The sequence below is a fragment of the [Pantoea] beijingensis genome (assembly GCF_022647505.1).
Lineage (GTDB): Bacteria > Pseudomonadota > Gammaproteobacteria > Enterobacterales > Enterobacteriaceae > Erwinia > Erwinia beijingensis.
The window spans coordinates 3,686,872-3,744,542 of sequence record NZ_CP071409.1; the positions used below are offsets into that span (position 1 = coordinate 3,686,872).

Annotated in this window: 47 protein-coding genes (2 of these 47 only partly in view); 14 read left to right on the top strand and 33 right to left on the bottom strand. The window is 49.3% G+C overall.

All coding sequences use genetic code 11. The annotated features are described in order from the left end of the window. The 5 genes in view from J1C60_RS16720 to J1C60_RS16740 are tightly spaced (at most 9 nt apart) and all read right to left on the bottom strand, a layout consistent with a single transcriptional unit that may run on beyond the window. A protein-coding gene (locus J1C60_RS16720; protein WP_128175662.1) for an ABC transporter ATP-binding protein crosses the window boundary here: on the bottom strand, nt 1-259 show its 5' end (the start). Its footprint begins 836 nt before the window's first position; the window shows 259 of its 1,095 coding nt (coding positions 1-259); it begins with the start codon at nt 257-259; its stop codon lies beyond the left edge, outside the window. 3 nt (nt 260-262) lie between these two features. Beyond that, nucleotides 263-1,210 carry a carbohydrate kinase family protein gene (locus J1C60_RS16725; RefSeq protein WP_128175664.1) on the bottom strand — a complete coding sequence of 316 codons (948 nt, stop codon included), beginning with the start codon at nt 1,208-1,210 and terminating at the stop codon, nt 263-265. Between the two features lie 2 nt (nt 1,211-1,212). Further along, nucleotides 1,213-2,052 carry a carbohydrate ABC transporter permease gene (locus J1C60_RS16730; RefSeq protein WP_128175665.1) on the bottom strand — a complete coding sequence of 280 codons (840 nt, stop codon included), beginning with the start codon at nt 2,050-2,052 and terminating at the stop codon, nt 1,213-1,215. After that, a complete protein-coding gene (locus tag J1C60_RS16735; protein WP_128175667.1) occupies nt 2,042-2,950 on the bottom strand; it encodes a carbohydrate ABC transporter permease in 909 nt (302 codons plus the stop codon). The genes J1C60_RS16730 and J1C60_RS16735 overlap by 11 nt, the downstream gene beginning before the upstream one ends. 9 nt (nt 2,951-2,959) lie before the next feature. Continuing rightward, nucleotides 2,960-4,174 carry an extracellular solute-binding protein gene (locus J1C60_RS16740; protein WP_445684474.1) on the bottom strand — a complete coding sequence of 405 codons (1,215 nt, stop codon included), beginning with the start codon at nt 4,172-4,174 and terminating at the stop codon, nt 2,960-2,962. Nucleotides 4,175-4,505: 331 nt separating this feature from the next. On the opposite strand from J1C60_RS16740, the gene J1C60_RS16745 reads away from it, so the two are divergent. Then, nucleotides 4,506-5,681: an ROK family transcriptional regulator gene (locus tag J1C60_RS16745; RefSeq protein ID WP_128175783.1), complete on the top strand. Its 1,176-nt coding sequence runs from the start codon at nt 4,506-4,508 to the stop codon at nt 5,679-5,681. Nucleotides 5,682-5,762: 81 nt separating this feature from the next. On the opposite strand, the gene J1C60_RS16750 is transcribed toward J1C60_RS16745, so the two are convergent. From J1C60_RS16750 to gltP, 3 genes are all read right to left on the bottom strand, one after another. Next, complete coding sequence (locus J1C60_RS16750) at nt 5,763-7,307, bottom strand: methyl-accepting chemotaxis protein (protein ID WP_128175671.1); 1,545 nt, start codon at nt 7,305-7,307, stop codon at nt 5,763-5,765. Nucleotides 7,308-7,576: 269 nt separating this feature from the next. Further along, nucleotides 7,577-8,485, bottom strand: coding sequence for an N-acetylmuramic acid 6-phosphate etherase (gene murQ, locus J1C60_RS16755; RefSeq protein ID WP_128175673.1), 909 nt, complete (start codon nt 8,483-8,485; stop codon nt 7,577-7,579). Between the two features lie 123 nt (nt 8,486-8,608). Next, nucleotides 8,609-9,907 carry a glutamate/aspartate:proton symporter GltP gene (gltP, locus tag J1C60_RS16760; RefSeq protein WP_128175675.1) on the bottom strand — a complete coding sequence of 433 codons (1,299 nt, stop codon included), beginning with the start codon at nt 9,905-9,907 and terminating at the stop codon, nt 8,609-8,611. Between the two features lie 539 nt (nt 9,908-10,446). Between gltP and acs the strand changes: the two genes are divergently transcribed. The 3 genes from acs to actP all read left to right on the top strand — a co-directional run bounded on the left by acs (nt 10,447) and on the right by actP (nt 14,463). Beyond that, nucleotides 10,447-12,402: an acetate--CoA ligase gene (gene acs, locus J1C60_RS16765; protein WP_128175677.1), complete on the top strand. Its 1,956-nt coding sequence runs from the start codon at nt 10,447-10,449 to the stop codon at nt 12,400-12,402. A 91-nt stretch (nt 12,403-12,493) separates the two neighbouring features. Further along, on the top strand, nt 12,494-12,805 hold the full coding sequence (locus tag J1C60_RS16770) for a DUF485 domain-containing protein (RefSeq protein ID WP_128175678.1): 312 nt from the start codon (nt 12,494-12,496) through the stop codon (nt 12,803-12,805). Beyond that, nucleotides 12,802-14,463 (top strand): cation/acetate symporter ActP, encoded by a 1,662-nt coding sequence (gene actP, locus J1C60_RS16775; protein ID WP_128175680.1) that lies wholly within the window; start codon nt 12,802-12,804, stop codon nt 14,461-14,463. Before J1C60_RS16770 ends, actP begins: the two co-directional genes overlap by 4 nt. A 64-nt stretch (nt 14,464-14,527) precedes the next feature. On the opposite strand, the gene J1C60_RS16780 is transcribed toward actP, so the two are convergent. The 5 genes from J1C60_RS16780 to soxR all read right to left on the bottom strand — a co-directional run bounded on the left by J1C60_RS16780 (nt 14,528) and on the right by soxR (nt 20,879). Further along, nucleotides 14,528-15,811 (bottom strand): hypothetical protein, encoded by a 1,284-nt coding sequence (locus tag J1C60_RS16780; RefSeq protein WP_128175682.1) that lies wholly within the window; start codon nt 15,809-15,811, stop codon nt 14,528-14,530. Nucleotides 15,812-16,157: 346 nt separating this feature from the next. Next, a complete protein-coding gene (locus J1C60_RS16785; protein ID WP_128175684.1) occupies nt 16,158-17,807 on the bottom strand; it encodes a Na+/H+ antiporter in 1,650 nt (549 codons plus the stop codon). A gap of 204 nt (nt 17,808-18,011) precedes the next feature. Continuing rightward, a complete protein-coding gene (locus J1C60_RS16790) occupies nt 18,012-19,361 on the bottom strand; it encodes an NCS2 family permease (protein ID WP_128175686.1) in 1,350 nt (449 codons plus the stop codon). Nucleotides 19,362-19,643: 282 nt separating this feature from the next. Beyond that, nucleotides 19,644-20,315, bottom strand: coding sequence for a glutathione S-transferase family protein (locus J1C60_RS16795; protein ID WP_128175687.1), 672 nt, complete (start codon nt 20,313-20,315; stop codon nt 19,644-19,646). Between the two features lie 90 nt (nt 20,316-20,405). Beyond that, nucleotides 20,406-20,879, bottom strand: a complete 474-nt coding sequence (gene soxR / locus J1C60_RS16800; RefSeq protein ID WP_128175689.1) for a redox-sensitive transcriptional activator SoxR — start codon at nt 20,877-20,879, stop codon at nt 20,406-20,408. A gap of 89 nt (nt 20,880-20,968) precedes the next feature. Between soxR and soxS the strand changes: the two genes are divergently transcribed. Together soxS and J1C60_RS16810 are read left to right on the top strand one after the other, a co-directional pair. Then, the gene (gene soxS / locus J1C60_RS16805; protein WP_128175691.1) at nt 20,969-21,400 is read left to right on the top strand and encodes a superoxide response transcriptional regulator SoxS; all 432 of its coding nucleotides are present in this window, start codon (nt 20,969-20,971) and stop codon (nt 21,398-21,400) included. A 479-nt stretch (nt 21,401-21,879) separates the two neighbouring features. Continuing rightward, entirely contained in the window at nt 21,880-22,161 is a 282-nt protein-coding gene (locus tag J1C60_RS16810) for a YjcB family protein (protein ID WP_128175693.1), read from the top strand. Nucleotides 22,162-22,206: 45 nt separating this feature from the next. Here J1C60_RS16810 and J1C60_RS16815 read toward each other — a convergent pair whose 3' ends face one another. Beyond that, nucleotides 22,207-23,157: an ATP-grasp fold amidoligase family protein gene (locus J1C60_RS16815; protein ID WP_128175695.1), complete on the bottom strand. Its 951-nt coding sequence runs from the start codon at nt 23,155-23,157 to the stop codon at nt 22,207-22,209. Nucleotides 23,158-23,165: 8 nt separating this feature from the next. Then, nucleotides 23,166-24,422 (bottom strand): MATE family efflux transporter, encoded by a 1,257-nt coding sequence (locus J1C60_RS16820; RefSeq protein ID WP_128175697.1) that lies wholly within the window; start codon nt 24,420-24,422, stop codon nt 23,166-23,168. Nucleotides 24,423-25,005: 583 nt separating this feature from the next. Here J1C60_RS16820 and J1C60_RS16825 point away from each other — a divergent pair. Both J1C60_RS16825 and J1C60_RS16830 read left to right on the top strand, forming a co-directional pair. Beyond that, nucleotides 25,006-25,407, top strand: coding sequence for a transposase (locus tag J1C60_RS16825; RefSeq protein ID WP_128175698.1), 402 nt, complete (start codon nt 25,006-25,008; stop codon nt 25,405-25,407). A gap of 1,229 nt (nt 25,408-26,636) precedes the next feature. Then, nucleotides 26,637-27,656: a 2-dehydropantoate 2-reductase gene (locus J1C60_RS16830; RefSeq protein ID WP_128175700.1), complete on the top strand. Its 1,020-nt coding sequence runs from the start codon at nt 26,637-26,639 to the stop codon at nt 27,654-27,656. Nucleotides 27,657-28,798: 1,142 nt separating this feature from the next. On the opposite strand, the gene J1C60_RS18630 is transcribed toward J1C60_RS16830, so the two are convergent. Together J1C60_RS18630 and ssb1 are read right to left on the bottom strand one after the other, a co-directional pair. Beyond that, nucleotides 28,799-31,465: a type III effector HrpK domain-containing protein gene (locus tag J1C60_RS18630; RefSeq protein ID WP_128175701.1), complete on the bottom strand. Its 2,667-nt coding sequence runs from the start codon at nt 31,463-31,465 to the stop codon at nt 28,799-28,801. A gap of 376 nt (nt 31,466-31,841) precedes the next feature. Continuing rightward, nucleotides 31,842-32,381 (bottom strand): single-stranded DNA-binding protein SSB1, encoded by a 540-nt coding sequence (gene ssb1 / locus J1C60_RS16840; protein WP_128175703.1) that lies wholly within the window; start codon nt 32,379-32,381, stop codon nt 31,842-31,844. Between the two features lie 228 nt (nt 32,382-32,609). Here ssb1 and uvrA point away from each other — a divergent pair, with 228 nt between their 5' ends. Then, entirely contained in the window at nt 32,610-35,438 is a 2,829-nt protein-coding gene (uvrA, locus tag J1C60_RS16845; RefSeq protein ID WP_128175706.1) for an excinuclease ABC subunit UvrA, read from the top strand. A 254-nt stretch (nt 35,439-35,692) separates the two neighbouring features. Here the strand turns inward: uvrA and J1C60_RS16850 are convergent, their stop codons facing one another. From J1C60_RS16850 to dnaB, 5 genes are all read right to left on the bottom strand, one after another. Beyond that, entirely contained in the window at nt 35,693-36,028 is a 336-nt protein-coding gene (locus J1C60_RS16850) for an MmcQ/YjbR family DNA-binding protein (protein ID WP_128175708.1), read from the bottom strand. 1 nt (nt 36,029) lies between these two features. After that, complete coding sequence (locus tag J1C60_RS16855) at nt 36,030-36,446, bottom strand: secondary thiamine-phosphate synthase enzyme YjbQ (RefSeq protein WP_128175710.1); 417 nt, start codon at nt 36,444-36,446, stop codon at nt 36,030-36,032. 204 nt (nt 36,447-36,650) lie between these two features. Continuing rightward, entirely contained in the window at nt 36,651-37,844 is a 1,194-nt protein-coding gene (locus J1C60_RS16860; RefSeq protein WP_128175712.1) for an amino acid aminotransferase, read from the bottom strand. Between the two features lie 491 nt (nt 37,845-38,335). Further along, entirely contained in the window at nt 38,336-38,806 is a 471-nt protein-coding gene (locus J1C60_RS16865) for an Lrp/AsnC family transcriptional regulator (protein WP_128175714.1), read from the bottom strand. A gap of 209 nt (nt 38,807-39,015) precedes the next feature. After that, complete coding sequence (gene dnaB, locus J1C60_RS16870) at nt 39,016-40,422, bottom strand: replicative DNA helicase (protein ID WP_128175785.1); 1,407 nt, start codon at nt 40,420-40,422, stop codon at nt 39,016-39,018. Between the two features lie 101 nt (nt 40,423-40,523). On the opposite strand from dnaB, the gene J1C60_RS16875 reads away from it, so the two are divergent. Then, nucleotides 40,524-41,507 (top strand): quinone oxidoreductase, encoded by a 984-nt coding sequence (locus J1C60_RS16875; protein ID WP_128175716.1) that lies wholly within the window; start codon nt 40,524-40,526, stop codon nt 41,505-41,507. Nucleotides 41,508-41,735: 228 nt separating this feature from the next. Here the strand turns inward: J1C60_RS16875 and pspG are convergent, their stop codons facing one another. Then, nucleotides 41,736-41,966: an envelope stress response protein PspG gene (gene pspG / locus J1C60_RS16880; RefSeq protein ID WP_128175718.1), complete on the bottom strand. Its 231-nt coding sequence runs from the start codon at nt 41,964-41,966 to the stop codon at nt 41,736-41,738. Nucleotides 41,967-42,134: 168 nt separating this feature from the next. Next, a complete protein-coding gene (gene dusA, locus J1C60_RS16885; RefSeq protein WP_128175719.1) occupies nt 42,135-43,130 on the bottom strand; it encodes a tRNA dihydrouridine(20/20a) synthase DusA in 996 nt (331 codons plus the stop codon). A gap of 257 nt (nt 43,131-43,387) precedes the next feature. On the opposite strand from dusA, the gene zur reads away from it, so the two are divergent. Continuing rightward, the gene (zur, locus tag J1C60_RS16890) at nt 43,388-43,903 is read left to right on the top strand and encodes a zinc uptake transcriptional repressor Zur (protein ID WP_128175721.1); all 516 of its coding nucleotides are present in this window, start codon (nt 43,388-43,390) and stop codon (nt 43,901-43,903) included. Nucleotides 43,904-44,187: 284 nt separating this feature from the next. On the opposite strand, the gene J1C60_RS16895 is transcribed toward zur, so the two are convergent. From J1C60_RS16895 to J1C60_RS16910, 4 genes are all read right to left on the bottom strand, one after another. Continuing rightward, nucleotides 44,188-44,400, bottom strand: coding sequence for a CsbD family protein (locus J1C60_RS16895; RefSeq protein WP_128175723.1), 213 nt, complete (start codon nt 44,398-44,400; stop codon nt 44,188-44,190). Nucleotides 44,401-44,642: 242 nt separating this feature from the next. Continuing rightward, nucleotides 44,643-45,965, bottom strand: coding sequence for an MATE family efflux transporter DinF (gene dinF / locus J1C60_RS16900; protein ID WP_128175725.1), 1,323 nt, complete (start codon nt 45,963-45,965; stop codon nt 44,643-44,645). Between the two features lie 116 nt (nt 45,966-46,081). Then, nucleotides 46,082-46,690 (bottom strand): transcriptional repressor LexA, encoded by a 609-nt coding sequence (gene lexA, locus J1C60_RS16905; protein WP_128175727.1) that lies wholly within the window; start codon nt 46,688-46,690, stop codon nt 46,082-46,084. Between the two features lie 106 nt (nt 46,691-46,796). Next, nucleotides 46,797-47,165, bottom strand: coding sequence for a diacylglycerol kinase (locus J1C60_RS16910; RefSeq protein WP_128175729.1), 369 nt, complete (start codon nt 47,163-47,165; stop codon nt 46,797-46,799). 128 nt (nt 47,166-47,293) lie between these two features. On the opposite strand from J1C60_RS16910, the gene plsB reads away from it, so the two are divergent. Next, a complete protein-coding gene (plsB, locus tag J1C60_RS16915; protein ID WP_128175787.1) occupies nt 47,294-49,714 on the top strand; it encodes a glycerol-3-phosphate 1-O-acyltransferase PlsB in 2,421 nt (806 codons plus the stop codon). Between the two features lie 322 nt (nt 49,715-50,036). Here the strand turns inward: plsB and ubiA are convergent, their stop codons facing one another. From ubiA to malK, 5 genes are all read right to left on the bottom strand, one after another. Then, nucleotides 50,037-50,921, bottom strand: a complete 885-nt coding sequence (gene ubiA, locus J1C60_RS16920) for a 4-hydroxybenzoate octaprenyltransferase (RefSeq protein WP_128175731.1) — start codon at nt 50,919-50,921, stop codon at nt 50,037-50,039. 1 nt (nt 50,922) lies between these two features. Next, nucleotides 50,923-51,450: a chorismate lyase gene (gene ubiC, locus J1C60_RS16925; RefSeq protein ID WP_128175733.1), complete on the bottom strand. Its 528-nt coding sequence runs from the start codon at nt 51,448-51,450 to the stop codon at nt 50,923-50,925. Between the two features lie 166 nt (nt 51,451-51,616). Then, nucleotides 51,617-52,567: a maltose operon protein MalM gene (malM, locus tag J1C60_RS16930; RefSeq protein WP_128175735.1), complete on the bottom strand. Its 951-nt coding sequence runs from the start codon at nt 52,565-52,567 to the stop codon at nt 51,617-51,619. Nucleotides 52,568-52,667: 100 nt separating this feature from the next. Next, complete coding sequence (locus J1C60_RS16935; protein ID WP_128175788.1) at nt 52,668-53,984, bottom strand: maltoporin; 1,317 nt, start codon at nt 53,982-53,984, stop codon at nt 52,668-52,670. A 46-nt stretch (nt 53,985-54,030) separates the two neighbouring features. Next, nucleotides 54,031-55,140: a maltose/maltodextrin ABC transporter ATP-binding protein MalK gene (gene malK / locus J1C60_RS16940; protein ID WP_128175738.1), complete on the bottom strand. Its 1,110-nt coding sequence runs from the start codon at nt 55,138-55,140 to the stop codon at nt 54,031-54,033. A 337-nt stretch (nt 55,141-55,477) separates the two neighbouring features. On the opposite strand from malK, the gene malE reads away from it, so the two are divergent. Together malE and malF are read left to right on the top strand one after the other, a co-directional pair. Beyond that, nucleotides 55,478-56,674, top strand: a complete 1,197-nt coding sequence (gene malE / locus J1C60_RS16945; RefSeq protein WP_128175740.1) for a maltose/maltodextrin ABC transporter substrate-binding protein MalE — start codon at nt 55,478-55,480, stop codon at nt 56,672-56,674. A 63-nt stretch (nt 56,675-56,737) separates the two neighbouring features. Further along, nucleotides 56,738-57,671: the 5' portion of a maltose ABC transporter permease MalF gene (malF, locus tag J1C60_RS16950; protein ID WP_128175741.1), read on the top strand. 602 nt of this gene lie beyond the right edge of the window; only the first 934 of its 1,536 coding nucleotides appear in the window; the start codon lies at nt 56,738-56,740; its stop codon lies beyond the right edge, outside the window.

The window sequence follows — 57,671 nt, forward strand, 5'->3', positions numbered from 1 at the left end:
AAAGGGCATAGCTCTGAAACACCATAGCGATATCACGATCGGCAGGATCGAGATCGTTGATCGGTTTCTTATCCAGCAGGATCGTCCCGTCGGACAGCGTTTCCAGCCCGGCAAGCAGCCTCAGGAGGGTTGATTTCCCGCATCCGGAAGGACCAACCAATACGGTGAAACTGCCATCAGGAATGGTGAGATCCAACGGATTGAGCACCGTCTGTTTACCGTAGCGTTTGGCTACCTTTACAAGTTCGACACTGGCCATGGCTCAGCGCTCCTTTATTCGTTGTTGCAGCTTGTGCCAGTCGGGATATTCTCGCGGGGAACTGCTGATAGCATGAGCCGCCACTTCCGTCCCCCATTCCAGCGCGGCCGCGTGTGATTCACCACACAGCAAGGCGCTCAGAAAACCCGCGTTAAAGCTATCGCCAGCCCCAATAGTGTCAATCACCGTGACAGGACGCGCAGCGGCCTGTAAATGTGTACCGTAAGCCCAAAGATGCGCGCCATCGCTGCCGCACTTCACCACACAGCCCCCTTTCCCGCTGAGACGCTGCATGAGCGCACGTGCTGAATCCTGAAGCACAGGCCGCGCGCCAAACCCCAGCGTTTCCACTTCATTCAGCAGTAAATAGTCGCAGTAGGGCAACCAGGCTGAAAGCTGCTGTCGCAGCGCATCGCTCCACCCGTCCGGTGGCCAGCCAGTATCCACCGCCACGATAAAACCACGCTGTTGTAATTCCGCCAGTAGCGAGGGGTAAGCCTGCAATAAAGTGGTACAGAGAAAGGTTCCGCACAGCAGAATAATATCGCCCGGCTTCGCCTGCAGCGGCAGTTGCAGCAAGACATCCTCCGCCGTTAACTGCACAATGTGACCCTGATTGCTGATAAACGAACGTTCTTTATCCGGGTGCGTAAAGCAAACGGTTAGCGAAGTTTCACAAGCGTAGCGCGGCCAATCCGAGGCACTCCCTGCAAAGCGTTCGGCCAGCCACCCCGCAAAGTTATCACTTCCCTGATTTGCGACAGCCCGATGCGGCACATGCATCGCCGCCAGTGCCAATGCACAATTACCTGCCGATCCCCCCGCCCTCAGCTCGCTATGTTCCAGCATGGTTTCTGTTCCAGGCTCAGGCCATTGGTGTAACGTGCTCATGATTAAATCGACGTTGAAATTCCCTGCCACGTACAGCGTGGCGCTGATGATTCTGTCCATGATTAACCTTTACTCCCACCACTGGCCAATCCGCTGACCAGCGTCTTTTGCAACCAGATGGCAATAAAAAGGGGCGGTATCGATGCCAAAATACCCACGGCAGCGATCAACCCATCGTCGGTGGCACGTCCGGCAGTGAATCCAGCAATGGTTACCGGCAGCGTTTGTGCCTGAATATTGCTGGTGAAGAGCAGCGCATAGAAAAACTCGTCCCATGCCAACAGCCAGCCAAACAGCGCTGAGGCTCCCAGCACCGGCTTCGCCAGCGGTAAGGTGATACGCAGCAGCACCTGCCAGAAACGCAGCCCGTCCAGCCGCGCCGCTTGCTCAATATCACGCGGTAATGCGTCGAACTGGTTTTTCAGCATCCATGTCAGGAAAGGCAAAATCAGCGAACAATAGACCAGTACCAGCCCCAAATGCGTATTGAGCAGATTAAGCTGCTGCAAGACAAAATAGAGTGGCAGTACGAAGGCAACCGGTGGAACCATATAGATTGCCAGGCTGCCGAACAGCCAGCCTTCTCGTCCCGGATAGCGGGAAAAACTGAACGCAGCAGGGATCGCCAGCAGCAATGAAATCAGCGTCGCCCCCGTCGCCACCAGCAGGCTATTTCCTAGCGCATGCAGGAACAGTGCGCCAGGCTGATTCGCATCCAGCGAAACCAGCCGTGCATAGCGGCTAAAGTCCCACTGACGCGGCAGCCATTCAAGCGGAATGCGGGCCAGATCGCTGGCAGAACTGACGCTCATCAAAAACAACCACAGCATCGGCCCCAGGATACTGATCGCCACCAGCAAAGCGGCGAAATAACGCAACAGGGTGCGAATTTTACGCTTCATTATCGGTACTCCTGCGACGCTGACGCAGCAGCATCGCCATATAAATCGCGATCAGTACCGCGCACATCAGCGTCATCAGTACGGCATAAGCCGCACCGCTCCCCGCGCGTAAATAGCTAAAGGATTCCTGATAGACGAAGAAACTCAGGGTCTTAGTACTGTCCACCGGCCCGCCGCGGGTCATCACGTAAATGATGTCGAAAATTTTAAAGGCATCAATGGTTCGCAGCACCAACGCAACACTGAGCGGCGCAACAATCGCGGGGAAAGTGATGGCACGGAAGCGACGCCAGGCTGAAGCCCCATCTAGCCGGGCGGCCTCAAATAAATCATCCGGAATCGACTGTAACGCTGCCAGCACCAGCAAGGTGACCAGCGGATAGTTTTTCCAGATATCGGCCAGCATTACCGCATTGAGCGCAGAGTCAGGTGAACCCAGCCAGCTTCGATAGCCATCGATAATCCCCATTTGCGTCAGCATGGCATTGATGCTGCCGTAATCAGGGTTGAAGTTGAGCCGCCACATCATGGCATTGACGATAGTCGGTAACGCCCACGGTAAAATCACTAATACCCGCAGGATATTACGACCATAAAACCGTTGATTAAGTAGCAACGCGACCAGTACACCAATCACACCTTCAATCACTACAGAGACGACCGTGAAATAGAGCGTTCGCAGAATTGAGGCCCGGAAATCAGGATCGGTTAGGGCGTATAAATAGTTCTCCAGCCCCACGTAAAGTGGTGAATCGCCGCTGCCGATCAGCGCCGCATCGGTAAAGCTTAGCCAGATAGTTCGCACCAATGGCCATGCCGTGAGTAAAAACATCACCACCAGCATGGGTGCTAACAGCACCCATGCCTGACGATGCTCGCGTTGTTGCAGGCTTAGCATCGTGAGTCCTTAGCGCAGGCGTTCAGCACTTTTTGTTGCCGCCTGCATACCCGCTTCCGGCGTTTCCTGTCCCTGCAGGATCTGCTGAAGTTGCTGCTGCAGGCTATTAGACAGACGAGAGTAATCAGCCGTTTCCGGGCGCGATAGCATAACGTTCAATGATTGCTTCGCCGCATTTATCAATGCTTCCTGGCCTTTCTGCACGACAGGGTCGTCATAAGATGATTTCCAAATTGGCAGACTCAGCTTTGCGTACTTATCCTGCACCGGTTGCGAGGTGATATAGCTGATAAATTGCCAGGATTCATCAGGATGTTGGCTCGCTTTCGCAATGCCTAATCCCATGGAACCATTAACGGCAGACGCTTTACCTGGCGCATCGCCGGGGGCCGGCACGATACCAACATCACCAGCCACTTTGCTCTGCTTCGGATCGTTGGCCATGTTATACATATAGGTCCAGTTCAGCGCGAAGGCTGCATCGCCATTCGAGAAGGCTTTGCGCACGTCCTCTTCCAGATACTCACGCGAATTCGGGTTCGTCAGGCCCTTATCCAGCGTCTCTTTCATGTACGTCACCGCTTTCATCGCACCCGGATTGGTGAAATTGAGCTTTTCGTTTTGATAGAATTCACCGCCAAATCCGGAAACCAGCGTGGTGTAATCACAAATTAGCGCTTCAGCCTGTGACCAGCTCCAGACCAGCGGATATTTCACCACGTCTTTCTGCTTCAGTATCTCTGACTGTTCCATCACCTGCTGCCAGGTTTGCGGCGGGTTGCTGATGCCGGCTTTTTCCAGCATCGCTTTGTTATAATAGAGATATTTGGTATCGAGGATCCACGGCATGCCAAGCGTTTTTCCCTTGTAGATCACGGTATTCATCGCTCCGGGAAAGATTTTAGATTTGTCTTCAGCGTTAATGCGCGCAGAAACATCCTGGAGTAAATCAAAACGGGTAAATTCGGCAGGCCATATCGCATCAAACAGCACAACATCATAACCGTTGCTACCCGCCCCACGCGCAGCAACGATTTTGTCATGCAGAGCTTCATACGGTACAAATTCCAGATTGACCGCGATATCAGGATGTTGCTTCTCGAAATCACTGGCCATTGCGCGAATGTCATTTTCGCTATACGCCGCCTGGGTCATAAAGAGCGCGTTGATCTGCGTCTTCGCGATGGCCTGAGCCGAAACGGTCGCGGCGAGCAGGACCAGCATGCAGCTGGTCAGGCGTGGGTTAAATAGACTTTTCATTCTTTCTCTCCGATAACGCTGCGATGATGTGCGATTTATTAAATCAATTTGATTGATTTAATGGAGGTCGAAATTAGTGTTTAACGGTTTACTGGCTGACGATATGCGCAGGTGATAAAGCAAGTCGCATGCCAGGCTAGATAACCATCACTTTATCGTGTGCCGATTCACTCTGACCGATGGTGAGGAATTGCACAATCTGTGTGTAGGAAAATGCGCACGGGATCAAAGAATTCGTTTGATTGGCCGTAACCGCGATCACATACTGGGCTGCGTCTCTTCAGGGAAATCGCTAATGGGAACCTCGGGAACCAATCTTGAACATGCACGCGCCCATAACCGCCGCGTCATTATTGAAGCCATCCGCCTTAGCGGCGAACTCACGCGTGCTGAACTGGCGCGTTTAACCGCGCTGACGCCACAGACGGTTTCCAATATCGTTGCCGAATTGCAGCAGGCCGGTATGCTTTCTTCCCACTCGCCACGTAAGGGGAGCGGACGCGGCCAGCCCGCGATCCCGATCACCCTGAATCCAGCCAGTGCCTGGTCGATTGGCATTCATCTGGATCACCAAACGTTATTGATCGTTCTGGTGGACCTGACTGGCGAGGTCCATTTTCGTCGCCTTGTGATGGTGCAGAAGCCCCAGCCGGGTGCAACCTTAGAGCTGATTGTCACACTGCTTGAAGAGATCAAACAGCAACTGGGGAACCACTGGCGCAAAGTGTTAGGTATTGGCGTTGTAATGCCGGGCCCTTTCGGCGTGGAGGGCATATCTTCGCAGGGTCCAACGACGCTACACGGCTGGGAGAATGTTGATGTAGAAACCGACCTGGCACGCGCATGCGGATTGCCGGTGACGCTTGAGAATGACGCTACCGTTGCCGCGATTGGCGAACGCTTCCATGGCGTAGCACGCCAGCTAAACTCATTCGTGTATCTCTATATCGGCACAGGGCTGGGTGCAGGGATCTTTACCAACGGCCATATTTATACCGGCCATGCGCATAATGCCGGTGAAATCGGGCATGTGGTGGTTCAACCCGATGGCAAAGCGTGTTACTGCGGTAACCGTGGCTGCCTGGAGCGTTACGTTTCACTACAAGCGGCGTATGAACACTGTGGGTTGGATCCAATGACGGCTCTGCCCGACGATCTTTTGCTTAACGTGGATCCTGCACGTTTTGACGACTGGATCGATAGCGTGCTGCCACCATTACGCCAGGCAATCAATATGATCGAGTGCATATTCGATGCCGAAGCGGTGATTATCGGCGGTATGATGCCTCAACCCCTATTACGGAAAATGGTTAATCGCCTTTTCCCGCTTTATCGCTCCGTCCGCAGCCGTTATCTGGATGATATGCGAGTAAAGGTTGGTATGACCGGCAGCGATACGGCAGCACTGGGAGCCGCCGCGTTGCCGATTTTTGACGAATTTAATCCGCAATATGGTGTATTGCTGAAATAATTCCGATATTTTTTCGCAAATCGTGGCATCTCACTGAATACCAGAGTGAAAGCCGATACAACCACCATCAGCCGGGCCGCTTTAGCGAAATACGCTGATCGCCTCAACCAATCGATTAGCCTGCCGGGCCATGCGGCCTGAAGCTTTCGCCCCTTCCTGAACCCGCACGGCATTTTGATGAGTAATATTATCCAGCTCCTCTACTGCCAGACTAACGTCGCTCAGTGCGGTTAATTGTTCGGCAGTCGCGGCGCTAATTTGCGCGATTAACGCGGTGACATTCTGAACCTGGGAGACAATATCCGCCATGGTTTTTCCCGCGTCGTTAACGTGCTCAGCGCCTGACTGCACGCGCAGTGAACTGGTTTCGACCAGATTTTTGATCTCACTGGCGGCGGTGGCGCTACGCTGCGCCAGGCTGCGAACTTCACCTGCGACCACAGCAAAACCTTTACCCTGTTCGCCTGCACGGGCGGCTTCCACCGCAGCATTGAGTGCCAGAATATTGGTCTGAAAAGCAATACCATCAATCACGCTGGTAATATTGGCTATTCGACGCGAACTCTCGGCGATTTCCGCCATCATCGCTACCATGCCATTCATCGCTTCTCCACCTTTAACCGCCGCGTGGCTGGTCGCGATCGACAAAATATTGACCTCGGCAGCAGTGGCCGTGTTACTTTTCACCGTGGCGGTCATTTCATTCATTGTCGCGGCAGTTTGCTGTACATTAGCCGCCGCCTGTTCCGTACGCCGACTCAAATCATGATTTCCGACGGCGATGGCGTCGCTGGCGCTCAGTACATTGAGTGCCTGCCCGCTGACATCATCGACCAGCCAGCGAAACATCAGGCCCAACTGACCAATGGCACGAAGCGTCATCCCCACTTCATCGACGCGATCCAACGGTTCAACCTTATGACTGGCGCCGGTCGCCACACTTAACGCCTGTTTACAAACGCGTTCAACGGGGCGGGAGACCTGCTGCTCCAGCCAGCAACTGGTTAACACTAATAGCAGTGCCATTCCGGCACTAAACCCTCCCAGCGCAGCAGGCGTAGCATTCAGTAGCCATACGCCCGTGATGCTGACGGGTAACAACGCAATTAAAGGGCTGCGAATGCGCCAGCGCAGCGGCAAGGTTTTGCATACAGATCGCCAACGCAGAAAACCAGAATCAACAATGAGCCCTTTATAAAAACGTTGCCCCTTGCGTTTATTTTCACGAAATTTCCGATAAAGCGTTTCGGTTTGATGGATTTCGTCTCCGGAAGGTTTAGTTCGCACTGACATATATCCCTGCACACATCCTTTGCGCACCACCGGAATCGCGTTTGCTCTCACCCAATAGTGGTCACCATTTTTACGGCGGTTTTTTACCAGTGCCGTCCAGGGTTCCCCCTGTTTTAGCGTGGCCCACATATCTGCAAAGGCCTCTGGTGGCATATCAGGATGACGAACCATATTATGTGGTTGACCATTAATCTCATCGGCCGTGAAGCCACTGACTTCAATAAATGCATCATTCGCATAGGTAATGTGGCTATTGAGATCGGTGGTAGACATCAATGTCGCATCATTATCAAACGCATACTCTTGCTGTGTAACCGGCTGATTGTTACGCATGGATAAAGTCCTTGAAGGTAGAAAGTGCTTATACGAATTTTGATAAATTTTTTTTATATTTTCGGCGGCAAAATTCAGGACTTTAGTGCGAAGGTGAAATATTTGTTAACGGATGGACTCTTTGTTCTGGCAGGTTTTTTCTTCTCTCTCGCTGGTGGTTATTTTATTTAACCACCAGCGCTCTACGATAAATCATTAATAGATATTGTAGCGTTCTTTCTTCAGGAAACCTGACATTACCCGCCTTTCAGCAATACTCACTCTGCTGATCAGGTATGCGCCTGAATTAACGCTTGCCGGATGAAGCCGCCATTATTTGCCAGCAGCGCCCTTGCCTCATCTACGGAAAGCCCGGCCAGCACCATAACGATGGCCGTCTTACAGTGATTACCGCTAGCTTTTAGCGCTTTCTGTGCCTCAACCTCATCACAATCTGTCGCCTGAATAATGATATTGACCTGTCGCTGAATAAGCTTTTTATTGGTCGCCTCAACATCCACCATCAGATTACCGTAAACTTTCCCGCTACGAATCATCGCGCCTGTCGTCAGCATATTGAGCACCAGTTTTTGTGCGGTTCCGGCTTTCATGCGGGATGAGCCGGTAATAACTTCCGGACCCACTACCGGCGTCAATGCAATGTCAGCAATCTGCGCCATTTCACTGTCGGGATTGCAGGTTAGTGCCGCCGTGGTTGCGCCGATCTGCCGCGCATAATTGAGTGCTGCAATCACGTAAGGCGTACGCCCGCTGGCAGCAATACCCACCAGTATATCCTTGTCATTGAAGTTGATCGCTTGCAGGTCGCCCACGCCCATTTCACGACTGTCTTCTGCGTTTTCAACTGCTTGTAAAATCGCAGTCTGTCCGCCTGCGATCAGTGCCATCACTTGCTCACGCGGCGTACCGTAGGTTGGTGGACATTCACTTGCATCAAGGATGCCCAAGCGACCGGATGTTCCCGCGCCAGAATAGATTAACCGTCCTCCCTGCCGAAACGCAGCGGCAATAGCATCAACGGTACGTGCAATCTCCGGCAGAATAGCCTCAACAGCTGGAGCGACTTTTTTATCCTCCTGGTTGATCACCTGCAGCATGGCTTCCGTGGACAGTTCATCAATGTGCTCACTCGCCGGGTTGCGGCCCTCAGTGATCATTTTAGTGAGGTCAATTTTCATTATTACTCCGAACGCGGCGTCTAAATGGAAGAATCTATTCATTCAGCGGGGGGATAGCAAGAAGAGGAGGTTACAGAGAGTTAGCAATAAAAAACCCGTCCAGGGACGGGTTTTTTAGCAAGCTTAGGCCTGTTGCGTTTTAAGACTGAGTTCGTACTCTTTAGCCTGACGCGCATCGAACTGGTCTTCCCACTTGGCGATAACCAGCACCGCCAGTGCATTACCCACAACGTTCAGGGCAGTACGTGCCATATCCATAATACGGTCCACACCGGCAATAAACGCCAGACCTTCCAGCGGGATTCCCACGCTGCCAAGCGTTGCCAGTAATACCACAAAAGAGACACCGGGCACGCCTGCAATACCTTTAGAGGTGACCATCAGCGTCAGTACCAGCACGATCTCCTGGCCGATAGAGAGGTCGATACCGTAAAGCTGAGCGATAAAGATCGCCGCAATACTCTGATATAGCGTGGAACCATCAAGGTTGAACGAATAGCCGGTCGGAACCACAAAACTGGTGATCGACTTCGGCGCACCATAGGCTTCCATCTTCTCCATAATGCGCGGTAACACCGTTTCTGAGCTGGAGGTTGAATAAGCGAGAATCAACTCATCCTTCAGGATCCGCATCAGGGTTGTAATGCGCAATTTACAGAGCCGCGCAACAATGCCGAGTACTACAAAAGCAAAGAACAGGATAGCGACGTAAACCAGAATGACCAGCTTCGCCAGCGGTAACAGTGAAGCGAAGCCAAAGTTGGCGACGGTTACCGCGATTAGCGCGAACACGCCGATTGGTGCGTAACGCATAATCATGTTGGTGACTTTGAACATGGTTTCAGAAGTCGAGCGGAACACTTTTAATAACGGATCGCGATGTTCCGCAGGCAGAGAAGACAGACCCAAACCAAACAGCACCGAGAAGAAGATAATCGGCAGCATGTCGCCTTTGGAAATCGCGGCGAAAATATTGGTTGGGATCAGCGACATCAGGGTAATCACTAAGCTATGCGCACCACTCTGGACCTGTGCCGTTGTTGCTTCATACTTAGAGATATCCACCGTCGCCAGCGTCGACATATCAATGCCCGATCCCGGTTGGAACACATTAGCCAGGGTAATACCCACAACGATGGCAATCGTCGTAATCACTTCAAAATAAACAATTGTTTTGACGCCAATGCGACCTAGCTTTTTCGCGTCACCCACGCCGGCAATACCAACGATTAAGGTAGAAATCACGATCGGCACGACAATCATTTTGATCAGATGGATAAAGATATCACCTGCCGGACTCAGAACATTCGCAACTAACCATTCACGTTCACCCGGTTGGTTATGCAAAATCGCACCAATAACAACACCCAATACCAGCGCAATCAAAATTTGCCAGGCAAGGCTAATTTTTACACCTTTCATAACACTTAATTTCCTTGATAAAAACCCGCATCCACATGACTTATGTGGAAAACTTTCGCTGCCGGGATACGGACAGTAATCCGATAAAATAGAGAGTCATATATGGTTATACCTGCAAAAAAACGCGTAATCAGTATCATTTTAACCCGCATAAATGCAACCCTTAGGTTGCATAAACACAACCTTTAGCGAGTTTGCACACGCTTCACGCACGTTAGCAGCATAAAATGTTAATTAGCATCTTGAATCTCATTTTCTATTATAATAATAAATGATTAACCTCATTGTAATATAAGTAAATGTACTGGATTAACTCCCCCCTTCAGCGCCACCGTTTTTTGTGAGGAAAGGGATCATTGATCTGCCATTACACCCGGATTCTTCACCTCATACGCTGAACGCTACCCATTAATAACCCTGCAAATTCCATCTCGTTGAATAATCCCGTGATCTATCGCGCAAAAAAGAAACAAAGCCTCTCCCCCTTCTTTTATTAACCTTCTCCTGACATATTATTAACATCTTGAAGGAGACCAGCCATGAGCCAAATACATAAACACCCCGTTCCCGCCAATATTGCGGAAAACACGTTGATCAATGCACAACAGTACCAGTCGATGTATCAGCAGTCGGTACAAGATCCCGAAGCTTTCTGGGGCGAACAAGGCAAAATACTTGACTGGATTAAACCCTATACCAAAGTAAAAAATACGTCATTTGCGCCAGGCAATATCGACATCCGCTGGTTTGAGGATGGTACGTTAAACCTTGCAGCTAACTGCCTTGATCGGCATTTACATGAACGAGGCGATCGTCCTGCTATTATCTGGGAAGGGGATGACGCCACCGAAAGCAAAACACTAAGTTTTCGTGAATTACATCGCGAAGTATGCCGCTTTGCCAACTCACTCAAAGAGTTGGGTATTAATAAAGGCGACGTTGTTGCGATTTATATGCCAATGGTGCCTGAAGCCGCGGTGGCAATGCTCGCTTGTGCTCGCATTGGTGCTGTACACTCCGTGATCTTTGGCGGTTTTTCACCCGAAGCCGTTGCTGGCCGTATCATCGACTCCAATGCCAAATTAGTCGTCACTGCCGATGAAGGCATCCGTGCCGGACGTGCGATCCCGTTGAAAAAGAATGTCGATGAGGCACTGAAAAACCCTAATGTGAAATCAGTGGCCAACGTTGTAGTGTTCCGCCGTACCGGCCAGGAGATTGCCTGGAAAAATGGTCGGGATCGTTGGTGGCATGAATTAATGAACAGTGCCTGCTCTCACCATCAACCAGAAGAGGTAAACGCAGAAGATCCCCTGTTTATCCTCTATACCTCAGGTTCTACCGGCAAGCCGAAAGGCGTTCTGCATACAACCGGCGGTTATCTGGTGTATGCCGCAACAACCTTCAAATATGTGTTTGATCACCATCCGGAAGATATCTACTGGTGCACTGCTGATGTGGGCTGGATCACCGGCCACAGTTACCTGTTGTATGGCCCACTGGCCTGTGGTGCCACCACACTTATGTTTGAAGGCGTGCCAAACTGGCCAAAACCAAGCCGCATGGCGGAGGTCGTCGATAAACACAAAGTGACGATTCTTTATACTGCCCCAACGGCGATCCGCGCACTTATGGCAGAAGGTGATAAAGCGATTGAAAATACCCATCGCACTTCATTACGCATTATGGGATCGGTAGGTGAGCCGATTAATCCGGAGGCCTGGGAGTGGTATCACAATAAAATTGGCGATGGTCGTTGCCCGATTGTTGATACCTGGTGGCAGACAGAAACCGGCGGCTTTATGATCACGCCCTTGCCTGGGGCAACCGAATTAAAAGCGGGTTCAGCGACAAAACCCTTCTTTGGCGTGCAGCCTGCGCTGGTGGATAACGAAGGGAATCCCCAGGAAGGGGCCTGTGAAGGTAACCTGGTGATTGTGGATTCATGGCCCGGCCAGGCTCGTACACTGTTCGGCGACCACGATCGCTTTGAGCAAACCTACTTTTCTACCTTCAAAAATATGTACTTCAGTGGCGACGGCGCACGTCGGGACGACGAGGGTGACTACTGGATCACCGGTCGTGTTGATGATGTATTAAACGTTTCTGGCCACCGTCTTGGCACTGCAGAGATCGAATCCGCACTGGTATCGCATCCGAAAATCGCTGAGGCAGCGGTTGTCGGTATTCCACATAACATAAAAGGGCAAGCGATCTACGCGTATATCACGCTTAATCACGGCGAAGAGCCATCGCCAGAGCTTTATACCGAAGTGCGTAACTGGGTGCGTAAAGAGATCGGCCCGATTGCCACACCCGATGTCTTGCACTGGACCGATTCGCTGCCCAAAACCCGCTCCGGCAAAATTATGCGACGTATCCTGCGTAAAATTGCTGCAGGCGACACCACCAATTTTGGTGATACTTCGACCCTCGCCGACCCCGGCGTTGTTGAGAAGCTGGTCGAAGAAAAACAATCCATTAAGATGCCTTAAGCCTTTCCCCCTTCCCCTTTTGGGAAGGGGATTCTAAGAGTCTGACCACGGACACGTTATACGGCCATTCTCTACCTCTGGAGATACTGTGATGAATGACGACATTTATTCGCGGATAGAAAAGAGCGCGCGTTTTAAAGAACTAGTCCATAAACGGCAAACCTTTGCCACTGTGCTCTCCCTGATTATGTTAGTGCTGTACGTTGGCTTTATTCTACTCATTGCTTTTGCTCCCGGCTGGCTTGGCACGCCGCTGCATGGGGGAACAAACGTTACACGAGGTATTCCGATTGGCATCGGACTCATCGTCATCTCATTCGTACTGACGGCAGTATATGTCTGGCGTGCAAACGGCGAGTTTGACCGTTTGACTAAACAGCTTCTCAGCGAGGTAAAAGGATGAAATTACGTTACTCAGGATTCGCTGCGCTGCTTCTGCTCTCATTTTCAACACTTGCCGCCGATGCCGTTAGCGGAGAGGTAAAGCAGCAGCCAACCAATTACGAAGCCATTATTATGTTCCTGGTCTTCGTGGCTGCTACGCTCGGTATCACTTACTGGGCATCGAAACGGACACGTTCGCGCAGTGATTATTATACTGCCGGCGGGAATATCACCGGTTTTCAAAACGGCCTGGCCATGGCCGGTGACTTTATGTCAGCGGCCTCCTTCCTCGGCATTTCAGCGCTGGTGTATACCTCCGGTTACGATGGCTTGATCTATTCGCTGGGCTTTCTGGTGGGCTGGCCCATCATTTTATTCTTGATTGCTGAGCGCCTGCGTAACCTCGGTCGCTATACTTTTGCTGATGTCGCCTCCTACCGTTTAAAGCAAAAACCGATCCGTACCCTTTCCGCCTGTGGCTCTCTGGTCGTCGTCGCGCTCTACCTGATTGCGCAGATGGTCGGTGCCGGTAAACTGATTCAACTGCTTTTTGGACTGGATTATCACATTGCCGTGGTGCTGGTGGGCATCCTGATGGTGTTGTATGTGCTGTTTGGCGGCATGCTGGCTACCACCTGGGTTCAGATCATTAAAGCGGTGTTGTTACTGTTTGGCGCATCCTTTATGGCGATTATGGTGATGAAAACCGTTGGATTTAGCTTTAACACGTTATTCACCGAGGCCATGGCCGTGCATCCGAAAGGACAGGAAATTATGCGACCCGGCGGACTGGTACACGATCCCATTTCCGCGCTCTCTCTGGGCCTGGGACTGATGTTTGGTACCGCCGGACTGCCCCATATCCTGATGCGTTTCTTTACCGTCAGTGATGCACGTGAAGCACGTAAAAGCGTGCTCTACGCCACCGGCTTTATGGGGTATTTCTACTTCCTGACATTTATTATTGGCTTCGGTGCAATCCTGTTAGTCGGCGCGAACCCCACATTTAAGGATGCCACTGGCTTGCTGATTGGCGGAAATAATATGGCCGCCGTTCATCTGGCCAGTGCCGTCGGCGGTAACCTGTTCCTGGGCTTTATCTCAGCGGTCGCGTTTGCCACGATTCTGGCGGTCGTGGCCGGATTAACGCTGGCAGGGGCATCCGCCGTGTCACATGATCTCTACGCCAGCGTCTTCCGCAAGGGAGAAGCCAGTGAACGGGAGGAGTTGCGGGTATCGAAAATCACCGTGCTAATTCTGGGTATCGTTGCCATTACACTGGGTATTATGTTTGAGAATCAAAACATTGCCTTTATGGTCGGGCTGGCGTTCTCGATTGCCGCCAGTTGCAATTTCCCGATTATTTTATTGTCAATGTATTGGTCAAAATTGACCACGCGCGGTGCCATGATTGGTGGCTGGATGGGGCTGCTGACGGCCGTGGTGTTAATGATTCTGGGACCAACGATTTGGGTGCAGGTTTTAGGTCATGCAAAGCCCATCTATCCTTATGAATATCCCGCTTTGTTCTCTATGCTGGCGGCCTTTATTGGTACCTGGCTGTTCTCCATCACCGATAGCTCAGCATCGGGTGGTGAGGAACGACTGCGTTTTCGCGCGCAGTTTGTCCGTTCGCAAACTGGCGTAGGGATTGAACAAAGCCATAAAAGTCACTAATGACAAAGGGCGGCAAAATGCCGCCCTTTGTCATGCAACTCGAATTATTTAGGGTATAGATTGACTATCGCATTGCCGTTAAAACATCTTTAATCGCTAATTTTTGTGACGCATTTATTTGCGTACATTTGTTTACCTGCTGCTGCAGCTCTGCCATATATTGTTTTTTTTCCGGGGAATCCCGGGAATAAACCTCATCAAGCGGCAAAAACAACCCTTGTGTTAGCGCCATCGGATCCTGGACCAGGGGGAGGTTATTTTTTAGGTTATTCAGCAATAATAATTTATCCTGGCGCGATAAATTAAGAGGAGTATTCAGTATCTCTTTCGTTAAATCACAAACCGCAACTTTCGTGCTCCGACTCCCTGTTTTCAAGGTGTCCGATAATACATAACGAACCAACTGCAGGCTCTCATCAGAAAGTCTATCTTGTCTTTTTACCGCATTTCCCAGCAACGCCAGGCTCAAGCTTTCCCCACCGGATTTATCCAATGTTTTCACAGCAAAAAATAATTCTGCAAAATCCTTCTGATTGCAGACTTGTGCCTTCAGAATCATCTGATCAAGTGGCTCAGGAGGTAAGCTGTAGCGGCTGCCGGTAAAATTAACGTCCACATTACCTTTAATGATCGATTGCTTCATATGAGCAGGTACGAGAACATTTTTAAAAAAAGGCAACCCCGTTGGTTGAATCACTTTTTCTGCCAGCCCGTTGGGCCATTTTACCTGAGCAAACTTTAAGTCCAGTACATAACTGCGTGCATCATACAACACATCCTCATAACCAGTAATATACCCAACCTTCACACCATGACGCGTTAAGTGCTCCCGCAGCCCGTAAAGGTATTCCCCCCCATTTTTCCCGGAATTACAGGCCTGGAGTTTAAGAATTCCCACTTCGCGCAATCCGTGAGAAATAAGATGGGTAGCCATCTGTTCAGCATTCAGATTACCAACGTGGGTAGTTGAACCGTGACCATGAATATCCAGCCGATCAGCCAGAGTGATGCGGCCAAAAGCATGCGCAGAAACATCCACTGACTTATCTGCGACAGTCTCAGCGCCAGGATCAGGGAACAGCATAAAACGGTTAGCCGCAGGCATTTTATACACATTAGCCGCAGCCTTTTCCCCACGAAAAATAATACCGTCTTCATCGGAAGAGAGTGTAAAACGCTGCTCTGGCCGCCATTTTCCCGGATAACTTTGCTGTGCTCCCCCCAGCGCAGTGAAACCTGCAGGAGCACTTTTACTCTCACTTTTCGCGGTAGTGCAGGCCTTCACATTAGCCTGCTTCGCCGTAACCAAGGCTGCAAGCGGGCCAAATAAGCGGTTATTAACAAACATGTTCATTCTCCCTCTTCATCCTTATACATTTAGTAGTGAAAACAGAGAGGAAGTTCTTAGTGTTATCTAATGAATCGAGCCTTGCCGGATAACAATATCAACGCTGGCACCGTGCTGAATAGACCATGCATTTCATGGCGGAATGGGTCAATGACTCACGGGGAGCTCACGACTCAACTTCGCTTCATGACTCGGCCCGGCCTGCCTGATATGCATAAGAGATTATGCGATATAAATGAGTCGCGTGTTGAGGCAAGGCCACTGAGCCTGCAGTATCCAGAAACACACATTATGAGGGCGAGAGCAAAAAAACGGGCCCTTGTAGAGCCCATGATTCACAACGGTATTACTCTTCTTTTTCAACCAGTAATGCTTCTAACAAATCCAAATCATGCGATAACTTCTGCATGGTTTCATTACTGATTTTCTGTGTCGCACGCAGATGATACAGTTCGCCCCGCTCGGCCCTCAGGGCGGTCAGACGGAAGCGACGTTCAAGATTTTCAGCAAAGAGTGAGCGTTCAACATCGTCTTTGCCATCAACACGGCGGCGCAAATTACCCACGACGCGCGCACTCACCTCTTTTAATAATTCCGGGTCAAGATTCTCTTCTGTATCCTGCACCAGGCGTTCTTCCATCTTGTACAGGCTTTCAATGGCAACACCGGCCATTATCGCCCGCGCCGACTGTACCTCACGGCGGTTAACCGATTTATCAATACCCGTAACACCGCGCAACAGGATAGGCAATAAAATCACCCCCACCAGCAATGAAAACAGAATGACGCCCATTGCCAGAAACACCAGTTCATAACGTGCAGGGAAGTCTTTACCGTCAGTTAACAGCAGCGGAATGGAGAGCACACCCGCTAGCGTTATCGCTCCGCGAACACCCGCAAAAGAGGCGATCAACAATTCTCTCGTCGAATAGTTTCCGAACTCCATTGGGCGGCTTTTTAGAAAACGCTTGCTAAAACGCTGCATGATCCAGAGCCAGCTAAAACGCACAATCATCAATGCTGCGTAGATCAAAACAATGTCAGTAAAAAGCATCCAGAGCTGGACGTTAGGATCGGCATCAGCCTGCGCAATAGACGTTTCCAAAATGCCCGGCAATTGTAGTCCCAACATCAGGAACACCATGCCGTTAAACACGAACTCCAGCATTTGCCAGACGCTATTAGCACGTAAACGCATCGCTAACGGTGCCTGACGCATAATGCCGGAACGGGTAATCGTCATCCCAGCCGCAACCGCCGCGAGAATACCGGATACACCAAGGTGCTCAGCAATCAGATAGGAGGCGAACGGCAACAGTAACAGCAGTACCGTTTGTGTGGCAGGATCGTCGCCACTGAGCCGGCTGAAGATACGTAGCGATTTACCAAATAACCAGCAAACGGCAATCCCCGCTAATAAACCGCCAATCGCCACTTTCAGAAATTCAATGCTGGCACCCGATACCGTAAACACCATCGTTCCCATCGCTACGGCAACGGCAAACTTGAGCGAAACCAGACCTGATGCATCATTCATCAGCGCCTCACCCTGCAGTATCGACATGATTTTTTTCGGAATACGCCCTTCACCGACGATACCGGATAAAGCGACGGCATCAGTCGGCGACAGTACAGCAGCCAGAGCAAAAGCAGCGATTAGCGGAATACCCGGTACGATCCACTCAATAAGGTAACCAATTCCCACTACAGTAATTAATACCAGTACCAGTGCAAGTCCAAGGATTTCTCGCCCGTGATGGAGAAATTCACTGGTCGGTGTTTTCCAGCCGTCGGCAAACAGTAGCGGCGGAATGAACAGCACTAAAAAAAGTTCCGGGTCGAAATCAACATGTAAGCCAAATGTTGGCCACGCCAGCAATGCACCGGCAGCAATTTGTACCAACGGCAACGGGATCTGAAATGGGATAATACGCGCGGCGACACCAGAAAGAGAAACAACCAGCGTCATGATAAGTATAGTAAAAAAGATTTCCATGCTGTCCTTTAGCCCCTTCTTCCGGCAGGCGTGATAAATACGAATACTGAGGTATATATGCCTCGTAAGATAGTAAAACAAAAAAGGTAACCAATTTAAAACAGGATGTGCGATTGAGGATAATAGAGACGATTTTTGGCAACAGCAGCGGATTCAGCAAATTATCCGGGGTAAGATAGCCCTCGCCCCGGACAATCCCCCGGTTTAAATCGCCCAGCCCCCCGCATAGAAGGCGACCAGTGCTACCGCAATCACTACCGTTCCGATATTCAGCTTACGCCATTCTCCGGCGAAAACACGGCCAATAACCAATGCGCCAAAGCCAAGCATGATGCCAGTGACAATATTACAGGTCAGCACGATAAACACCGCTGCCAGTAAACCTGACATCGCATCAACAAAATCAGTAAAGTCGATTTTGGATACGTTACTGAGCATCAATAGCCCCACATACATCAATGCGGGCGCCGTTGCATACGCCGGAACAAGATAAGCGAGTGGGGACATAAACAGGATGATCAGGAATAGCACCCCAACCACCACGGCCGTCAATCCCGTTTTTCCTCCTGCTGCCGTTCCTGCCGCAGATTCGATATAAACAGCTGCAGGCGCGGTACCCACCAGACTAGCGAAGATACTGCTAACAGAATCGGTTGTAAGCGCCTTGCCTCCGTTAATAATCTGATTATCTTTATCCAGCAGATTGGCCTGTCCGGCAACGGCACGGATCGTGCCCGTCGCATCAAATACCGCAGTCATCACCAACGCAAGCACACTTGGTAATACAGCAGGTTTCAACGCGCCGAGAATATCCAGGCCAAATACCAGCGAGTTCCCCTGCGCATCGCGTAAAGCAGGCATCGCAAACAGACCTTGCCAGGTCACACCTGGATCAAAAATCAATCCGATAATGGAGATCGCAATAATCGTTAGCAGGATGCCACCCGGTACACGTAATTTTTCCAGACCGAAAATAGCGGCCAGGCCAATCAGTGCCAGCATTACCTGAAAAGACGCAAAGTGCCCCAACGCAACGGGTAAGCCAGGCGCCGGATTCTTAACAACCAGACCAATACTGTCCGCCGCGATCAGCAGCAGGAATAAGCCGATTCCAACGCCCGTACCATGCGCCACGCCCATTGGGAGGTTACGCAGAATCCAGGCGCGGATCCCTGTTGCGGAGATAACCGTGAACAAAACGCCCATAAGGAATACGGCACCAAGTGCAACAGGTACGCTAATCTGCTGCCCCAACACCAGGCTAAAAGCGGTAAATGCCGTCAGCGAGATTGCACAACCAATCGCCATTGGCAGATTGGCCCACAGGCCCATAATAATTGAGCCAAAAGCCGCCACCAGGCAGGTTGAAACAAAGACAGCGGTAGGCGGAAAACCCGCTTTACCGAGCATTCCCGGCACAACAATGACCGAATACACCATCGCCAGGAAGGTCGTAAGGCCAGCCAAAACCTCCTGCCGCACGGTACTGCCCCGTGCAGAGATTTTAAACCAGGCGTCCAGAGAGCCGCCGGGCTGGCGAGAAGAAGTTGACATACAAAATATCCCCTGAGATTTATTATGATTTATCCGCATACGATGCTGTTGATAACGCGAGGTGACGATCTCTTCCCTGATCCAGTCTGAGTTTCACAAGCCCCGGTCGGGCATCACCAGGAAAAAGCAAACGATTACCTCACCGCGTATAAAAGCCGTATAAAAACCGTGTTTTTAACAGGCAAACGATTATCCTGCCTTTATCGCCGCATTTTCAACTGCTGTTTGCATCATAATTGCAGACAAGTTAACGAACGGTGGCGACGCGCCGTAGCGGGGTAACTACGATCGCGTAGAGAAATTCACTTCTCCGCCTTGCTGTTTGACACGTTGCCACGCGGCCCGCATCTGAATGTTATTCAGCCATGCCGTTGCATGCGGCATATTTTCCACACCACTTCGTGCAGCAAGTGCCTGAAGAGGAAAACTCATCTGAATATCAGCAATACTGAAGTGCTGCCCGGCAAACCAGGGATAAGTTGCCAGATGCTGTTCAATAAACTGCTGATGTATAACAATCTGTTTATTCAGAAAACCTTTCTGTACGCCTTTGCCAAAAGCCGCGCCAAGGGGGCGGAACAGTAAAGGCACCGGCGATTTCCCCATGCGGCTGAAAATCAACTTCATAACCAGCAGCGGCATTAGCGAACCTTCCGCATAATGTAGCCAATACCGTGACTGAAATTTTTCCTCTTCATCTGTGAGAGCAAGACGATATTCCGTATCATATTTGCCCTCAAGATACTCCAAAATAGCGCCGGACTCGGCGATTACGCGATTGCCATCCGTAATGACCGGAGACTTTCCTAATGGATGTACCTGCTTCAAAGACTCCGGTGCCAGTAAAGTCGCTTCGCGCTGATAATGCTTAATCTGGTAAGGCAGCTCCAGTTCTTCCAGCATCCATAGCACACGCTGGGAGCGAGAATTATTCAGGTGATGAACAGTAATCATGTGCAGCTCCTGTACTTAACGGCGAATGATAGTCTGAATAATAGGTCATCCGGCCAAAAAACCGACAACCTGAAGTATGGCAGGTCTATTTCAGGATTCATGCCCGATGGTAGGATCGAGTAAAATAGCCCCCGTCCCCTGCTGCGATAGACGATCGTTCGGGTTACGTAGCGGACAATCGCTCATTGATAAACAGCCACAACCAATACACCCATCCAGGTCATCTCGCAGGCGTGTTAGCGTAGCAATCCGTTTGTCCAACTCGTCACGCCACTGCTGAGTAAGCACAGCCCACGCTTTTACCGAGATCCTTTTATCCGCCGGCACATACATCAGATTCTCGCTCACCGTCGCCAGTGGAATACCGATACGTTGTGCAATTTTAATAATCGCTACACGCCGCAGCACATCACGACTATAGCGCCGCTGGTTACCTGCATTACGCGTACTGGCAATTAAGCCTTTTGATTCATAGAAATGGAGCGCTGAAACTGCCACGCCACTTCGCTTCGCCACTTCTCCGGGCGTCAGCACCATCTTTGGATAGCTGCGTTCTTTTTTCATTTGGCTCTTTACCTCAAGTTAACTTGAGGAATTATACTCCACCACCAACAGAACGATGAAATGAAAATCTCATGGGAAAGGATGAGGACATGATACATAACGAAATTATTCATACTCTGACTGACTGGATTGAACAGAACTTAGATAAAACCTTGTCTATCGATGAGGTTGCCGCCAAATCAGGATATTCAAAGTGGCACCTGCAGCGCATGTTTCGTACCGTAACGAAACAAACTTTAGGTGGTTACATCCGTGAAAGACGTTTGACGCTGGCCGCAGAGGCGCTTCATAAAACACAGCGGCCGGTATTTGATATCGCCATGCAATATGGATATGACTCACAACAAACTTTTTCGCGTGTTTTCCGCAAACAGTTCTCACAAACGCCGACGGCTTACCGCCACAGTATGCGCCGCCAGAGCTTACAGCGTCAGCATGTTTACAGTTTCGATTGCAGCGAAAACTTTGCCAGCTTTGCTCAACGTACCAACGGTGAGTGCTGTCCGGTGATTAACAGCTAGCGTTTCGCCTCTGGCAGATTTGGTTTTTCATGCAAAACATCGCCGCTTCTGCGCACTTCTCAATGTGTCCCTGCGGCGAGCAATACCATAGCGGTGTAAGGATTGCTCATTCCAAACGATCGAGCGTCTATCAACTCGTCATGGTCCGATCCGCAATTCCATTAAGCCAATCTTACATCGGCCCGACAACAGCGCGGAATATCCTCTGTCTCATACCGACTGTCTTGAAACCTGAGCCTGGTGAATGATCCGGCTTTATTTACGTTTGATCTGCATTTTGCCCAAGTGGGTTGCAGATATGGCCTGCGCCTTACGGGTGTAAATTTTGTTCAAATTTTCAAACCCACTGATATAATGTGACGCAAATCACATTATTGACGCTAATGTCCGTAGCCAGGGGGCCATCCTGACACTCCCCCGACGTTTAATGGTGATGCCAGTTTTCAGTGTCAGGGTATTTTCATCTGAAGAGGCGATGTATGGGCACCTTGACGGCCAGTGTAGTACTTATGCGTTGGGAGCTGCTGAGTGCAGTAATGATGTTTTTTGCCAGTACTTTCAAAATTAAGTGCCGCCAGCACCGCCATAATGCGATGGCTTTTATTTTTAGTGGGATCGGCATCGGTATGTCCTGCTGGTTCGTCACAGGTCTACTCGGCATTACGCTGAACCTCGAAAACGTTAATCACTTTTTTGAGCTAACGAAAAACGCGTTCTTTGATGTCATGGGCCAGTCTCCTGCCACATGGCCTGTACCATAAGAACAATGCCGGCAGTCATAAAACACATCAGCCTGCCGGATTGAATTACACTTTTTTTAGCAGCGCTGGAATATTTATCTGCGCTTCATCGGTGCCGGATAACGGCAGGGGCGTATGGTCCTGGAGCCACATATCTCCCATTAACCTGTCCAGCCCCCGGTCAAGCCCGGTAACCAATCCCGCGCCAGGCGTAAACGTCAGCTCGCCGAAATAGACCTGATTTTCGTGGATATACCAATCCACGCGCACATAATCGACATCTGATGCCAGAACTTTACTTAGCTCAAGAGCCTTAGTTAACGCAGGCAATTGTTCAGAAATATCCAGCCCGGTATCACGAATTTGATGAAAAACATCACACAGATTATTCACATAAAAGTTCATCGACAGAGAGGGGTGATCCCGATTATAAATGACCTGTAATACATATAAGAATCCGCCCTCTTTCCGGTTAAACATATGAAATTTATAGTCAATGGGCGGTTTTTTCCCATCACCAATATATTTTTCAACCAAAATCCTCGGCTTTATATATCGATAATGAATCTCCCGGGCCTCAACGGAGTAATCTTTCTGTAGCCATGTCTTGCAGTGGCTGATAATCCGCTGTTTCTGCAAAAAATCGGGTTCCTCCAGCAGAATATTAACCATATTCGAACCATGATTTGGCTTAATAACGATGTTTTTCCAACTATTTAACTCAAGCAACGTCGCTGGATCATCAGTTTCGTAAATAAGTGGAATTAGATAGTCTTTACCGATTGTCTTTTCAATATAATCACGCACCAGATATTTATCTGAAAGCCAGCCATAACGAAGATAGTCTCCATTAATGAACTTACGATACAGCACTTTTTCATTAAAGAGTATAGGTCGATGTATATTTGGCAATTTTTTGAATTTATAGAAATAATAAACTTTATCTTGATAAACCCAAGGCATTTTTTTAATGAAGTAATGCAAACTTCTTTTAATTTCATTTTTAAAATTAAACATACTTCACCTCATTTGTAAGTTTTGTAGTTAATTGAGGAAACGTGTATCTGTTTTATAACACCGTTTTTGAAAAAATAATTCATAACGGTCAGAGATAATAGCTCAGTGATAAAAACACTCCATGCAGCACCCATTAAACCAAACTGCTTGATTAATATCCATGAAGCGGGAAGGCTTATTATCATCAGACAAACTATTTTAATCAGAAGATAATTAAATCCTCCTTCCTTGACCATGTAACGATAAGCAACGGTGCCCATTGCAGAAAAGCAGGTAGCAATAGAGAGCACCGTTATAATTTTCCCTGATTGTAAGTAGTCATTTCCGTATAAAGTCACCACGATCTTTTCACCAAAAGCCATAATAATAAGTAACATAAAGAGTGAAACAGCCATAACATAGCCATGTAACCTGGCAGCAAGCTTCACCGCGACATCAGAGCGTTCTCTGAAGATTTCAGAGAAACTGGATGTAATAATCGCAATGGGGATGAATATCCATGATGCTGAGATAGTGTTTGCTGCGGTAAACAGTCCCAGATCGTGAGCCGAACCCACACCAACCAAAAAGAATTGCGCTGTTTTTACCTGTATTGAAATAAATATACTGGAAAGCGCCAGAGGCAAACCAGCATAAAGTAAATAACGAAAATATTTATTCTTGTTATGTACAGCAGGCCTGTCATCATGATTCGACTGATAAAAAAGATAACGCTTAATCAAGTATGGGAATAATGCCACAGAAATAATTGGCAATATCAGCCATGCCGGACTTATTTTAAACCAGGCAATGGAAAAACTCATAGTGAAACCAATGACCATCCCTGTAGCATTAGCCAGTGTATTACGTCGTGACTCCAGGCACGCATTGTTATAAACACTAAAGGTATCCTGGGTAATGAATAATGCCGAGAAAAATGATGCCAGAGCAAACGCAAAAAAATTCTGAGACATCATAAACCAAACATAACCCAACACGGGAAAAGAAAGGAGCAACAGCACTGCCATACGCATTTCTTTCGCAATGGTCATCAAACGGATACCTTTCTGTGTACTTTTACTGATGCGTTTAAACAAGATAGTTTCAGTACCAAAAATGGCTGCGGTTTGGACCACCGAAAAAAGTGAAGCTGAAAACGCCATTTGCCCAAATATTACAGGGCCAAAAGATTTCGCTACATAAGATGTCACGAAAATGACGCCAAAAACAGAAACGATTTTTTCAGACATCATCCAGATTGCATTTGATATTACACGATATTTCATTGAGAAATCCTTGATTTTCCCGATCTTTCACTATTCAACACATCCATGTACACCACCGATAAATTACGCGAACTGTTCCGACCTGCAGACACACTCTCTGTTCTAAATTCGGGAGTAATATTATTATTTATTAATATTTTGAATTTTTTACCTCATTTATTCTCTATAAATACCATCTTTCTCAATATCACTGTGGCACGGCTAAATCTGTAAAAAATGACGAGCTTCACATAAAATCGTGATGTAGAGAACGAGAACATTGATGAGATCGATTTCATTGCTGAAAAGTAGATCCTTCTCACCAGGATAAAAATGTAATCAAATAGAACAGTAGTTCTTTGGCATAGTTTGCACTGGCATGAGACGAATCTATATCAAAAAAAACCATATCGAAAGTCATCGCATCTCGATATCAATAAAATAAGACAAATCCCATGATGCTATTTATAAAATATAATTTAACTTAAGCCATGCAGTTAAAATCGCGCACTTAAAAATACCGCAATAATATCTCGCATTATTAGTACCAATTATTATTGCGGTTATTCTCATCTACAAATAGTTTAGAAAGGAACAGATAATCATGAGAAAGTCACGATATAGCGAGCAGCAAATCACCAGCGCTATTAAAGCTTCCGAATGTGGAGCAAAGGTAAAAGAAATTTGTGATGAACTGGGCATTTCGGAGGCGACATTTTACAGCTGGAAAAAAAAATATGCAGGTTTATCCTCTGAAGAAGGCAGAAAAATCAAATGTTTAGAAGATAAACTTCAATCAATGACACGTGAACTACAGGCTATCAGTTCAGACAGGGATATGCTGCAAAGCATACTCAAGAATTTTTTCACAACAAATGACAAACGTCAGGCAGTTAATTTTCTTCAGGATACCTATGGGATCGGCACGCGGAGAAGCTGCCGTCTGCTTGATATCAGCCGCAGCGTCTATCATTATCCCTATCAATATGATCATAGTCAGGGATGATACTGACTGTTATTTAACATTTTTTATCCGGAATCCCTGACTTAGCGAAATTTAATGAAAAGTCGCATTCAGTCGTTTCCACCATCATTACCACTAATGATTCAGATAGCGATAATATCTTACTTTTAGCATTATTCTTAATAGCTTTCTTTAAGGTCTTTATTTTTCAACTCATTTTGGCGCTATTGTCCTCTTGATGCAATGATACTAGCGCCATCTTCTCTTTACTCTTATTAATCCTTCATTCTAATGCTAACAACTTTCCGTTAACTATCATAATCTATGCAGCCACTCTTTTTTTGTCATCAATGTGATACTCTCTATGCGTTAGAGATATCGCATGAATACACAATCCTGCTCCATTTTTCTGCACAGCGCTAAATCATTTTTTGATGATACATTAAGTTTTCTTTATTTATACTACCCTTCTGGTTAATGACTAACCAATCTGGTGAATATAAAAATTGAAATAACTTAACTATCAGAAAAAATAAGGTCCGTTTTAATATAGAATTAATGAGATATTGGTCAACTTTTTACTGGCCCATCCCTGCAGCTATTGAAGAAAGGGAGGAAAGGCATGAATTCAGTAGATTGCATTGCCCTTACACTAAAATGGCCACTTTCAGTTCACGATGAGTCCGATATCTTTTCTCTCAAGATTGTGTAAGGCATTGACTTAAATTCAGTGGTAATAGCCATCCTTTACGCCCAAAAAATCTCAATATCCCTTTTAAACCAAAGAATTAGTACCATCGTTGAATGATAATCTCCATGAGATGAGACCAGGATTCAGTAAAGAACGATAACTTTATGGATCCCCTTTGTCCCCCTACAAACGGTTCCCTCTTTCGTTTGTAATCCTATCCGGGTTATCAAAAGCCGACGCCAAACGATCTCTGTTCAGGCATCCATCATGACTTGCTATGCCTGAGCACCCAACCGGACCAGGCACGGGGATCCCCTCTTTTTCCATAATGAAAACGCCGATAAGGCCTGTGATGTTTTTTCATTCATGCCCATTACACCCTCTGTTACAAAGAGCGCATCGCCCCACGCTTACAGGTACGTTATCTTTTTCATCTTTAACGAGTTTATGTCTGGTCGTTTCCTGATCCGGCTATTTTTTTACATAAATGCATGTCGCTAAGATGTGGGGATACCCTTATCTTTTTTTAGCTAAGACATCCTGTGCTTGAATCGAGGTTTCCAGTAAGAGGGGAAGTTATATGAAAGTTTGTATTTATGGCATGGGTGCGATTGGCTGCTGGCTGGCGGTTAAGCTATCACAAGCAGGGCATGAGGTGATCACCATTGCTCAAGGGCAGACTCGCGAGGTTATTGCACGGGAGGGGATTACGCTACATGAGGGCACAGTGACGCATAATGTTAATGTCGCCTGCTACGAGGACCCTGCCGAACTGCCCCATCAGGATTATGTGTTTGTAACGGTTAAATCTCACTCAATGGCTAGCGTGGCGCGAAAGATAGCACCGCTAATGCAAAAAGACACGGTGGCTGTCTCATTGCAGAATGGTATTCCCTGGTGGTTTTGTCGTGGCCTGTCTGCACCTTTCTCGCAACGTATTCTCACCAGTATCGATCCTGACGGAAGCATTTTGCGAGCGATGCCAGCTGAATCAGTCATTGGTGGTGTAGTACATGTTTCATGTATCCGGGAAGCGCTGGCCGTATCACGCCTGCATAAAGGTAACGTACTGGTATTGGGAGAGGCTCTCGGTAATAGTAGTGAACGAAATGAGCGGCTGGTCGCCCTTTTGAACCACGCAGGCATTGATGCCAGGATTTCTCCTAAAATCCATCAAGATGTCTGGTATAAGTTGTGGGGTAATATGACCATGAACCCCATCGGTACCTTAACTGGCGCCACAACTGATCGTATCCTTAATGATGAACTCCTGTTCCCTTTTGTTAGCAATGTGATACGGGAAGCCGAGCGCATTGGAAACGCACTCAATATCAATCCGCAACAATCGGTTGAAGAACTGCTGACGTTAGCAAAGAGTATGGGCGCGATGACCACCTCTATGTTGCAGGACTCCCGGGCAAAACGCCCGTTAGAAATTGATGCGCTTTTAAGCTCGATACATGAATTAGGCATCATAACCGCGATAGAGACGCCGTTCTTAAGTTCTCTTCTTGGTCTGGTCAAACTCTACGCAATGGAAAACGGCCTGTATCCCTCCCATACAACACATGATTTACCGGCTTCAGATTCCCCTCTTTGACTTCCTCTCAGTACTTTTTTGCTTAAGGTGGCTGCTATGCCTTTAGCAACCGATATCTGGACAGGATCGCAGACTCACTTTACCTTTCGTCGTTTTCTTTAAAAGAGGAAAACGACGTCACGCAAAGGGAAGAGGAAAAACAATTTTTTGCTCTAACCTTGTTATCCCGATAGCGAGGCAGATCCTATGTTCAATAAAGCAGAAATAAATGACTAGGAATACTCTCAATATAATTACACCTTACTTACCATAAGAAAATAAATTCTAATTAAAACAACAGGTAAAAAGCATGATTTTTAATACTATAGATTTACTTTCACTTTCCAATTTATTACGGTTGCATCCCTACCGATGAGATGTTAAAAATTAATCTCCACTATCCAGTTATTAAGGAAATAAAAATGAAATTTGCTAAAATCGCTTTTAAATCTGCTGTTGTAACTGCCGTTATTTATTCTGCTGTTGCTGCACAGGCTGTAATGGCAGCTGCATCTTACCGTCCAGATTGGTAAGTCCGGCCGTTTAAGCCAACGTAAAGTAAAACACCATCAGATTATTATTTAGATCCTAAACAGATCAAAAATTTAATCTGATGGTAATAAAAATAAAATATAATAACCCTTAAAAAACAATACAATATGCAACAACAGGATTCCATACAGGATTAAAAAAACTACACACAATGATGGCATTGCCACATACCCCCACTTACAAAATAAAATAAAGACGCTCATGCATGATTTAAAAAATAAAATGCATATACATATCAAATGAAAGCCAAAAAGCGATATCCAGCCACCCTATAAAAATACCCATATACATTTTAATTCAGCCCTTCTTATAAAATTTATTTAACCCGCAGCTTCAACATCCTCACACATTAACTGACGACGATAATCAGAAAAAATAAGCATTAACGTAGCAGAAGGCCTTCCTGAAAAATAATATCTTAATGAGCTGTTTTTATAAAATAGCGGCAGTCTGATTGGAAAGGGTTCGGAGAAATGCTCAGAACCAAACGGGGAAATTAAAAAATCTAATACCTTAATAGCAATCCGTTAAACGCACAAAAATACGCCGCGATGAACAACCTGCCTCACGGCAGGCTGTTCTGCATTTTTATATGGCGTCATGCCTGGCAGTTAGCTCGGTGTCGGAATACCAAACTGTTTTAGCGTTGGATCAACGTTATGATCGAAAGTCTTCTGATCCCTGTGCTTATGAACAGCATCAACAATCGCCTTAACGATCAAAGCAATACTCAGTGCCGCATCAACAACCCAGCCCACAGGCCCAGCCGCCGCACCAAGACTCTCTGCGGCTGCAAAACCGGCAGCTTCTCCGGCAACAGTACCCACTACGCGTCCGATGGCAGAACCCGCCATTCGGCCTAACCCAGAAGATGCCTCTCTTGACAGCACCTTCGCCGCGCCACGGTATCCAGCCTCAGCAGACCCCCTGATGCCATCATAAAGACTTTGGGCTGCTCCGAGCTTATCTCCCGATTTGAGCTGCTCTGCAACGGATGCCAGACCGATGACGCTCAATGCACCGCCACCTATATGTGAAGCCTGTTTAGCAAAGTTCATCCCTGTAGGGCCAATTTTCCGCTCAACCCCCTCGCGCAGATGGGTATATAACTCTTTACCGGACATGTTCTTCGGATCGATATCGTGAGGAAGCACCCCAGTATCTTTAAGCTTATTTATCAGCCCCATTCCCGGCTTTGTAGAACTTAATGCTTTCATTGTTGAGCTGGCATAGCCCTCTTCTGAAGCAGCCGTAGCGCTATCAGGGATTGCCGCTTCATAGATGGCTTTTTTCTTGTCAACGTCTGACAGGATTTTTTCAGCGTCGCCTTTTGGATTATCTTTCAGACCCCGTTCAGCGGCTTTGCCTTTCGTAAAGCTTTCATCATATGAATTTCGAATATCGCCTTTAAGATCCGAGTGGCTGTTAATAAGCCCCTCAAGTGTAGGAACATTGGCACCTGCACCTTTTAAATCACCCTGCAGCTTCAGCTCGGCATCAATGTTGGCCATAGCCACGCTATAATCAACCGGCTCCGCATCCTCCGGTTTCTTACCTTTATTGGCGTTATCAGCTTTATCCCGGGCAGCATGCATATCCTGTTCGAGCGCCTTACCGGATGTTACATCGTCATAACGCTGGCTGACGGCTTTACTAAGCGCAGGATCGCCGGCAATCATATTTTTCTCTGACGCCGGTACGGCCTGATTAAGGTAACTTTTCACGTCAGGATCGGCTTGCAGCTGAGCGATTTTTTCCAGCAGTGCTTGCCTTGTCTTATCAATGTGCCGTAGCGAGCTGCCGCCTTCAACCTGCCCCGCTGTCTGCTGCAGTTTTACCATCACTGCCGCTTTTTGCTCCCCGGTATAATTTTGCGGATTATTAAAAATATCTTCGTTCAGCTTGCTGATATCGACGTCTGAAACGGCATTGAGCGTTGCAGCATCACTAATCATGCTGGAAAATTCACCGCCACTGGTGGGGGCCTGTGACTTAATCCATGCGTCAATATTACCCGAGTTAAACTTTTTATCCGGGTTATGCAGTGCCAACGCTTTCCCCTCCAAACCTCCCTGATCGAGTAAATTAAGAAAACCTGGCTGAGAGAACGTTTTGGTTGATTGCCGCAGCACAGCTGAAAGCCCTGGGTTCTTGTCCAAAATACCTTTTAGTGCGTCACCGGTGATACAGGCATCAACATTGCCATCCTTATCCTGCGCGCCACATCTTATCAGCGGCTCGTTTGCTCTGAGCGTCGCGGCGGAGATCACCATCTGCAACGACTGGGGATCCGCATTTGGATGAGCACTCTGATAATCACTAATATCTTTGGTCGCCGCATCACGGGCTTTTTCCATATTTGATGCAAATGCCTTGTAATCGTTGGTGCTGGTTTTACCGTCCGGCTTATCCCCGTGTTGTCCGGTATCCGTCGCTATTTTCAACGCCGGATTGGCATCAATAAAAGCTTTTGCCCGATCGGCATCCGCACCGCCCTCTGCTGCCATTTTGGCGGCAGCGACCGGGCGATTCATCTCTTTTTCCGCCTGCAAGCGCTCTTCAGGCGGCAGATTAGCCACCAGCGCATCGTATTTTTTCAACTCATCCGGGGACGAGTATTTTGAGTTATCGATAGCATCAGTGTCTTCGGAATGCAGTGTTGGTTCCACGCCGATTGAAACGCCAGCAGGGGCTTCTTGTGCAGTGAGCCTGATTGCCGTCAGATCGGCGACATCGCCATCAATTTTTCCAGGCCCAGTGGATCTGTTTGCTGCCATAGGGGGGGCAGTATCACCGCTTTGTCCGGGCACTGCGGCTCTGTTTGCTGTCAGAGGGGGAGGCGTTTCACCACTTTGCCCAGGCACTGCGGCTCTGTTTGCTGTCTGAGGGAGAGGCGTATAGCCATCTTCCCCATCTTCTTCGGGCACTACGACCCTGTTTGTTGCCAATGGCGCTGCAGCATCGTTACCTTGCCCGGACGCTGGTGGCATGGCTATTCTGATATTATTATTCGCCGGATCGCCCTTTTTTTTCAGGAAACCGTTAATCAACGATGTCAGGTCATTTATCAGCGTCCCTGTCCCTCCAGTCGCCCCCTCACCCGTTTCCCCTTTGCCACCAGTATCACCCGTGTCAGCGAGTTCTGTTTGACCGAACCGAATAGTGTTACCCGGACTGGGGAGGTTCCCCTCATTTGCAGCCGGTGGATTGAACATAGGGGAACCAGAATCTGTATTACCGTAGCTGTCAATGCCAGGTTTAGAAGACGTAATTTGCACAGGGACCACCCTCGATAGACGTTGAACTATCTGAGTGGAAAAAAGGCAGAAACAGTTCCCTTAGATAGAAGATGTATCCGGCAGGTCAATGTGGTTGGAAAAAGCACGCGTTACAGGGTGGAAGGCTCAGAACAGACATTAATCCTGATACGACTGATACCATGATGATAATCATGGTTTACCCTATAGATCTTGCAAGGGCTGGCGCGAAGTAGAGGGATTATCGACAACCAGCTTTTTGTTGATCGACACAGCCCCTCTTTCGAGGTTTAAACCCATTACGGGGTGTAGGCGGAGCTAACCACAAACACACCCGTAACGTATAACCCTCAGGGGAAACCTGAGGTCGTTATTTAGTTTTAAATACACCTTTAAATTAAAAGGGAATATCGTCATCAAAATCCATCGGTGGTTCGTTATTTGCTGGTGCGCTGCTCTGTTGAGGACGTGACTGCGCCCCCCCGCTGAACTGGTTGTTGTTACCCCCCTGCGGAGCCTGAGGCTGCTGGGGTTGTCCCCAACCATTGTTATTGTTGCTCTGTCCTGCCGCCGGAGCACCACCGCCCTGACGTCCACCCAGCATCTGCATGGTGCCACCGACATTGACCACGACTTCCGTGGTGTATTTTTCTACGCCAGCCTGATCGGTCCATTTACGCGTCTGGAGTGCACCTTCGATATAAACTTGCGAGCCTTTGCGCAGATATTCTCCCGCCACTTCAGCCAATTTGCCGAACAGCACAACGCGGTGCCACTCGGTTTTCTCTTTGGTTTCGCCGGTCTGCTTGTCACGCCAGCTTTCGGACGTGGCCAGCGTAATGTTGGCAACTGCACCCCCATTTGGCATATAGCGGACTTCCGGATCCTGACCCAGATTTCCGACAAGAATCACTTTGTTAACGCCTCTGCTGGCCATGTTGGTGTCTCCTGATGAGTATTTACTGAAGTGTAAACCCTAAATTCTACCATGCCATAGGGTCAGTTCCTACTTCCCGATCAACATCGATAAACCTGTCGTCCAGTTGCAGTGTTGCAAGCAAACACTGGATATTCATTCAGGTTTTTTTGTGTCATAATAATACGTTTCGTTCTGGCCGTGCCGGAAAAAAGCACGGTGAGGTCTGCGTTAATCCGGGAAATGTGAATGGATAAGATCGAAGTCCGGGGTGCCCGCACCCATAATTTGAAAAACATCAACCTGATCATCCCGCGCGACAAACTGATCGTTGTCACCGGCCTGTCGGGTTCCGGTAAATCCTCGCTGGCGTTCGATACGCTTTACGCTGAAGGACAACGCCGCTATGTGGAATCCCTTTCTGCTTATGCGCGCCAGTTTCTTTCTTTAATGGAGAAACCGGATGTCGACCATATCGAAGGCCTCTCGCCTGCGATTTCTATCGAGCAGAAATCAACATCGCACAACCCGCGTTCCACCGTCGGAACCATCACTGAAATCCACGACTATTTGCGCTTGCTGTTTGCCCGCGTGGGTGAACCGCGCTGTCCGGATCATGATGTCCCGCTGGCCGCACAAACCGTTAGTCAGATGGTGGATAACGTATTAGCGCAGCCCGAAGGGCAACGCCTGATGCTGCTGGCGCCGGTGGTACAGGACCGCAAGGGCGAACATACTAAAACCCTTGAGAATCTCGCATCACAAGGCTATATCCGCGCACGTATTGACGGCGAAGTATGCGACCTGTCCGATCCGCCCAAGCTTGAACTCCAGAAAAAACACACTATTGAAGTGGTCGTCGATCGCTTTAAAGTCCGCGATGATATTGCCCAGCGCCTGGCTGAATCGTTTGAAACCGCGCTGGAGCTCTCCGGCGGTACCGCCATCGTTGCCGATATGGATAATCCCGAGGCCGATGAGTTGCTGTTCTCAGCAAACTTTGCCTGCCCGGTCTGCGGCTACAGCATGAGCGAGCTTGAGCCACGCCTGTTCTCGTTTAACAACCCAGCCGGTGCCTGCCCAACCTGCGACGGTTTAGGGGTTCAGCAATATTTTGATCCGGATCGCGTGGTACAAAACCCTGAATTATCGCTGGCAGGCGGTGCCATCCGCGGCTGGGATCGTCGTAATTTTTACTATTTTCAGATGCTGAGATCGTTAGCGGAACACCTCAACTTCGACGTTGAAGCACCGTTCAATACCCTCGATGAACGCGTCAGAAAGGTCATCCTTTACGGTTCAGGTAAAGAGAACATTGAATTTAAATATATTAACGATCGCGGTGATACTTCAGTCCGACGTCATCCTTTTGAAGGGGTGCTGCATAATATGGAGCGTCGCTACAAAGAGACCGAATCAGCGGCAGTACGTGAAGATTTAGCGAAATTTATCAACAATCGCGCGTGTACCAGCTGTGAAGGCACCCGTCTGCGTCGTGAGGCGCGCCATGTGTTCGTCGAGAACACCACGCTACCGACCATCTCAGATATGAGCATTGGTCATGCCATGGCATTTTTTCAGAACATGAAGCTCAGCGGCCAACGCGCACAAATTGCGGAGAAAGTGCTGAAAGAGATCGGCGATCGCCTGAAGTTTCTGGTCAATGTCGGTCTGAATTATCTTTCGATGTCACGCTCCGCTGAGACACTATCAGGTGGAGAAGCGCAGCGTATTCGTCTGGCCAGCCAGATCGGCGCTGGTCTGGTCGGCGTAATGTATGTGCTGGATGAACCCTCCATTGGACTGCATCAGCGTGATAACGAACGTTTGCTTGAAACACTGGTTCATCTGCGCGATCTCGGCAATACGGTCATTGTGGTTGAGCATGATGAAGATGCTATCCGTGCCGCTGATCATGTGATTGATATTGGGCCTGGTGCGGGGGTCCACGGAGGCCAGGTCGTGGCCGAAGGCACCGTCGACGATATTATGGCAACAGAAGCGTCGCTGACCGGGCAATTCCTCAGTGGTAAACGCGAAATTGCGATTCCCCGGCAGCGCGTTCCCGCCGATCCGAACAAGGTTCTGAAGCTGGTTGGCGCACGCGGTAATAATCTTAAAGATGTGACCTTAACGCTCCCGGTCGGATTATTCAGCTGCATTACCGGCGTTTCAGGCTCCGGTAAATCGACGCTGATTAACGATACGCTGTTCCCTATCGCCCAACGCCTGCTCAACGGAGCGACCATTGCGGAACCGGCACCCTATCGCAGCGTAAGCGGCATGGAAAATTTCGATAAGGTGATCGATATCGATCAGAGCCCAATTGGCCGCACCCCACGCTCAAATCCGGCAACCTACACCGGTATTTTCACGCCGGTGCGTGAGCTTTTCGCAGGGGTGCCTGAAGCGCGTGCTCGTGGCTACAATCCGGGCCGTTTTAGCTTTAACGTGCGCGGCGGGCGCTGCGAAGCCTGCCAGGGTGATGGCGTGATCAAGGTTGAGATGCACTTTTTGCCCGATATTTATGTGCCGTGCGATCAATGTAAAGGCAAGCGCTATAACCGCGAAACGCTGGAAATTAAATATAAAGGCAAGAGTATCCACGAAGTGCTGGAGATGACCATCGAAGAAGCCCGTGACTTCTTTGATGCCGTTCCGGCGTTGGCGCGTAAGTTACAAACGCTGATGGATGTCGGCCTGTCCTATATTCGTCTGGGTCAGTCAGCAACCACGTTGTCCGGTGGCGAGGCACAGCGCGTGAAGCTTGCGCGTGAGTTGTCCAAACGGGGTACGGGCCAAACACTGTATATCCTGGATGAACCCACCACCGGCCTGCACTTCGCGGATATCCAGCAATTGCTGGAAGTGCTGCACCAGTTGCGCGATCAGGGCAATACCATTGTGGTTATCGAGCACAACCTGGACGTGATTAAAACGGCCGACTGGATTGTCGATCTGGGCCCTGAAGGCGGTAGCGGCGGCGGCGAAATTCTGGTTTCGGGCACACCAGAAACCGTTGCAGAGTGCGAGCAATCTCACACCGCACGTTTCCTGAAACCACTCCTGAAAAAATAGTCACCTGCGGGGCTGAGTTTATCCAGCCCCGCTTAAGATCCTTGTATCCTGTGATATTCACATTCGCCAGCCCATATTAAAATTGCCGTAAAACAACGCCCTCTCCTCTTACGACACTTAATCGCCACCTCTTCTCTGTTCTGTCCCACCCTTAACACAGATGCATTACGCCACCCAGTGGCAGCATACAAAACACGGGGGGCAGGCAACACGTCCACCTGTGTTAACCCAGCAATAGACGTGTACGAATACGACTAAGCACCGCCAGAACGGGTGCTTAACGCCTGTTGGAAAGAGGCATCTATCAGATAATAGATTTGGGAATCCTTCAGGCTACCGTCAAGGAAAACGGTACTCCAGTGTGACTTGTTCAGATGTTCATCTGGCAATATATCTTTATGGGATTCACGCATCAAATCGGCCAACGCGGGTGTTGTTTTTAGCGAAACCGCAGGTCGCCCTTCCATCTCATGCACCATGGCAAAAAGCACATCATCTACCTTGATTTGCGTGGCTTTCCAGTCACTGTGTACGCTCTGTTCTGCACCTGGCTTATTCATACAATAAGATAATAAATCAGAGATATTCATGCTATTCCCCTTGTATCGTGGCGACAATCCGCCTCGGCCCGCCGTCATTGCGATGCTCGCCAAGCCAGATACCTTGCCACCTGCCCAGTAACAAACGTCCACGGCTAATCGGCAATACCAGTGAAGCCCCCAGCAATGACGACTTGATATGGGCAGGCATATCATCGGCACCTTCGTCATCATGTTGATAAGGCGCATTTTCTGGAACATGCCGCAAAAAATACTGTTCCATGTCGCTACGAACGCTGGGATCGCAATTCTCATTCAGTGTGAGTGACGCCGAGGTGTGCTGCAGCAGTAAATGCAGCTGACCTATCTGAACATCACCAAGCCGCCGCAAGTGTCCGATGATTTCATCGGTAATCAGATGAAAACCGCGCGGCTTTCCGGCTAACGTGATGGTCTGCTGATACCACATCTGTATGCCCCTTTTGCCAGATGGTCTGTAGAGTTAATGATTCGAGTTGCTGGAGGCACCGACCGACAATACCGCGTAGTGGCGGCAATTTACCTGCCCCCAAGAGCATTGCAATGATGTGCCCGAAGTGCATAGATGCGGTTTAAGTATAGATAAAAAAACAGCAGGCCACGCCTGCTGTTTTCAGTCAAAATCGCGACATAATCACATCACCGCAGCAAAGGCTTCCGCTACCTGATGAACATTTTTAGCATTCAGACCTGCCACACACATGCGTCCAGTACCGAGCAAATAGACACCAAACTCTTCGCGCAGACGATTAACCTGCTGAACGCTCAAACCGGTGTAACTAAACATGCCGCGCTGCTTCAGTAGATAATCGAAGTTTTTGCCAGGGATAGCAGAAGACAACACGTCCACAAAGACCTGACGCATTTCAAGAATACGCAAACGCATGGTTTCCACTTCGGCCAGCCAGCTCTCTTTGAGCTTTTCGTCGTTTAATACACAGGAAACAACCTGAGCACCAAACGTTGGAGGGCTGGAGTAGATTGGGCGAACGGTGGCTTTCAACTGTCCCAGAACCCGTTCTGCTTCTTCAGGGTTAACACACACGACGGAGAGACCACCAATACGTTCACCGTAAAGCGAGAAGATCTTAGAAAAAGAGTTACTCACCAGCGCAGGCAAGCCTGCTGCTGCAATTGCACGAATGGCATAGGCGTCTTCTTCCATACCTGCCCCAAAACCTTGATAGGCGATATCAAGGAACGGCAGCAGTTCCTGAGCCTTTAACACCTCGATGGCTTCATCCCACTGTGCATCGGTCAGATCGGCACCGGTTGGGTTATGGCAACATGGGTGCAGCAATACGATAGCGTGCTTAGGCAAGGTTTTCAGGTGAGCAATAAAGGCATCATATTTCACACCATTGGTTTCAGTATCGTACCACGGATAGGTATGCACCTTGATGCCGGCACCCGAGAAGACTGCAACATGATTTTCCCATGTTGGATCGCTGACCCACACATCAGAATCCGGAAAATAGCGCTTGAGGAAATCAGCGCCAACTTTCAGCGCCCCGGACCCACCCAGTGTCTGAACCGCGGCAATACGCCCGGCTTTAAGTACTGGATGATCGGCACCAAACAGTAAGGGCGCGATCGCATTACGATAAGAGAGCAATCCTTCCATCGGCAAATAGAGTGAAGCACTTTTCGGCTGTGCATTCAGACGCTCTTCTGCCGCCGCGACAGCCTGCAATTGCGGTATTATGCCCTGTGCGTCGTAATATAATCCGATGCTCAAATTCACCTTATGCGGTCGCGTATCCTGCTTGAATGTCTCCATCAAAGAGAGGATGGGATCGCCGGCGTAGGCATCAACATTTTGAAACACGGTGTAGATCTCCTAAATTAGTTTTAATCTCGCTTTGCGCAGTATGATTCTTTGTTACACCGTGCACGCTACCGTCGCTATCGGTGCTGGATACCCGGATTGCTTACCCCATTTCAGATTGCAGGAAAGCAGATGCCCCCGCAACCAAAAACATTACGGCTATCTCGTTTCTATGCCCACAGTAGCATCGTTGGGCTCTGATTTATCAGATAGTTTGTTATTTGAGATGGAGAAAAAACAGGTGAGGCGGGTTAGCATTGGGTCACATGCGGCAATCGCAGTTTTAACACATTAAAAAATCGCACCATCCGGGGCGCAAATTACAACCGGATGGTGCCAATGAATTAACCCATTGATAACGAAGATTTCTGATTGTCCAATTTTAGGCAAAACCGGACTGATGTACCGCTAAGTTGCACATAGATGTCTAAAAATAATGACTTTCCTGTTCCTTAATATGCCGACAGATTTTGTTAACGGCAGCGCGACAATTAAGGACGGGAGCTCATCATCAAACCATTTTCCTTCAGCCTGTTCAGTACTACAGAGGTTTTAACGTGAGCCACACTCTGATGGCCAGCCACCAGTTGGCTAATGAGCGCACTTAATCCCGCTAAATCAGCAACGGCAACCTTTAATAGATAATCCGCATCCCCGGTGGTTTTCCAGGCATCGACGATCGCCGATTCCCCGGCAACCATCCGATGGAAACTTTCAACATATTCCGACGTGTGATTGATCAGGCGTACTTCTATTAGCCCAATCATTCCCAACCCAACGGCATCTGGTGAAAGACGCGCATGATAGCCAAGAATCAAATTAGCCTGCTCCAGGCTAATACGGCGTCGCGAGCATTGCGATGCTGATAGCCCGACTAAATCACTTAATTCCTGATTGGTAAGTCGACCGTTAGTTTGTAAGAAAGTCAGTATCTTAAGATCGAAGTCATCAATATTGGTCATGACCAATCCACGAATAAATAAAGGCCCAAAGCCACTACAGATAAGCGCATTTTTTCAGGTAATGTCCAACACTATTTTCTAATAGCCAGAAGAAGTCGCGTCATGCTTGCCTGCTGCATAACGCCACCAACGTGCGAAAAGGTACGGACGTCTCTGAAAGAAGGGACCAATGAGACAGCAGCGTTTCTGTCCCTTAGGTTTTATTTTACTTATTCGTCGTCGTATTGCGGTCCGGCGTAGTTATCAAAGCGGGACCATTGGCCATTAAACGTCAGACGTACGGTACCGATGGGACCATTACGCTGCTTACCCAGGATAATTTCAGCGATACCTTTCATATCGCTGTTTTCGTGATATACCTCATCACGATAAATAAACATGATCAGATCGGCATCCTGCTCAATGGAGCCGGACTCACGCAGATCCGAGTTAACTGGACGTTTATCTGCACGTTGCTCCAACGAGCGGTTAAGCTGCGATAATGCCACCACCGGTACCTGTAGCTCTTTTGCTAATGCTTTCAGCGAGCGGGAGATTTCGGCAATTTCCAGCGTACGATTATCTGAAAGTGAAGGAACACGCATTAGCTGGAGGTAGTCGATCATAATCAGGCTCAGCCCATCGTTTTCACGGAAGACACGACGCGCACGGGAACGGACCTCAGTTGGTGTCAGGCCTGAAGAATCATCGATATACATGTTCTTCTTCTCAAGCAGAATGCCCATCGTAGCCGAGATACGCGCCCAGTCTTCATCGTCCAACTGACCGGTTCGAATACGCGTCTGATCCACACGCGATAAGGATGCCAGCATACGCATCATGATCTGCTCGCCGGGCATCTCAAGACTGAAGATTAAGACGGGTTTATCCTGCAACATCGCCGCGTTTTCACACAGGTTCATGGCGAAGGTCGTTTTCCCCATTGACGGACGCGCGGCAACGATAATCAAATCCGATCGCTGCAGGCCTGCAGTTTTCTTGTTCAGATCCTGATAGCCGGTATCCACACCCGTGACGCCATCATGTGGCGTTTGATACAGGGATTCAATGCGGGACACCGTAGCCTCAAGTATCTGATCGATGCTTTTAGGGCCTTCATCTTTATTGGCACGGCTTTCCGCAATCTGGAAAACGCGAGATTCAGCAAGATCCAGCAGATCCTCACTGCTACGTCCCTGCGGATCAAAACCGGCATCGGCGATCTCGTTGGCAACAGAAATCATTTCACGTACAACCGCACGTTCACGAACAATATCGGCATAAGCGCCAATGTTTGCCGCACTTGGCGTATTTTTTGATAACTCGGCCAGATAGGCAAAACCGCCAACCATGTCCAGTTCGCCCTTCTGCTCAAGTGATTCAGAAAGAGTGATAAGGTCAATCGGTTTGCTCATCTCAAGCAGACGTTGCATTTCGCCAAAGATCAGCCGATGTGGACGACTAAAGAAATCCTCCGCAACCACGCGCTCTGCAACGTTATCCCAACGTTCATTATCCAGCATCAAACCACCCAACACCGACTGCTCCGCTTCCAATGAATGAGGCGGTAGTTTTAGCCCTTCCATCTGGCGGTCACGCGTTTCGTTCGATTTGTTGGTGGGTTTATTTCCTGCCATAGTGAATGCAATACCGAAAATCAGTTGAGGAGACGCGCAAGTATACTCGTTCATGTGCTTTACGTCCTCTCATCAATCACGCGGAGTTAACAGGAGTCATCATGACGAAACGTATACAGTTCTCTCAGCACGGCGGTCCGGAGGTATTGCAATGGGTGGATATCGACCTTGACGATCCTGCCGCTCAGGAAGTACAGGTTGAAAATAAGGCAATCGGTATCAACTACATTGATACTTACATCCGCAGCGGGCTTTACTCACCGCCCGGAATGCCTTCAGGACTAGGTACCGAGGCGGCCGGAGTCGTTAAAAAAGTGGGTTCGGCAGTCACCACCGTGAAACCGGGCGATCGCGTTGTTTATGCTCAATCTCCACTTGGTGCCTACAGTGAATTACACAACCTTCACGTTGATAAAGTCGCTTTACTCCCGGATGCCATTTCATTTGAACAAGCTGCTGCCTGCTTTTTAAAGGGGTTGACGGTACATTATCTGCTGCGCCAAACCTATGAAGTTCAACCCAATGAAGTGTTCCTGTTCCATGCGGCGGCGGGTGGTGTGGGATTGATTGCCTGTCAGTGGGCAAAAGCGCTAGGCGCACATTTGATTGGTACTGTCGGATCCGAGGAGAAAGCCACACTAGCAAAAAATGCCGGGGCATGGGCGACGATCAATTATCGGGAAGAAGATATAGTCACCCGAGTCAATGAGCTGACCGGTGGGGAAAAAGTGCGCGTCGTTTACGATTCGGTAGGTAAAGATACCTGGGAAGCCTCGCTGGACAGTCTACAACCGCGTGGGCTGCTGGTAAGTTTTGGCAACGCTTCCGGCCCGGTAACCGGCGTTAACCTGGGCATTCTTAGTCAGAAAGGCTCACTGTACGTTACGCGCCCAACGCTGCATAGTTATGTCACCACGCGTCAGGAACTGGCATTAGCCAGTAGTGAACTGTTTTCACTCATTGCCAGCGGGGTTATCAAAGTCGATGTGCCCGACAATCAAAAGTTCGCGCTCCGCGATGCACAACACGCCCATAAAATGCTGGAGAGTCGTACGACGCAAGGATCAAGCCTGCTGATACCTTAGCGGCTTCATGTAAAAAGGGCTCCCGTGGGAAGCCCTTTTTTTATTATTTTATTGTTCACGCTGGTTGTAGGGTCAGCGGCGATGAATACGTTTGACTCAACTGCATTTATCCTGACATAAAATATAAGTAAAAAGTATGTTTAAATGCGGTAAAGAGCTGAGCAAACAGCCATGCTGTGATCCAGCGCGCATTCCATTTTCACTGCATATCCATAACGCATTGATTTATTAAAACGAAGTCCAGCGTCGATCGCGCGGTTTTGGATTTTTCCATCCGCGGTAAATCCATACCGCTACGATCGCCATAATCAGCCACGGCAACATTTTTACAACAACAGCTAACAGCCCACCGACAATCATAAAGAGGGTGGCAACCATCAGCGCGGCCAGTATGCCAGGCAGGGAAACACCGGTCAGCAGCAACATCAAAAAAAAACCAATCACAAACAGGATGTCCATTTGGCAAGCTCCAGATAACAGAATATGGGATCGCTATTACAAGAAGCATGCCAGCTCACAGTGTGCCTTAATGCATTGGAAAATATATCTTTTTATAAAAGCCGAGAACTCCTGCATGGTGAAACTGACTAAAAAATGGTTAAATATTAACGGCGCCCAGCAGCAACATCAGGCTGTCATCGGGATCTTATCAGCAACCAATGAAAGGGCCTGCTCCACTACGTCAATCCCTGCACCTGGCTTATGGGCGTTTTCACTCAAATGACGTCGCCACTGACGTGCTCCCGGGATCCCCTGGAACAGACCCAGCATATGCCGTGTCACGTGTCCAAGATACGTCCCCTGGGATAGCTCGCGCTCAATATAGGGGTACATCGCTCTGACAACCGCAACGGGATCAATTTCCGGGCGATCGCTCCCAAATAGCTCACGATCAACCTGCATCAAAATAGCGGGATTCTGATAGGCTTCACGCCCCATCATTACGCCATCAAGATACTGCAGGTGGTTTCGTGCTTCACTCAGGGTTTTCACGCCGCCATTAATAGCCAGGGTTAATTGTGGGAAATCACGCTTTAACTGATAGACACGTGGGTAGTCAAGTGGGGGAACCTCGCGGTTCTCCTTCGGGCTTAGACCAGAAAGCCAGGCTTTACGTGCATGAATAATAAAGGTATCGCAGCCCCCTTGATGCGCCACCGTACTAATAAAATCGCATAAAAACGCATAACTATCCTGCTCATCAATACCGATGCGGGTTTTGACCGTAACCGGGATCGCGACTACATCACGCATCGCTTTAATACAATCCGCTACCAGCGCAGCTTCACCCATCAGGCAGGCACCAAACCGGCCATTTTGTACGCGATCTGAAGGGCAACCCACGTTAAGGTTAATTTCGCTGTAACCACGCGCTTCTGCCAGCTTCGCACACTGGGCTAACGCGGCAGGGTCGCTACCACCAAGCTGTAGCGCCACCGGCTGCTCCTCTTCATTCCAGGCAAGATAGTCGCCCTTGCCATGGATGATCGCGCCGGTTGTCACCATTTCGGTATAAAGCAACGCCTGTTGTGTCAGCTGACGATGAAAATAACGGCAGTGGCGATCTGTCCAGTCAAGCATGGGAGCGATGGAAAAGCGGTTTGCAGGGGGATTATGGGTCATGAAGAAAGATAACTCTGTGGAGGTTAATAAATGACGATTATGTGTGCAAGGATATCACAGAATTAGCCAAGGTGCGGATCGCACGCCTCAGTACCCTGCAGAAATTAAGTCGCATCTGAGTGATTGGGCCGATGTAGGGTATTACCAACGAGCGAACAGGATCACGGCGAGTTGACTGTATGAGCGCATCCTGTAGCATTCGGTGTTTTTTTGCGTACGTGATAAGATAACATCTCATTTCGGCGCGGAGATCTTTTATGAGTCCTATTCTTCCTGAACAGATCCTGTCACAGGCTGAGAAACTCTGTCAGCAACGTAATGTGCGTCTGACACCACAGCGCCTGGAAGTCCTACGATTAATGAGCGAACAAAATGGAGCTATCAGCGCTTATGACCTCCTCGATTTGCTGCGCGTTTCAGAACCTCAAGCCAAGCCACCTACCGTCTATCGCGCACTTGATTTCCTTCTGGAACAAGGATTTATTCACCGCGTTGAATCGAATAATAGCTATGTAGTTTGTCACCATGTCGAGGAACCCCGGCATACTTCAGCCATGTTAATATGCGACCGATGTGGTTCAGTTGATGAAAGGCATGCTCAGGGCGTTGAAGATATCTTACAAATACTGTCACATCAGTCCGGTTTTAACCTGAGACACAGTATTATCGAAGCTCACGGGCTATGTGCCGGCTGCGTTGAAGTTGAGTCTTGCGCTCAGCAAGATAATTGTCAGCACGATCATAGTTTAGTGAGCAAAAAACGCGGTCGCTAGCCACTATCGGCATCGGCGTCGATCCCACATTGTGGGGGGGAGCGTAGGGGTACATTTAGCGAATAAAGCGTAAGTAAGGGAGAAATGACTCTTCGCCAGAGAAGTAGAAGAAATATTAAACGGCACCTCCGTGTGCCTGGGTAGGAGCATCGTCCTGAAAGGCTTAAACAGCGCTATATACAGCCACGACGTAACGTCCTGAGGCTTACGCTGTTCTCTATAGAGCCAATGACGCCGAGACGGATAAAAAACGCTGCCGCGTCAAATACAACAGGCATATGCGTCTACCAGCGATAGTCTTTATTGGTTGTTTCCCAATCGTTGACCTCTTTCTCCGCTTCATCCTTCGCATATCCGTATCGTTCCTGAATTTTTCCGACAAGTTGATCGCGTTTACCTTCGATAACGGTCATATCATCATCGGTCAACTTGCCCCATTTCTCTTTCACTTTACCTTTAAACTGTTTCCAGTTACCGCCGGCTTCGTCTCTATTCATGTTCAATTCCTCTACCTTAGGTGATAACAGCTTCTGGTGTTACATATCAGAGAACGCTTTTCCGTTGGAGGAAAACGCTGTCTACTTGCTGATTACAGTTTTAATTGTAGTTCATATTATTGCAATGAGACGAAAAGGCAGATAAAAATCCCAAAATAGAAACTAAAAATAAGCACAACATCCTGAATGCATTAGCAATATTCGAACCCATCATCAACGGATGGAAAACAGCATTACGTCTATCAGCTGGGGAACCAACTCCCTTTTTTCCAATGCTGGTGCCAGATCCACCAAAGTGTTATCCCCCGAAGCATCAAAAACACCATCACCGCCAGCCACAACCCATGATTCCCAAGCCACGGCAATGTCAGCAGCGTCAGGCCATAACCCAATGCCGCAACCGCCATGCCATTACGCATATCACTACCACGCGTCGCGCCGATAAACATGCCATCCAGTAGATAGCACCAGACACCAATCAACGGTAAAACCACCTGCCAAATCAGATAGTGCCCAGCCAGCTCGCGCAACGACGGCAATGATGTCAGCATCGAAACGATCCACTCCCCGATCAGGGCGTAGACCAGTGAAAAAAAGAGGGCAACTAATCCCGCTTGCCGACAAGAGGCATGCCATACTTTGAGCAACTTACTGCCATCACGGGCACCATATGCTTCCCCTGAATAGGCCTCCACCGCATAGGCAAATCCGTCGAGAGCATAGGCGGTAAAGGTGAGGAACATCAATAAGACCGCATTCACCGCAACGGTATCGCTCCCCAAACGTGCACCCAAAATAGTCAGTGAAGCAAAACAGAGTTGTAACAGCAAAGATCGCAACATGATGTCGCGATTCAGGCGCAGCAGGCGAGAAAAATCGCCACGCCAGCTGCGGCACAGTAGCGACAGTGAAATACCTCGCAGTTTGAGCACGCGCCAAATCATCAATAACCCGACCACTAAAGCGGCATACTCGGCGATAGCCGTTGCAGCAGCAGCGCCTGCCACCCCCCACTTCAGCCCGATTACAAACCACAAATCGAGAAGAATATTGACCAGATTGCCGACCACCAACAATACCACCGGCGCACGCGCATACTGCACCCCCAGCAACCAACCCAGTATCACAAGATTCGCCAGCGTTGCCGGTGCGCTTAGCCACCTTATCGACATAAACTGATGAGCCTGGTAGAGCACTTCACCGTTACCACCCACGATACGGATCGCCAGATGACTTAAGGGCTCTTTACACAGGACAAAAAATGCCCCGGCAACCAGTGCGATGAATAAAGGTTGCATCAGCGCACGTGCCAGCGCGGGTTTATTGCCCACACCAAATGCCTGCGCGGTTAATCCTGTCGTGCTCATTCGCAGGAATAACAGCAGCATAAACAGAAAGCTGGTGGCGGTCGTACCAATAGCCACACCGCCAAGATACGCGGGGCTATCAAGATGACCAATAACGGCGGTATCAACCAGGCCCAATAATGGCACAGAGATATTTGACAGGATCATCGGTAGTGCAAGACGCCACAGATTTTTATCAGCTACGGAAAAGAGTCGCATAAGCATTCAGAACGCGAAATGCCCTTTTATTGGAGGATGCGTGAACGGATGCAACGGATACAAAAACATCCACTCAAACGCACGCCGATACCATCAGCGTGCAAGCTGCACTACTTTTATAACCAGTTACCGTTACGAATTACCCCAACAGCCAAACCTTCAATGGTCAGAGATTGCTGACGCAAGTCGACAACAATTGGTTGAAACTCACTATTCTCTGGCAAAAGCTGAACCGTATTTCCTTGTTTTTTCAATCGCTTAACGGTAACTTCATCATCAATACGCGCAACCACAATCTGTCCGTTATGCACGTCCTGCGTTTTATGCACCGCAAGTAAATCGCCGTCCATGATACCAATATCTTTCATGGACATACCGCTAACACGCAGCAGAAAATCAGCATGCGGTTTAAATAAACCAGCATCCACCTGGAAGTGGCATTCAATATGCTCCTGCGCCAAAAGCGGTTCGCCCGCGGCCACCCGACCAATGAGTGGCAGACCCGTTTCGTCTTCCATCATCAAACGAATACCGCGTGAAGCACCGGAAACAATTTCAATTACGCCTTTGCGTGCCAGCGCCTTCAGGTGTTCTTCCGCAGCATTAGGGGAACGGAAACCCAGTTGCGCAGCAATTTCCGCACGCGTAGGCGGCATACCAGTCTGATTAATGTGATCACGAATCAGATCGTAAACCTGTTGCTGCCTTGCTGTTAGTGCTTTCATTCCGCCCCCTGGTTGTTTATACAGTCGCTGTGAGTATATACAGGTATTTGTGGCTTGAAAACCTAAATGAGTCAAAAAAACAGCGATTTGTGGAATTTTGAGCAGGCTATCGTAAAAGTGGCCACAGCAACATTATCCAGACGAAGAGGGCAAGCAGAATGCTTAACAGGACCGCAGCAGAGCCCATATCCTTTGCCCGGCCGGAGAGAGGATGGAAATCACTACCAACGCGGTCAACAATCGCCTCAATGGCACTATTCAGAATCTCCACGATCACAACCAGCAGCACGGAACCAATTAATAACACGCGAGTTACGGCATCAACCTCGAGCCAGCAAGCAATCACAATCGCGATTAGCGCCGCTATCGACTCCTGTCGAAACGCGGCTTCATGCTGCCATGCTGCGCGCAATCCTTGCCAGGAATAACCCGCTGCTTTGATGATACGAGTCAAACCCGTTACGTTATTTGCCATATTAATTGAACCCTTTGAGATGTTTAACGTCAATTTGGGGATGATGCGCAAATTGCAATGCCACAGATCTTGGTGGCACTTTCTGGTATGCTTGCCGCGCTTTGCTAACAAGAGGCTTCATGTTATCTATGTCAGGTTGGCGTAATTTCTATTATAAGTTACTGAATTTACCGCTCTCATTTTTGGTGAAGAGCAAGGCTATTCCGGCCGATCCGGTAGCTGAACTGGGGCTCGATACCTCGCACCCTATTATGTATGTGTTGCCTTATGATTCAAAGGCCGATCTCCTTGCACTGCGAGCGCAGTGCCGTATCCATAATCTGCCCGATCCACTGGAACCGCTGGAGATAGATGGGACGGAATTGCCGCGTCATGTCTTTATTCATGAAGGCCCACGCGTGTTCCCCTACTTTGTACCTAATCTGGAATCGGTAAAGCTTTTCCATGAGTATCTGGATCTGCATCGAAGCAATCCCGATCTTGACGTACAGATGGTGCCGGTTTCAGTGATGTTTGGCCGTGCGCCTGGCCGCGAAGTACAGGGCGAACAAACACCGCACTTGCGCGTATTAAATGGCGTGCAAAAATTCTTTGCCGTGCTGTGGCTTGGGCGAGACAGTTTCGTTCGCTTCTCTCCAATGGTTTCCTTGCGCTATATGGCAACGGAACATGGTACCGACAAGACGATCGCGCAAAAGCTGGCACGCGTCGCGCGGATGCACTTTGCCCGGCAGCGTCTGGCGGCCGTAGGTCCGCGTTTGCCGGTGCGCGAGGAGTTATTTAAGCGCTTGCTAAAATCGAAAGCTATTGCTAAAGCGGTAGAGGATGAAGCACGCAGTAAAAAAATACCCCACGAAAAGGCGCAACAAAATGCTATTGAGCTGATGGAAGAGATCGCAGCTGATTTCTCCCATGAAACAGTTCGACTGACCGCTCGTGTTATGGATTGGACATGGAGCAAACTGTATCAGGGCATTAATGTTAATGGTGGCGAGCGGGTACGCCAACTGGCGCAGGATGGACATGAAATCGTCTATGTGCCCTGCCACCGCAGCCACATGGATTACCTGTTGCTCTCCTATGTGCTTTATCATCAGGGGCTGGTTCCCCCTCATATCGCTGCCGGTATTAATCTGAATTTCTGGCCAGCCGGACCGATTTTCCGGCGTTTAGGTGCCTTTTTTATCCGCCGTACTTTTAAAGGTAACAAGCTCTACTCCACGGTATTTCGTGAATACCTTGGCGAGCTATTTGCCCGTGGTTATTCGGTGGAATACTTCGTGGAAGGCGGACGTTCACGTACCGGACGCCTGCTCGCACCTAAAACCGGCACGCTGTCGATGACGATTCAGGCGATGCTGCGCGGCGGCAACCGGCCGATCACGCTGGTACCGATTTACATCGGCTATGAGCACGTCATGGAGGTCGGCACCTACGCCAAAGAGTTGCGTGGCGCGACAAAAGAAAAAGAAAGCTTTATGCAGATGGTTCGGGGGTTGCGTAAGTTGCGTAATCTGGGCCAGGGTTACGTTAACTTCGGTGAACCACTCCCACTGGTTAACTATCTCAACAAACATGTGCCCGAGTGGCGTGACGCCATCGATCCGATTGAAGCTCAGCGTCCCGGCTGGCTAATCCCTGCGGTAAACGATATCGCACAGCGGGTGATGGTCAGTATTAACAATGCTGGTGCTGCAAATGCAATGAATTTATGCGTCACGGCCCTACTGGCCTCACGTCAACGTTCATTGACGCGCGACCAATTGACCGAACAGCTAGACTGTTATATTCAGTTATTGCGCAATGTTCCCTACTCTCCAGATGCAACCGTCCCCGACCTGAGCGCAGAAGCGCTGCTGGATAGCGCATTGGGTATGAACAAGTTTGAAACCGAACAGGATAATATTGGCGATATCATCATTCTGCCCCGCGAACAGGCGGTGCTAATGACCTACTACCGCAATAATGTTCATCATATGCTGGTGGTGCCCGCATTGCTTGCCGCGATTGTGCAACAGCACCGTGAGATTTCACATGCTGAGCTATTGCGTCAGGTTAGCGTGATTTATCCGATGCTGAAAAGTGAGCTATTCCTGCGCTGGGACAAAGAAGAGATCCCACAGGTTCTGGATGCTCTCACCGCCGAACTCGCTCGTCAGGGATTGATTATTGCTGATGAGGCCGTAGTGCGTTTAAATCCTGTCCGCTTTCGTTCTCTGCAATTACTGGCTGCTGGTGTACGTGAAACGCTGCAGCGCTATGCCATCACGTTTTCGATTCTCAGCGCCAATCCTGCAATCAATCGCGGTTCACTGGAAAAAGAGAGTCGTACGATGGCACAACGCCTTTCCGTGCTACATGGTATCAATGCGCCCGAGTTTTTTGATAAAGCCGTCTTTTCATCACTGGTATTAACACTACGTGATGAAGGTTATATCAGTGATACCGGAAACGCACTGCCAGAACAGACACAAAAAGTATACCGGCTGCTGGCAGACCTGATCACTCAGGACGTGCGTCTGACCATAGAGAGTGCGGTTGCACCTTAAGGCGCGCGGCGCGCATCCCCGGAAGCTCATTGCATAAGTGACCGGGGAGTCGTAGCAACCAGACGGCTTCTGATTCAGCAAAAATTTCGCTCACCAGCGAACTGGTGACAAAACACAGGGAGTGTTTTGAACAGCACTTGTGCGGGTCCCGAAGGGGTAAGCCCCAGGGATGGGGCTGATAATCGCGAAAGGTGCGTTCGGAAAACAGCATTTGTGAAGGGAGCTGCGAAGCGGGCAAGAAGGCTGTCGAAAAGCGCGGGGGCTGGGCCAGCGCTTTCCTGTCCTGCAGGGTTACCCGAAGGATGAACGGAACCGCCCCTGACTAAAACATCGTCGCAAAAGGCGCGGTATTTAATGCCACGCCAATAAATAACACTAACCCAACGTAATTATTATTTAAAAAAGCCTGAAAGCAGCGCTCACGCTGGCGGCCTGCAATCAGTTTTTGCTGATGGACGAACAGGGCCCCCGCCAACAATAACGACCAGTAAAATGCACCGTTAAGCTGCAATTCCCCCCCCACCGCCATCATGAATACCAGCGCAGCCAGTTGCAACATGCCAACGATCAGCTTATCGAAACGGCCAAAAAGAATCGCGGTTGATTTTACCCCGATCTTCAAATCATCATCCCGATCTACCATGGCGTACAATGTGTCATACGCCACAGTCCAACAGATATTCGCGAAGAACAACAGCCAGCAGGCCAGAGGAACGCTCTCGCTCACCGCCGCCCACGCCATTGGGATCGCCCACCCAAAAGCCGCCCCCAATACCACCTGCGGTAAATGGGTAAACCGTTTCATGAAGGGATAAATCCACGCCAGTGCTAATCCCACCAGCGATAACCAAATAGTCATGCTATTCAGCGTTAACACTAAGGCAAACGAAATCAGCGCCAGCGCTACAAATAACAGCTTCGCTTCTTTCTCACTCACTCTTCCGCTCGGTAAAGGGCGTTCCGCGGTGCGTTTTACGTGCCCATCAATTTTACGATCGGCAAAGTCATTGATGACACACCCCGCCGCTCGCATAAAAAAAACGCCCAGCACGAACACCACCAGCACGCTTAAGGAAGGAACAGACATCCCTGCAAGCCACAATGCCCATAATGTCGGCCACAGCAGCAGCAAAGAACCAATAGGCTTATCAATGCGCATCAGGCGGCTGTAGGCCTGAAGCTTATTAAGTTGCAGACTTTTTTCCACGTTAGTGAGTTCCTTCAGCGGTCACACTTAAATAAAGCGGTGCCGCAGGCAAAAACAGTTCAGTAAGCAATAAAGGCTTGCCTGACAGACGCAGCCGGGAACGCCGTCCCCATAACGATTCTATCGTGCCGGGCTCAATAAAATCACGCGTCAGCGTCGATGATGCAAAAAGATAGCGCCCAAGCGGACGAGTGCCGAGGTCTTGTAGCATCGCTTCAGGGCCAATAAGGGTGGATTCAGGCACAATCGTGCGCCCTGCCAGCCAGGGAACGCCATCGCCAAATAGCAGAATTTCTCGCAGCCAATAACGTTGTTCAAACGGTAACAGCGCCGCTTCAGCACCAACCTCTTCTGCGCTGATAAAACCTTCTTGCAGGGGCTCAACAGTTACTTTTTGACAATGGCGCTCAAAGCGCTTCGTCATGGAATCTTCTTCCATTAACCAATCCAGCAACGGAGCAGTAAGCAAAGGTGACGAAGCGGGAAGCCATTCGATCGCGCGCAGCAGTTTAAGCGCGTTATCCGACATACGGCATCTCCGGGTTGAAAATCAGAGGCAATAGTGTAGCGCAGACCATCGGCGAGAACACGCCACACGGGAGGGAATAAGCTAAATTCTGCCCGTCGCACAAGGTAAAAAAGGTGCGTCTGAGACGCACCAATCGTCGAGCAACATCAGCAATATGGGGATAACATCATCCCTTGCCTTTCACACTGCTGATAAAGGTTGCGCGTGCTGATGTAGAGCCAAGACGTTCAGCTTCATTCATTAGCTTCAGCGCTTTATCGATATCGCCCGCTTTTACAGCCTGCTTGATACCGTTATTAAAGTAGCTTTCAGTGTCATTGAGCATCGGTTCTGCTTTTGCTGCCGGTGCGACAGGTGTGGCAGGTGCGGAAGCTGGCGACGTCACAGGGGCGCTAACCATCGCACCACTTGTGGCTGCGCTACCAACGACAACCGGTTTCGGATCGGATGAGCCAAAAATTTTACCAATCATGATATTGCCGCTGTTCTGTTCTGACTTAATCTTCAGAGAGAGGCTACCGGTTGAAACATGCTGTACCACTGGATCGGGTACATCAGGAATCGCATTGTTAGCGCCCTCGGCGTACAGCTTGGCCGGATTAATCATGTGCGAAGTTTGGGCCAGGTCGCGTTTAGTGGTGTAAATCAGCAAGTAGATCTGTTTTTGACCCAATACTGGCGTCAGTTTCATGGTACCTTCCAGCCGGTTTCCCGCCATGACGCCAGGCTTTTGGTAAGGGAAATAACTGCTGGGGAAAAAGGCGGCGGGCTGTAACTGGTTATCTAATACCAACACGTTCGGCGCATAAACACGCTTGTTTTTCATAATACTGGAAAGCGTAATCTCCAAAGATCCCTGATCCGCAGGCAGCGTAATTGCTGCCACACTTCCGGTAACGTCGCCCTGTTCAAGGCTTGCGGAAGAGGCCGTCAGTTCAATGTCCTGCGACACAGGCGGTGCCAGTGGCAGCCAGGAAAGCTGCTGAAGCTTGTCAGAGGAGAGTGTGGGTGCAGTGGCGATATCTTGTGGATTAACCCCCTGACTGGCAGCTATCGCAGGCAGTACGGTAAAACTCAGCGCCGGGAACAAGCAGAGTGCAAGCAGATGTTTTTTCATTTTTATTTCCTTAGAAGATCGAGCGCTATCCGCAGGCAATGGGATAGCGTCGCAAGAGCGTGTGGCTAACGGGCGCCAGGCGCCCGTTTATAGCAAGTTCTTACCACCAGGCTTCCATCTGCACACCGAAGGAGATTTCGTCATCATCGCCACGGCTGAAGGTATGGAGGCCACTGTCAGAGTAAGCCACACCTGGGGTGAAGCCCGCTACATTGTTACGGTCGCCATCGGTTGATGAGGCATAACCCCATTTTTCATCCCATTTGGCATAGGTCGCGAATACGCGAATTGCCGGGCGAGACCAGATACTGTTGCCCGCCTGCCACTGCTGGGCCAGCGTCACTTTGTACTGGCTGTTACGATCGCCAGTATTCTGTGATTTAACGTTGTCGTAGCCCACTTCCAGCAGGGTACTCATGATCGGTGTCCATTTGAACATCGGACGCACACCCGCGGTATACCAAGTGGTACCGTTGCCATTATCACGGTCAACGTCCTGGTACATACCCACATACATCAGGCTCCAGGTGTCGTTGAAGTCAATCGCACCGTGATCGATTACACGAACCATGTGCCCATCAGCATTTTCCGCAGTACGCGGACGTCCAGTTGTTTGCGTCATTGCATCTGTCGCATACTGCACAACAAATTTGTTCAGACTGTCATTAGGCCCAAAGGTCTGGGTATGCTCAATGGTGCCCATCCAGCCATCTTTGGTTGCATCTTCGACAACCGGGTGGAAACCTTTAGTATCGTTGGCGCTACCGTAGTCGAAGCCCACTTCCAGCGAACCGCCAGGGTTGATTTCCATACCGCCAAGACGCACGTCAAAAATATCGTTGGCACGATTTTTTTGCGTTCCGGTGGTACTACCGTTAATAAAGGCCTCAGATCCACCCGCTTCGCTGTTACGCGTCGCGGCCAACGATAATTTACCAAAACCCAGATCGATATCTTCAATACCACCGCCAGGACCTGAAACGTCCCAGTAGTAGAAGTCGATCATGTGCACATCATGACGCTTGTAGTAACGCTTACCGGCCCAAATGTTGGCACCCGGCAGCGCATCAAACAGGTTTTTACCGACAACGTTCATCTGACGAACGCTTGGCGAAGTTTGTTCATCATCATTGAGCTGTGATACTGCATAACCGATCATGCTATCAACGTAGAAGCTCTTTTCACCCTCTTTCCACACTTCCTGACCTAACTGAATTTCAGCGTAGGTTTCACATTCGTTACCCAAACGGTACTTACTGTTCGCACCGGTCGCCTGGAAGCACTGCTGCTCACCGCCGCTGCCTGTCCAGCCAATACCTGAACGAGCATAACCTTTGAAATCTACCGCACCCGCCTGGGTAGAGATCACCGCTGCAGCCACTGCCACGGCCAGAGGATATTTACGCAACATTATCATCATTCTTCTTCTCCAGTTTTCATTGTTATTGCTATTACTGTCGTGCTTAAACACCCGGCTCGATATGCAGCCGGCGACAGGCGCGACCATCCTCACGGAAGAGATGGCAACGTTGTGGCGGCAGGCCGATGGCGTAATGGGCACCTTCTTCTACCAACACCACGTCGTTCTGGCGGTAGACCAGGTTTTGACGCAACGCCGGAATTTGAATATGGATTTGCGTTTCGTGACCTAACTGTTCAACAACCTGCACCACTCCGGAAAGCGTGACGTCAGCAACATCGCTGGGCAGTAAATGCTCAGGACGAATACCCAGCGACATATTGGCGCCGATTGACACGTCGGTACTGTCTACGGGCAGCCAAATCTGCTGCCGGTTTGGGAGTTCAACCTGTACCTGATCAATGGCAGTTGCCGTCACTTTGACCGGCAGGAAATTCATTTTCGGTGAGCCGATGAAACCGGCAACAAAACGATTCGCCGGATAGTGGTAAAGCGCCAGCGGTTTACCAATCTGGGCGATACGCCCGGCATCCAACACCACAATTTTGTCGGCCAGCGTCATCGCTTCAACCTGATCGTGCGTGACATAAATCATGGTGCGCTGCAGGCGCTTGTGCAGACGCGAAATCTCAATGCGCATCTGCACACGCAGTGCGGCATCCAGGTTGGATAACGGTTCATCCAGCAAAAATACCTGTGGCTCCGCGACCAACGTCCGACCAATAGCAACGCGCTGACGCTGTCCGCCGGAAAGCGCCTTCGGTTGACGCTCCAGCAGATGCGCCAGCTGTAATACTTCCGCAACCTGAGTAACCCGCTGCTGAATCTCAGCTTTCGGGATCCCCGCCAGTTTCAGGCCAAATGACATATTCTCGGCCACCGAAAGATGGGGATAAAGTGCATAAGACTGGAACACCATGCCTACGCCTCGTCCGGCAGGTGGCACATCATTCATCCGCTGATTGCCGATCAAAAGTTCACCAGAGGTAATCTCTTCCAGTCCTGCAATCATGCGTAACAGGGTCGATTTACCGCAGCCGGATGGTCCGACAAACACGACGAATTCTCCTTCGGCGATAGCCAGATCGATATCTTTCGATACCACAACATCACCCCAGGCTTTGGTGACATTATTAAGCACCACGCTCGCCATCCGTCTCTCCCAATTCGTACCGCTATCGAATGGCTGGGAGTGTGAAGGATGTAACAAAGAGTTAAATCCTCCGCCTGGGACTTTTTTATGGGGGAGGAGAAAGGAGGATGAGTAAATGAGTCGGGGGCGCACTCGGGAGAGGCACCAGCGATTTTCGTGATCCTGTTGGCATAATTTAGGGCGTTTTTTTGTGGCTGATGGCACAGAAACAAGGCAAAAGACAGCTCCGGTCACACTTTCACTGACCAGGGCGTAGAACGAGGGATGATGAGGGGTTAAGCGCTTATCCGCAGACTGCTGGCGATAAGACAACCGCTCATCTTTAGAGGAAAGGGAAATGTCAAAGTTCAAACTGAATTCGAAAACGCTGTTGTTATGTACGTTAACCACTGCCCTGCTGCCGGGTGCAGCGCTGGCAAAAATTGAAGAGGGCAAGCTGGTTATCTGGATCAACGGCGATAAAGGCTACAACGGGTTGGCTGAAGTCGGTAAGAAATTTGAACAAGATACCGGCATCAAAGTGACGGTTGAGCATCCGGATAAACTGGAAGAAAAATATCCGCAGGTCGCCGCAACCGGTGATGGCCCTGATATTATTTTCTGGGCACACGATCGTTTCGGTGGCTATGCTCAGTCAGGCCTATTAGCTGAAGTCGCACCGGATAAAGCCCTGCAGGACAAAATCTATCCCTTTACCTGGGATGCAGTACGTTATAACGGGAAACTGATTGGTTACCCGGTCGCCGTCGAGTCTCTGTCACTGATTTATAATAAAGATCTGCTGCCAAACCCGCCGAAAACCTGGGAAGAGATCCCTGCACTGGATAAAACGCTGCGCGCAAAGGGCAAAAGTGCCCTCATGTTTAACCTTCAGGAACCCTATTTCACCTGGCCAATTACCGCGGCAGATGGCGGTTATGCATTCAAAAAACAGGCTGATGGCAGCTATAACATCAAAGATGTTGGCGTGGCAAATCAGGGATCGCAGACAGGCTTACAGTTCATTGTCGATATGGTGAAAAACAAACAGCTGAATGCCGATACTGACTATGCGATCGCCGAAGCCGCCTTTAATAAAGGCGAAACGGCCATGACCATCAATGGTCCATGGGCGTGGGGCAATATCGACGCGGCAAAAATCAACTACGGGGTAACCTCACTGCCAAGCTTTAAGGGTAAGCCGTCGAAACCTTTTGTCGGTGTGCTAAGTGCGGGGATCAACGCGGCTAGCCCGAATAAGGAGCTGGCGAAAGAGTTCATCGAAAACTACCTCCTCACCGATGATGGTCTGGCAAAAGTGAATGCCGATAAACCGCTGGGTGCCGTTGCGCTAAAGTCTTATCAAGAGACGCTCGCTAAAGATCCCAAAATTTCTGCCACCATGAGCAACTCTCAACAGGGTGAAGTGATGCCAAATGTCGCTCAGATGAGTGCCTTTTGGTATGCCGAGCGTACCGCAGTGTTAAATGCAATTAATGGCCGTCAGACCGTTGATGCCGCGTTGAAGGATGCTGAAAAGCGTATTGTCAAATAAGTCATTGCTCATTTTCCAACGGGCGACGTTAACGTCGCCCACACGAAGCAAAAGGAACGTTTGATGGCAAAATCTGCATGGTGGCAGCATGACGCCCTGAAGTGGCTGGTTCTTGCCCTGGTTGCCCTGTTTACGGGCTATTTGGTCGTCCTGATGTACATTCAGGGCGAATACTTGTTCGCTATTTTGACGCTGGTCCTGATGAGTGCCGGGCTGGTGATCTTCACGCAACGCCGCACACTGGCCTGGCGCTATGTCTATCCCGGTATTGCCGGTATGGCGCTGTTTGTCCTGTTCCCACTCGCCTGCACAATTGCGATCGCTTTTACCAATTACAGCAGCACCAACCAACTGACCTTTGAACGTGCTCAGCAGGTTCTGATGGATCGACAGTATCAGGCAGGTGACGGTTACACTTTCGCCCTCTATCCACATGATGAACAGTGGGTTTTAGCACTAAGCAAGGCAGATAATACACAATTTGTTTCGCAGCCGTTTTCGTTGAACGCTCCAAATGCACAGACCCTGACATTGTCACAAGCCTCTGCTATGCCCGCGGGAGAACGAGCCATGCTGCGGGTGGTGACGCAGAATCGCCAGGCGCTGGCTCAACTTACAGCTGTAATGCCGGACGGCAGCAAACTACGTATGAGTTCATTACGCCAGTTCTCCGGTACTCAGCCACTATATACATTAGGAGCGAACGGCACGCTGAGCGATAAACAGACCGGCGTAATGTGGTGGCCAAACGACGATACCGGGTTCTATCAAACGAAAGATGCGGAGCAGCATTGGACCACGGAAAAACTGAGTCCCGGCTATACCGTCACCGTCGGCTGGAAAAACTTCCTGCGTGTAATGAACGATCAGGGCATCCAGAAGCCCTTTATCAATATCTTTATCTGGACTGTCATCTTCTCTGCCGTTACCGTCCTGTTGACGGTGGCCGTTGGTATGGTGCTGGCCTGCCTCATTCAGTGGGAATCCCTGCGTGGAC

Bases quoted from the DNA above. Each gene is read 5' to 3' on its own strand.
- soxS (WP_128175691.1), top strand. From the start codon at position 20,969: ATGATACATAACGAAATTATTCATACTCTGACTGACTGGATTGAACAG.
- J1C60_RS16910 (WP_128175729.1), bottom strand. From the start codon at position 47,165: ATGGCAAATAACGTAACGGGTTTGACTCGTATCATCAAAGCAGCGGGT.
- ssb1 (WP_128175703.1), bottom strand. From the start codon at position 32,381: ATGGCCAGCAGAGGCGTTAACAAAGTGATTCTTGTCGGAAATCTGGGT.
- pspG (WP_128175718.1), bottom strand. From the start codon at position 41,966: ATGGACATCCTGTTTGTGATTGGTTTTTTTTTGATGTTGCTGCTGACC.
- malE (WP_128175740.1), top strand. From the start codon at position 55,478: ATGTCAAAGTTCAAACTGAATTCGAAAACGCTGTTGTTATGTACGTTA.
- J1C60_RS16735 (WP_128175667.1), bottom strand. From the start codon at position 2,950: ATGCTAAGCCTGCAACAACGCGAGCATCGTCAGGCATGGGTGCTGTTA.
- dnaB (WP_128175785.1), bottom strand. From the start codon at position 40,422: ATGGCAGGAAATAAACCCACCAACAAATCGAACGAAACGCGTGACCGC.
- J1C60_RS16725 (WP_128175664.1), bottom strand. From the start codon at position 1,210: ATGGACAGAATCATCAGCGCCACGCTGTACGTGGCAGGGAATTTCAAC.
- J1C60_RS16850 (WP_128175708.1), bottom strand. From the start codon at position 36,028: ATGAATATCTCTGATTTATTATCTTATTGTATGAATAAGCCAGGTGCA.
- dusA (WP_128175719.1), bottom strand. From the start codon at position 43,130: ATGACCCATAATCCCCCTGCAAACCGCTTTTCCATCGCTCCCATGCTT.
- J1C60_RS16820 (WP_128175697.1), bottom strand. From the start codon at position 24,422: ATGAAATATCGTGTAATATCAAATGCAATCTGGATGATGTCTGAAAAA.
- J1C60_RS16935 (WP_128175788.1), bottom strand. From the start codon at position 53,984: ATGATAATGTTGCGTAAATATCCTCTGGCCGTGGCAGTGGCTGCAGCG.
- plsB (WP_128175787.1), top strand. From the start codon at position 47,294: ATGTCAGGTTGGCGTAATTTCTATTATAAGTTACTGAATTTACCGCTC.
- malK (WP_128175738.1), bottom strand. From the start codon at position 55,140: ATGGCGAGCGTGGTGCTTAATAATGTCACCAAAGCCTGGGGTGATGTT.
- J1C60_RS16730 (WP_128175665.1), bottom strand. From the start codon at position 2,052: ATGAAGCGTAAAATTCGCACCCTGTTGCGTTATTTCGCCGCTTTGCTG.
- J1C60_RS16815 (WP_128175695.1), bottom strand. From the start codon at position 23,157: ATGTTTAATTTTAAAAATGAAATTAAAAGAAGTTTGCATTACTTCATT.
- J1C60_RS16780 (WP_128175682.1), bottom strand. From the start codon at position 15,811: ATGTTTGTTAATAACCGCTTATTTGGCCCGCTTGCAGCCTTGGTTACG.
- J1C60_RS16770 (WP_128175678.1), top strand. From the start codon at position 12,494: ATGAATGACGACATTTATTCGCGGATAGAAAAGAGCGCGCGTTTTAAA.
- dinF (WP_128175725.1), bottom strand. From the start codon at position 45,965: ATGCGACTCTTTTCCGTAGCTGATAAAAATCTGTGGCGTCTTGCACTA.
- J1C60_RS16790 (WP_128175686.1), bottom strand. From the start codon at position 19,361: ATGTCAACTTCTTCTCGCCAGCCCGGCGGCTCTCTGGACGCCTGGTTT.
- J1C60_RS16855 (WP_128175710.1), bottom strand. From the start codon at position 36,446: ATGTGGTATCAGCAGACCATCACGTTAGCCGGAAAGCCGCGCGGTTTT.
- J1C60_RS16830 (WP_128175700.1), top strand. From the start codon at position 26,637: ATGAAAGTTTGTATTTATGGCATGGGTGCGATTGGCTGCTGGCTGGCG.
- J1C60_RS16865 (WP_128175714.1), bottom strand. From the start codon at position 38,806: ATGACCAATATTGATGACTTCGATCTTAAGATACTGACTTTCTTACAA.
- actP (WP_128175680.1), top strand. From the start codon at position 12,802: ATGAAATTACGTTACTCAGGATTCGCTGCGCTGCTTCTGCTCTCATTT.
- gltP (WP_128175675.1), bottom strand. From the start codon at position 9,907: ATGAAAGGTGTAAAAATTAGCCTTGCCTGGCAAATTTTGATTGCGCTG.
- ubiC (WP_128175733.1), bottom strand. From the start codon at position 51,450: ATGTCGGATAACGCGCTTAAACTGCTGCGCGCGATCGAATGGCTTCCC.
- J1C60_RS16810 (WP_128175693.1), top strand. From the start codon at position 21,880: ATGGGCACCTTGACGGCCAGTGTAGTACTTATGCGTTGGGAGCTGCTG.
- J1C60_RS16750 (WP_128175671.1), bottom strand. From the start codon at position 7,307: ATGCGTAACAATCAGCCGGTTACACAGCAAGAGTATGCGTTTGATAAT.
- J1C60_RS16795 (WP_128175687.1), bottom strand. From the start codon at position 20,315: ATGATTACTGTTCATCACCTGAATAATTCTCGCTCCCAGCGTGTGCTA.
- J1C60_RS16825 (WP_128175698.1), top strand. From the start codon at position 25,006: ATGAGAAAGTCACGATATAGCGAGCAGCAAATCACCAGCGCTATTAAA.
- lexA (WP_128175727.1), bottom strand. From the start codon at position 46,690: ATGAAAGCACTAACAGCAAGGCAGCAACAGGTTTACGATCTGATTCGT.
- J1C60_RS16875 (WP_128175716.1), top strand. From the start codon at position 40,524: ATGACGAAACGTATACAGTTCTCTCAGCACGGCGGTCCGGAGGTATTG.
- J1C60_RS16740 (WP_445684474.1), bottom strand. From the start codon at position 4,174: ATGCTGGTCCTGCTCGCCGCGACCGTTTCGGCTCAGGCCATCGCGAAG.
- acs (WP_128175677.1), top strand. From the start codon at position 10,447: ATGAGCCAAATACATAAACACCCCGTTCCCGCCAATATTGCGGAAAAC.
- zur (WP_128175721.1), top strand. From the start codon at position 43,388: ATGAGTCCTATTCTTCCTGAACAGATCCTGTCACAGGCTGAGAAACTC.
- uvrA (WP_128175706.1), top strand. From the start codon at position 32,610: ATGGATAAGATCGAAGTCCGGGGTGCCCGCACCCATAATTTGAAAAAC.
- J1C60_RS16785 (WP_128175684.1), bottom strand. From the start codon at position 17,807: ATGGAAATCTTTTTTACTATACTTATCATGACGCTGGTTGTTTCTCTT.
- J1C60_RS16745 (WP_128175783.1), top strand. From the start codon at position 4,506: ATGGGAACCTCGGGAACCAATCTTGAACATGCACGCGCCCATAACCGC.
- soxR (WP_128175689.1), bottom strand. From the start codon at position 20,879: ATGAAAAAAGAACGCAGCTATCCAAAGATGGTGCTGACGCCCGGAGAA.
- J1C60_RS16895 (WP_128175723.1), bottom strand. From the start codon at position 44,400: ATGAATAGAGACGAAGCCGGCGGTAACTGGAAACAGTTTAAAGGTAAA.
- malM (WP_128175735.1), bottom strand. From the start codon at position 52,567: ATGAAAAAACATCTGCTTGCACTCTGCTTGTTCCCGGCGCTGAGTTTT.
- murQ (WP_128175673.1), bottom strand. From the start codon at position 8,485: ATGAAAATTGACCTCACTAAAATGATCACTGAGGGCCGCAACCCGGCG.